This window comes from Oceanobacillus kimchii X50, from assembly GCF_000340475.1.
GTDB classification, from domain to species: domain Bacteria; phylum Bacillota; class Bacilli; order Bacillales; family Amphibacillaceae; genus Oceanobacillus; species Oceanobacillus kimchii.
On the sequence record NZ_CM001792.1, the window covers coordinates 2,996,263 to 3,053,933 of the forward strand.

Below are 57,671 nucleotides of genomic sequence, written 5' to 3' on the forward strand. Positions count from 1 at the left end.
TCATCAGGCAAACTTTGTTTTAAAAGATCACGACAAAAACTTTGCAAGTCCTTTTCCGATATGGTTATGTTACTCATTTATTCCCTCCTATCCTTAAATTGATATCTGATATATCAACTATAAGGTAGTAAGAGAATTATTGTCAAGTTTATTCTGAATTTTTAACAAAAAAACTTCTTCTCGATCACTTTCAATTAATGGATGTCATTTAATAAAGCGCCACCTTTGCTGAACGAATAATATGCTCTCGCATGACCCTTTCTGCTCCATCTGGATCTTGATCAACGATCATTTTATAAATAAGAAAATGCTCCTTAAATGCCTTTTCATGCTCTTCTATATTAGATAATGCTTTTTTACGAATATATTGGTCATATGAATGAACAGACTCTACTTGTTTAAATATAAAACCATTTCTCGCACATTTACGAATAAATTGATGAAACTCACTATTAAATTCGTTTAATTTCTCTCGATTATTCTCATTCGTGAAATTCTCCATCTGATTAATTATAGCTTCCAATTGGATCAATTCCTCATCTGTTCGCTTTATAGCAGCAAACCTTGCTGCGACACCTTCCAACGCAGCTCTTACACGGGCAATCTCTTCGACTGAGCTCATGATATCATCCGAAACAAAGGTTCCTTTTCTTGATAGTGTACTAACTAACCCCTCATTGCTAAGTAGTCGAAATGCCTCTTTAATTGGTGTTGTGCTCACTTCAAAAGCTTTAGCTAACTCTCTTTCTCGTAAATGAAAACCAGGCTCATATTCCCCATTAATAATCGCCTCTTTTAAATAGTCATAAATTAGATCACGTACAGAACGCGACTGCATACTTATTTTTTTTTGAATGTCTTTATCCATCACTATCGTTCTCCTTTTTACTGTTGTTTTTAAGGACATCTGGATTAATAAGACTCGGAGGTACTTCCCCAGTTAATCCTTTGATAAGATTCTCTACAGCTAGTTTTTCCATTTGATACCTTGTATCCTTGGTTGCAGAACCTATATGCGGCAATGTAACAACATTTTTCATTTGAAGGAGCGGGCTATCTTTAGAAATCGGCTCTTGTTCATAGACATCTAGACCAGCTCCCAATATTTTTTTGGATTGTAAAGCATGAATAAGTGCTGTTTCATCCACAAGTTCTCCGCGAGATCCATTTAGAAAAATTGCTGTTTCTTTCATTAAGCTAAATTCCTTCTCACCGATTAATTTGACTGTTTCAGGAACTAAAGGTGCCATTACAAGTATAAAATCGGAAACTTTTAAAAGCTCTTCTAAGGAAGCATAATTAGCTTGTAGATTTTTTTCTGCATATGAATGGGTGGAACGATTATGATAGACTATCTTCATTTTAAATCCGTAATGTGCCCTTTCTGCAATTGCTAAACCAATTCGCCCCATACCAATAATTCCCAATGTTTTATGATGGACATCAACTCCGAATAAATGCTCACCAATATTTTCATCCCATCTGCCTAACTTCACATATTGATCCAATTCACAGATTCTTCTAGATGCGGCTAACAACAATCCAAGTACCATATCTGCAACTGTATCTGTTAAAACATCCGGAGTATTCGTTGCCATAATACCTCTTTTTGTCAGCTCTTCTATATCCAAATTATCATAACCAACCGACATATTAGTGACAATTTTTAAACGAGGTGCTTGAACTAGAAGCTGCTGATCAACCCGTAATTTAGATCCGATAATACCCTCTACACGCTGTAAATCACTAATAAAGTAATCATCCATTTCTGATTTATGCTGATGCTGATGGACGATAAAGTAATTTGTCAATTGTTCCAGCAGATCATTTGGAATAGATTTATATAAAATAATTTCTCGCTTCATAGCAACCCCCTCTAAAAAATCCACCTTTTGGTATATGATATATCAGATTTGATGGAACTACAATATGAATATCATAAACTCTTGATGTCTATCTGTTTCACTCTTTTACATGCACTAAAAAGTATGCCTCCCATCGTTAATAATGAGAAACATATCTTAGAATAGAGCAAACTTCCACTCAGATTTAATACAAGCAACATTAAAAGAAAAATCCGAACTTAATTCAAATTCCCTATTTGAATTAAGTTCGGATTGTTTGCTATTGTATCCTGATTTCCCTGAATCACTTAGCATATTAGGTCGCTTTTCCTTCTCTAACTTTCTTGCACTACCTCAGCAGAATTTTGTCGTTGATAATTCTTTGCCATTTCGACGGCACTTTTGGCTTCAATATATCCCCATATATCATCAAGTGTTGGATGAGATGTTGCTTTTAGGATGCTCTTTATATCATTTGGACTGAGATTAGGATTAGCTTCCAGCATAAGGGCGATGATCCCTGCACAAATTGGTGTTGCCATCGATGTACCCGACAATTGTATATAATTTTCATCGATAACCATCTCCGGGATTTGGGATTCCAACACTGATCCCGGGGCTAACAAGGAGATAATATTTGTACCTGGAGCATATACATCCGGCTTAATCAGCTTATCAATTGTAGGTCCTCTACTAGAATAATCTGCTATTCCATCATCCGTACGCTCTAATGTATTCTTATCATCCGTCGATCCAACCGTAATGACAAATGGGTCAATGGCCGGGGTACTAATCGTTGATGCGGCAGGTCCATCGTTTCCAGCAGCAGCACAAACTACAATTCCTTGATGCCAAGCAGATTGAGCAGCCAGTGATAATGGATCATCCCTGAAAGATTCATAGGCCGGCGCTCCAAGCGAAAGCGAAATAATCCGTATATTGTGCTCTTCTTTATGATCGACACACCATTCCAAACCCTCAATAATCGTGGATAATCTCCCACTCCCTTGCTCATCTAAAACCTTTAGCCCAATAATAGATGCTTCTGGTGCTGGTCCAATATACTTTCCATTGGAGAGACTGCCATTTCCAGCCGCATCGCCAGCACAATGTGTTCCGTGTCCATTATCATCATAAGGTTCGCTTTCTCCGTTTATAAAATCTTGAAAAGCTATAATTCTATTTGTCGGATCCGTCAAGTCATCATGGGCATGGACACCTGTGTCGATTACTGCTATCGTAACGCCTTTTCCAGTTAATCCAAGCTGTTCTTGAACATTGGCAGCTCCTGTTTGCTCACTTGCTATATCTAAGAAGGCAGTTACAATCCGATCATAAAAAATCCGATCTACTGCTTCATGGTCTTTAATCTGTTGTATTCTATCAGGTGTTAAATATCCTTTCATCGCATTTATACTGCGTAGTTCTCTATGGAGATTGTTATGGGAGTCAATATTACATACTTTTAAGAGGTTGTCTTTTTTGCCTCTTTCACAATCCTTTTTCAAATAAACGATAAGGGGGATTTCATTTTTGCTAGTTTCATTCTGGTCTACTTTTCGAGAATTCCGTAATTGTTCCACTAAGCCAGGGTCAAGTTTACGTTCTGCATCTTCAAACCATACTTTTTTCCTGTTGCTCATTTTTACTCCTCCTCGATTATTTTTTGTGTTGTTCACTAATAGATTATCAAGGACTAGTAATGGAAACAATCGGACAAGATAACTATTTTTTGAAAATTTAAACAAAAATATAGTAGTTTTGACGATAGGTAGATATAATAATTAGATTCAATGCGAAGTTGGATTAAGTCTATACTATCAAAGAATAGTATAGTTCCTAAATCAATACACTTTTCTACTATAAACAACCTCACCGTCAATCATCGTCCACTCAACCTTTATCTCTGGGATATCATCTACATCAGCACTTAATAATGAACTATCTAGTAAAATTAAATCTGCTAGCTTTCCTATTTCAATACTTCCTTTTATATCTTCTTCAAAAGATGCATAAGCACCATTTAGAGTATACATACGGATAGCGTCCATTAGTGAAACGGTTTTCTCTTTACCAAGTACTTGCCCTGACTGTGTCATTCTTGTTAATGCAGCATGAATTCCACGCATTGGGGAATATGTAGTTACTGGACAATCAGAGCCGAATGCAGCAGGAACATCCGCTTCTAAATAATCATTTAATGGATACATGTTCGAAGTTCTTTCCCCGTAATTAATTGCATACCCATCTCCAAACTCATAGAGAAAGGCAGGATTTGGTGTCGGTATAACATTCTGCTCCTTCATTCGTTGAATTAAATCTGGAGATGCTATACCAGCATGCTCAATTCGATGTCTTGCATCAGGTCTTGGGTGCAGATTATTAGCCTTTTCAATAGTATTTAGCAACATATCAATTGCGGCATCTCCTTGAGCATGGGCAGTAATTTGCCAACCATTTTTATGTGCTGGTATAAAAATCTCGTCTACCTCTTCTTGTTCATAGTACTGCACACCATATTCATCAGCATCACTTGTGTATGGATCTCTAGTCCAAATAGTCGGACCACTACTGCTGCCATCCAAGAATAACTTAACTGGTCCAATTCGATATTTGTCATCACCCAATCCAGTAAAAATAGCTGATTTATTCATACTTCTAACTATTTTATCAGCTCCATTTAAAGCACCAATCATTACATATAATCTTTGTTTAATAATACCTTCTTTTGAATGCGTCTGTAGTTGGCGAATATTCTGTAACCCAAACCCCGATGCTTCATGAATTGAAGTAATCCCTTTCTCTGCAAACTGTTTAGATGCTATTGTATGTGCTTCCTTCATCTCCTCATTGCTAAAGGAAGCCTTAGCGAACATATCCATGTGCGCACTTTCGATCAGCAGTCCATTAAGTTTACCATTTTCTTCTCTTCCAAGCCTTCCACCAGCTGGGTCTGGTGTGATTCCTGTTAATCCTGCTTCTTCAAGCACTCTACTATTAACCACAGAAATATGATTACACGTTCTGGTCAAAATAATTGGATTTTCAGTCGATACTGAATCCAATTCTTCTTTAGTAGGGAATCGCTTTTCTTTAAACTTGCTTTCATTATACCCCCAAGCACGAATCCATTTGCCAGTTTGGGTTTTTGAAGCTTGCTCTTTCATAGCACCTATCAAATCTTTAATAGAATTAATACGCTCATCTTTACAAGATACCGATAACTCATTGGTACCATGTAACGTAATATGTATATGGGAATCAATAAAACCTGGCATTAACGTACGTCCACCTAAATCAATTACTTTTGTGTTCCTATCTTTTAGTTCTAGTATTTTTTCATTGTCACCAACTGCTACTATTTTATTTTTAGAAATAGCAACAGCTTGAGCAACTTCATTACTTGCATTCACTGTGATGACTTCTCCATTAATCATTAAATATGTCATTGTCTCGCTCCTTAAAAAATTTAATGACAGTACTAAATCCCTATGACAGGCTATAAGAAATAGAAATAGATCTCAAAATTCCCATTAATCTGTCTATTTTGTTACTACATAATTTTCATCATCTACTTCTTCTTTTATTTCATCTTCATTCTCTTTAAAATTGTTTAATGCACGGTCAAATCGATCAATTACGTTTTGTTGTCTTGGTGCTGTAGAAAGACTAACCGTTACATACAGAACTACATTTAGAATAAGTCCCCACATAGCAGGATTTAAACCAAATGGACTTGTTATTCCTGGTACAAAAGTGAAAAGTAACGTAACTGCTACTCCACCAAATAAACCAGCGATCGCACCTTTTCCATTTGAGTTTTTCCAAAAAAGTGCACCCATTGTAGGAACAATCAATTGTGCCGTACCACCAAATGCAACAAGCCCGATTGTTACAAGCACTCCTGGAGCAAATAATGCAAGTATATAAGCGATGATGGAAAACAGAAGAATAGCAAAACGTGATACCTGTTTTAGTTGACTATCGGAAGCTTTGGGATTTTGATATCGTTGATAAAAATCCTTCGTAATGACAGTAGATACTGCATGGATTTGACTATTTGCTGTAGACATTGCTGCTGCAGCTCCACCTGCAAGCACTATCGACCCAAACACAATTGGCATATAATCCATTACCATCATCGGTAATATCTGATCTGCATTTTCTACATTTGGCATCACAAGAACACCTGTCCAACTTATTAGTACGGAACCGATATACGTAATCGCAATAAATGAAATGAGGAGAGGCATTAAATTAAATAGTTTACTATTTTTCACTGCATACATTCGTAACCATAATTGTGGTCCCATGATCGCGCCAAGTGCAGTAATCACGCACAAAGAAATCCATGCAGCGTAACCTGATTCCCCTTCTGGACCAGGAAGCGTTAAATGAGCAGGATTTTGCTGACTCATTTGTTCAAACATTGCAGTCGGACCTCCAACAAGGCTTGAAATATAAAGACCAACGAATAATAAACTGAAAAACAAAAGAGCACCATAAATAACATCTGTCCATGCAACTGCACGCATTCCACCTACCCATACATACACAATAATAACAGCATAGAAAAGTGCAGCAGCCATCCAAAACGGAATTACTCCACCAGATGCTACCTCAATTAAGTAGGCACCACCGGTTAATTGAATTTGTAAATAAGGAATAGTAAAAACACTAACAATCAATGCCACAATAATACGCAACTTCTCACTATCATAAAAATCCCCAAGAAAATCTGAAGGAGTTGTATAATTAAATTTCTTTCCTAGATACCAAATTCGTTTTCCTACAACATAGTACAAGTATCCAAATAATATATTCCATGCAAAAGCTGTTAAATAAACAGGGCCATCTGTATAGAAAGAGGCATTCGATCCGAGAAATGCGAATGCACTCCACCAGGTTGCTGCAACTGTAAAAAATGCAGCAATTGACCCCATTCCTCTTCCCTGAATAAAATAATCATCACTGCTGCTTTGTCCTTTAGATGCTGCAACAAACCCTACAATAAGTGGTATTAATAAAAATAGAAATATAATTATACTGCCAGAACCCATATATAAATACCCTCCCTATTCTTTGTTTTTCCCCCAGTTCGTCCGATATGCAATATATAAAACAACGCAACAAAACAACCACCAAAACAAAACCCAGCTAATAAGAAAAGGAAATCCAAAAATCATTGGTTCTACACGATTTGCAGCTAGAATAATAGGACTTTCTAGCATAATTAGCCCGAAGATTGTACATAAATGGTAAACATATTTTGATTTAAATATTTGCAAATTAATCACCCATCCCTATTTGGTAGAATTATTAATTGTCTTTACATTTTTTTGCTTAAATCAACAATATATATTATTGAGAAAATTATAAATATTCAAAGTTTGATTATCATTGGACGAAGTGTAAAAAGAATAGCTGACCGATGTTTCGAATTGTAAAAGAATGGTCCACCTCTTCTTCTTCTCTTTTGTTTATGTATAGGGAAACGATTAGTCTGGAATAAGTCCATTAGAAAACCACATAAAAAAACCTCCTTTTAACCTTTCATATCTTTATAACCGAAATGAAAAGTTAAAAGGAGGTGTAAACAATAAAAATTATACAAATTAAAACAATCTTATTTACGTATTAAGAACATACGCCGAACATGAAAGTTACAATAGAAAAGTATATTATTAAACCTTAGCTCTTTAATCACTAAACAAGTTCACATGATCGATACTAGAAAGTTTGCATAATACGGAGGAACTATTTAAACCAACCCTTTTCTTTTAATTTGGAAATGGCTTCAATACGGTTGCTGACATTCAATTTGTCCATGATTGTTGATACATAATTACGAACAGTACCATTTGTTAAATAAAGTTGACCTGCAATCTCTTTCGTTGTCTTCCCGTCGGCAATGAGTTTAAGCACTTGCTCCTCCCGCTCTGTCAGCGGATTTCCTTCCTCGTAGGCCATATCAATTAATTCTGGTGCATACACCTTGCGACCAGCCATAATAGCGCGAATTGAATTTGCTAATTCTTCACTAGGACTGTCCTTTAATAAATAACCGCTAACATTCGCTTTACGCGCTCGTTCAAAATATCCGGTACGAGCGAAAGTAGTTAAGACAATAACTTTACATTCATCATCTCGTAATACTTCTGCTGCATCTAACCCAGTCTTCACAGGCATTTCTATGTCCATGATACACACATCAGGCTTCCATTTCTCAACTAAGTTTAATACTTCTTCCCCATTCTTCGCCTGTCCAACCACTTCCATATCCTCTTCCATACTAAGAAGAGTGCCCAAAGCTCCGAGCAATAATTGTTGATCTTCGGCAATCACAATTCGAATCAATTCGACTCCTCCTGTTCCGTCTGTTGAATTACACGTGGCACTTGGATGGTAAGGATGGTTTTACTCTTATTCGTAGCATCAAACGACAAGGATCCATTAACGAATCCCAACCGCTCCTTCATTCCAAGAATTCCATTCCCTTTAAATGTATGTACCTTATCTTGAATACCTATACCATTATCTATAATGCGAATTGTCCATTCATCAGGTGTTTGCTTCATTACTATTTTACACTCTGTTGCCTCACTATGTTTCACCACATTTGTTACTGCTTCTTTTAAACACATACTTAATACATTTTCAATGAGTAATGGGGCATCCCAACGCTTAAGATTATCTTCCACTTCAAAAGTTATTTGTGCTACTTCAAGAAGTTGGCGAACACGGATAAGCTCATCTTTTAATCTGGTTCCTTTCATTCCAGAAACAAGTTCACGAACCTCTTTCAGAGCTGTTCTTGCTGTTTGATGGATATCCACCAACTCATTCTTCGCTGACTCAGGGTTAGCGTCAACTAATTTTCCAGCAAGTTCACTTTTTAGCCCCATAAGCGAAAGTTTTTGTCCCAATGTGTCATGCAAGTCTCGAGCAATGCGCTCACGTTCTTCGAGCACAATTAGTCGGGCGATTTTTTGATTGGCATTCTCTAGTTGATTTTCTAACTTCTCTCGTTTATTTCGATTATACATGGTAAACGGAAGTAAAATAACACCAATTACACAAATAATAATAAACGGCCATTGAGTATAAAACATCGCTTCTTGAATGAAAAAACCAATGCTTACTGCTGCCAGTGTCGTGACGAGATGGATAACATACAGTGAAATAAAACCAGCCTTATTCTGTATGTTCCCTATAAAGAAAGCTAAAAATAATGAAAAATATACATAACCAAAATATAGAGTTACTCCAACACTAATGAAGATTTCAATACCAACAGATACATAGACCGTCCAGCCTTTTTTAATAAACGCCAATCGGTAAGTTGCAAAGAATAAAACAATCATGATTACTCCAACAGCAATCTCTATTGGTGAAGAGGAGCGAAGCACAAAATAAAATGGAAGCAGACAAAATGCAATCCACGCAAAAAGACTAAGACCCGTATTTTTCGGAAATAGATGATACCAATGTTGCATTCCAATCTCTCCTCTATTCATTCCTTGTTTTGCTTAGTATAACAAAAACCCTTCATACGTGTTATAAAGGGTTTTGTTTCTAACCTATAATTTTTTATTTTTTCTAACCGTCATTAATCTATTTTGAGAAGAATGATTATTTTTGAAAACTTGTTTTTCTTGACTTTAATTGTTGGTTTAATTTGTCTTCATTCTCCATCTGCTTAAATTGCTTAAAAGAAACAAATGACTTGCTCTTTTCATCATACAAACGAAAACGAAGTGATTGTAAACTCGTTAATAACGTGATTGTTGTTGCTTTGTGCAATGGTGGTGTTGACTCATGTGCTTTCTCCAAGTGGTAGTTTGGAACCCTTGGGCTTAAATGGTGCACATGATGATAACCAATACTTCCTGTTATCCACTCGATTACCTTTGGAAGCTTATAATAAGAACTTCCATCAACTGCTGCTTTTACATAATCCCATTCATCTTCATTTTCAAAGTAAGAATCTTCAAACTGATGTTGCACATAGAATAACCAGATTCCTGCAGCTCCTGCAACAAATAAAATTGGTAATTGGACGACCAAAAACGCTTGCCAGCCAATAGCCCAAATCAATAAACCATAAATAGCTAAAATGGAAACATTGATTAGATATGTATTCCAGCGCTCTTTACGTTTGGCACCTTTTCGATTAAATCGGTTTGAAATCAAGAATAGATATGCCGGACCTAATCCAAACATAATAATTGGATTACGGTAAAGTCTGTACGCAAGTCTGCCCCAAAAGGAAGCATTCGCATACTCGTCCACTGTCATTACCCACACGTCACCAGTTCCACGTTTATCTAAATTACTACTTGTCGCGTGGTGAATAGCATGATCTCGTTTCCATTTTTCAAAAGCAAAGTGCGTGATAATACCCGATATCGTACCGACGATTCTGTTCGCTTTGGCATTTTTAAAAAATGACATATGCGTACAATCATGGAAAATGATAAAGATACGAACAACAAATCCTGCTGCAACAACCGATACTGCTAAAGAAAGCCAAATAGATACCGATAGGCTCTGATATGCCAGAAACCATAATAGGAAGAACGGCAAAATAGAATTTATTAGTTGAATAATGCTCGTCCTTGTATCTGACTTAGCAAAGACGGAAACACTTTTTCTTAATTGCGCTTGTTTTTGTTTACTCATGCTTTTCCTCCTCTAACAGGTTACATATTAGTACTATTCTAAACTTCGGATAAAGCTTTCATAAGTCATAAACGTCATGGAATGATATGACATTTGTCATATAGAGGTGTTGCTTTGAAATAAACTATGAAAATTTATACTATAGATTGATCATTTTGAATAAAGTCTGATGATTTATAAAAAAGTTTGATACAATGACGTTGACAATATGGATTGTGATAATGCAACAGACGGGCGGAATAAATAAGGGGCAACACTAGGTTGCACCTTGATGCACCTATAACTATCTTTACTATAGCTCTTCATCTAAGTAATAATGAAAAAGGAAAGGCGATGAACAATATGATTTTTGGTGACAAATTAAAAAAGGAACGAGAAAAAAGAGGTTGGTCACAAGACTATCTCGCTGAAAAAGTATATGTTAGTCGTCAATCAGTTTCAAAATGGGAGACTGGTAAAAATTATCCTAGCATCGAAGTGATTATCAATTTAAGTGACTTATTCGGTATCACGATAGATGAATTATTGAGGAGTGACGAAGAATTGAAAGAAAAAGTAATTCGAGATAGTAAACAACTGGCGCATCCAAAATGGAAAACTTTTTTTGACAGCTTATTTTTATTAGGTGCATTTTTATTATTAGTAAAGCTGATAATTTTGGGCTTGAATTATTTCATTGGTACAGAATTTTTGGTAACAGATGGGAAGCTAGTAAAAATCTTAGCCAACTTTTTACCATTAGCTATGATGATAATAGGCGGAATTGGTTCAGATAGTTTAAAGGATAAGTATATTGATTAACTAATTTGTATCATATTCAACCAGATCAAAGGTCAGTCATAAGCTCAATGCATAGATTCCGCTTCCCTGTAACAAAAAACAAGCGTGGTATTTTTTATCCGTGTTTCATGAAAAATACCACGCTTTTCAATTCAATTAATCTATTCAAAACTAACTATATATATTATTACCGATCTGTTAGAGGAATCTTATCATAATCCTCTACATCCAATTCATAGACTTCATCCGTTGCAAGACTATTTAAAATTCCGTATAACCCTTCTTCAACAGCCTTAGTCAATTGTCCCATTTTCTTTTGACCAAAACTTTGCGTCTGTCCGGTAACTTCAAATAATACAGCTCCACTTCCATTTAGCGCAAACGAACCAAGTGCAGTACCTGGTAAATCTAAGTCCTGTGAATAAAGTGAAATATTGCCAAATGGTGAATTCCCCATCTGCTGTAATGCATCATAAGCAGCAACATTCAATTGTTTGGAAAAATCTTCATTATAAACGTCCGCATACTCACTATATTTCTCCCCTTCTGGTGTACTAGGGTGGGGTACAAATACACCCGATAGAGATAATGTAACTGGAATATCAGTACCATCGATTACATATTCACCTTGATGATGTAGGTCTATAAATACATCAACAGTACCAAATTGTTCTTGCAGATCTTTATAAACATCTCGGATGGTCTGAGCTTCGGGAGTAATAAACCATCCTGGTTCTGAAGAATTATTTGGGAAATCTTCAAATTGTGGTACATAATTCAAATTCGGATTAAAGTCTCGATTTACATCAAAACCTGGATTTGAAGCATAATCCCAATATTGGTTAGTATAAGTATAATAATTCCAAGATGGCTCTGCACCTTCCAATTGTGGGAACTGATTAATTACTTCATCCCAATTCAACTCATTACCACGACGATTCAATTCAGAGCCATCAGGATTGACCATTGGCACTGCCACAATTGTCACCTCTTCTCTAAGTTGTCTCATTTCTGGAGAGTTGTTTTTACCTATCTTTTTAATCATATTTAACAACGCTTTTGTACCTACTTTTTCATTTCCATGAATCTCACTTTGAATCAAAACAACTTTATCACCTGAACCAACTGTCGCCTTATAAATTTCACGATTGTGATTAGAATAACCAACAACATCTACTTCTACATTACCATTGCTTGTTCTTTCAATTTGATTAAGTTCTCTTGTTAATTCATCATGACTGATAAAACCTGAAACTGGTGGCATATTAATTTCTGACGCCTCTGAAATAACTGGGGAACCAGCAAACGGTGTTAACATCCCTGCACCTAACAAAATAGAACCACTCAACAATACAACCTGTCCTATACGTTTCATCTTATCCCTCCACATTTTTAGTTTATATGTAGAAGTATTCCTTCTATATCTATCAATTTCCTTCAAATAAATTAAAAATGAATCTATAATACTCCCATACTTTCAAAAAATTAAGTCATCTACCCTAACACTTTTTCAAAAATTAGGTTTAATGATCCTATTTGTCAGGACTAGGGGTTGCAAATAAATAAGTTGAGTGTGTTGTTAATACAAATCAATACTAACTCCCAGTATTTTCGACTACGACCTAACTCATATTTTTTGTTACAACAACTTTATACTTTGGTAAACCTAACTTTATAACAATGTTATATAATACAGTTGAACCTACCAAAAGGAGGAGAATCAATTGCAAAATATCCAAAAAAGAACACTGATTATAGCTCTTGTATTGCTTGCATCTGTATTATTGTTTATCCAACCATTAACAAATATTTTTGTGAATGCATCCTCAGGAGATGAATCAGTCTCGTCTCCATACACCGTCTCACAGGCTATTGCCAATCAAGATAATTCTAGTCAAACGGTTGAGGGATTTATTGTCGGCCAACCAGTCTCCACAACTTCAGTCATCACAAGTAACTTTCCAAATAATTACGCTTTGGCATTAGCTGACAGCCCTTCTGAAACGAACATAGAAGAAATGATTTACGTTCAAATACCATCTTCATTTCGAACTTCATTCGGCCTACAATCTAATCCTTCCATATTAGAAGAAAAAGTAAGAGTAACTGGTACACTTACAAACTATTTTGCGCATGCTGGAATAAAAGATGGCACTGCTTTTGAACTGCAGACGGACGACGAACAACCACCAGAAACAGATCCTGAAACTCCATCCCCAGACGGCTATTATGATGAAGCAGAAGGTAAATCAGGAGAACAATTAAAATCTGCTCTACACAACATCATTGATGATCATACGGAAATCTCCTATTCAAATGTTTGGGAAGCACTACGTGAAACAGATGAAGATCCAAATAACTCCAATAATGTACTTCTTCTTTATACTGGTCGTTCACAAGGGAAAAACGAAAACGGTGGAAATGCGGATGACTGGAATCGCGAACATGTTTGGGCAAAATCTCACGGAGACTTCGGTACATCGATGGGGCCTGGCACAGACCTCCATCATTTAAGACCAACAGATGCTTCTGTAAACAGTTCCAGAAGTAACCTCGACTTTGATGATGGTGGCAGCGAACATACAGAGGCAAGTGGAAACTACTATGACTCCGATTCCTGGGAACCAAGGGATAGTGTAAAAGGTGATGTGGCAAGAATGATTTTTTATATGGATGTACGTTATGAAGGTGATAGCGGCGAACTAGATTTAGAATTAAATGATCGAGTCAATAATGGATCTGCACCATATCATGGAAAACTATCCGTATTACTGGAGTGGCATGAGGAAGATCCGGTTGATGATTTTGAAAGAAGAAGAAACGACATTATCTACAACGATTACCAGCATAACCGTAATCCATTTATTGATCACCCGGAATGGGTGAGAGAAATTTGGGATTGACATGATTATACTTTTAATTGCAGTTGAACAATTCTAAGAAGAATAATTTGTTTTGTTAAAAAAACCTCACCGAATACCGGGTGAGGTTTTTTTTGATAACTGTATTCAAGTAATGTATATCTATGGGAGCACAATGTAGCTGTCTAGAACTCATTAATTTTCACTTTGTTTTAGAATTTCATGTTTATCCCAATCCAACTAATCTATTAAGTTATTTTCCCATCCTTCAAGTAAAATGTTGGTATAGTTATAAGGTTTATTATCCCATCTTTCAAGTAAAAGATTCGCGTCACTATTGAGTCTATTATAAGCTTCTTGTTCAATTAGTCCATTTTCTCGCTGACTATCTAGTAAAACTTTAAATCCATTCAAATGTTTAACCATTTTCTCACTATTCTCTTGGCTTTCATAGTTTTCTAGAGCAGCTAAATGGTTATCTACTAAACGAGCATCCCTATCATTTTTAAATTGTCCCTCTTCTGTAAAACGTACCATAACATCTCTCATATCTGTTATGTTGTCTGTCCAATACCTAGGAATTTCTGTAAGGAAATTATCGCCATTCAAATTATCAATAGAACCATCAGCCATATGAGAAATAATCCCCCATAACCCATTTTCCACACGGTCAACTAAGTCTTGATCATAGCCAAATTGAGGTTGTTGACCAGGCATTTCGAAAAGGACAGTTGCCGTTCCATTAAGAGCAAATGCAGATCTGGCTTGTCCAGGAAAATCACGTTCTTGAAAGTGGATATATTGGGCTACACCAGGCTCTTCTTTATCTGAGAATTCCTTTACCCCAAGAGCTGCAGCTAACGCATAACGTTTAGACTTATCCTGATCCAACAATGGATAATCATCGTATTTTGAGCTATCATCTGGTCCTAATGGTGGATAGTCTATTGCAATTGTTACGTCTTCACCTGTTTTATTCATTACTGGGGTTCCCATGTGGTGAAGATCAACATAAGCTTCTACATGGCCAAACTCATCTTGCAACTCCAAATAAAGATCTCGCAGTAATTGAGATTCCTTAGTTATGAAGAATCCAAAATCATTAGTGTGTCCAGGTAAATCTTCAGCTACTACTTCATAGTTCAAATCAGCATTAAAGTCACGATTAAGGTCAAAGCCACCATTTCTCTCATTATAGTACCATGCAGGTGCAGCACCCTCTAAACGCGGGTAGGTAGAAATAACTTCTTCCCAAGAGAAGATGTTTTGTCTTTGAGGTATCTCCAGACCATCAACATTATATCGTGGAATAGCCACTATAGTAATCTCTTCACGAATAGATTGTGCGAATGAACTATCGCTAGTGCCAAGGTATTCTAATATTTCTACAAGTGCCTCCCCACCACTTTTTTCATTGCCGTGAATACTACCAGTGATTAATATCACTTGATCACCTGTACCAATACGTGCAGAAATTACTTCATTTCCTTGTTCGCTGTAACCGGCTACATTAGTCTCTACTTTTCCATCACTAACTTCTACAATTTCGCTTAGTCTTTCAAGGAATTCTTCATTGGTCATCCAATCTCTTTCAGCTTCAGCTGAAACTCCACTTACTGGAATCGATATTATCACTAAGACAATTACAAAGAACATAACTCTTTTCCAAATGTCATTTTTCATAATATAGAGCATAATATCCTCCTCGTAATATCAATTTACAATTTCAAATTGTTCTCGATAGTTGCAGAAAAGTAGATTTACTATGAATCTATGACCCCTCTCTATAATTATTTTTTGCCCACTTCCAATAATTTACTTTATAATTAGAAATATTCTTTCAAAGATCACTATTTCCTTCAAGTAAATTAAAAAATGAATCTAATCTACTCTATCAGTTTTAAAACTTGAGGCCTGCTCCCTAACACATATTTCATAAATTAGGTTTATTGTCCCTATATATAAGAACTAGGTATTTTTAAATGAAGTTTATTAAATGAAGTTGGTTATTCTTTTAAAATTCTTTTTAATCTAACACACCAAAAAAGGATAACCCTAAAGGCTACCCTTTTCACACCTTACTATTTACATTAACTCTTTAAACCTATTTACCACATTCTCTACCGTAAATCCATACTGCTCAATTACTTCGTCTCCTGGAGCAGATGCTCCAAATGTATCAATACTCATTACAATGCCTCTACTACCAGCATATTCTCTCCACCCTACTTTGGAGCCCATTTCAACGGTCAATCGTTTATGCAAGTCCTTTGGCAGTATACTTTCTTGGTATTCAGTTGATTGTTTTTCAAACAGGTCCCAAGATGGCATACTTACCACATTCACATGAATCCCTTCTTCGGCTAAACGGGTTTGAGCATTAATAGATAGAGACACTTCGGAACCCGCTGCAATAATAATCCCATCAGCTTCACCCTTCGCCTCAGATACTATATAAGCTCCTTTACATACCCCTTCACTTGCCAATTTCTCTGTTTCTTTTAATGTAGGTAACCCTTGTCTTCCTAAGACTAGCATTGTAGGATGACCTTTTTCTTCCACAGCAATCTTCCATGCTTCTCTTGTTTCGTTAGCATCCGCAGGACGAATGACTGAAATCCCTGGCATTGCTCGAAATGCAGCAAGATGTTCGACTGGTTGATGTGTCGGTCCATCTTGCCCGACAGCAATCGAATCATGTGTAAACACATAGATCACTGGCAATTCCATTAAGGAAGCTAGCCTAATTGCTGGGCGCAAGTAATCTGAAAAAACGAAGAAAGTACTGACAAAAGATCGTAAATGATGTAATGCCATTCCATTAGCAATTGCTCCCATGGCGAACTCTCTCACACCAAACCGAACATTTCTACCAGAATAATCATTACGACTAAAATCAACATAATCTTTTAATCTCGTTTTTGTTGATGAATCGAGGTCAGCAGACCCACCTACTAGTTCAGATAGCTTACTAGCTAATGCATTTAATGTTTCACTCGATGCAACCCTTGTAGCAAGCGTATCACCTACGGTATAAACTGGAAGACCGTTATCCCACGCTTCAGGAAGCTCTCCATGGATGATTCTTTTCAACTCTTTTGCTAATTCCGGGTATTCATTTTGGTATTCAACAAATAAGTCATTCCATTCTTGTTCTTTCTCTACACCATTTGCTTTTATACTATTAAAATCCTTATATACTTCTTCTGGCACATGAAATGCTTCATGTTTCCAGTTATAAAATTCTTTTGTTCGTTCTATTTCTTCCCTACCTAGTGGATCGCTATGTGCATCACTTGTACCCTGTAAGGAAGGAGATCCATAACCAATAACTGTTTTTACTTCTATAATCGTAGGTCTATTTTCATCGGCTTTCGCTTGTTCTAAAGCAATTTGAATAGCTTCAATATCATTTCCATCTTCTACATATAAATATTGCCAATTAAAAGATTCAAACCTTTTTTTGATATTTTCGGAAAAAGACAACCCAAGTCCACCATCTAAGCTAATATCATTTGAATCATACATTACAATTAATCGTCCGAGGTTCAAGTGCCCGGCTAGTGATGCAGCTTCATAAGATACACCTTCCATAAGATCGCCATCCCCACAAATGGTATATGTGTAATGGTCAACTACAGGGAAATCTTTTCTATTATATGTTTCAGCCAAATGTCTTTCTGCCAATGCCATTCCGACACTTACTGGAATCCCTTGCCCAAGTGGTCCTGTTGTTGCTTCCACTCCTGGAGTTATTCCATATTCAGGATGTCCAGGTGTTTTACTTCCCCATTGTCTTGTATTCTTTAAGTCTTCAACCGTAACATCAAACCCAGAAAGATGCAGCAGATTATACAATAGATTTGACCCATGTCCAGCTGACAATACAAATCTATCACGATTAAACCAACTCGGATTTTCAGGATTAATATTCAACACATTTTTCCATAGACTATATGCCATAGAGGCTGCACCCATGGGCATTCCTGGATGACCATGCTGTGCTTTTTCCACACTATCAATAGTTAACGTACGTATCGTGTTAATAGCTAATTCAGAAACTGTCGAACTTCCTGTTGCCATATAAGAGACCTCCTATATTATATTGGTTATTTTATAAATAAAATGTCTAGGTAATTTTGTTTTGCTTCTTCTTTTTAAATGGTATTGCCATTAGTACGATAATTACAATTAAACTTACTGTAATAGCAATTGGTCCTGCATAATTAGCCAAGGAGCCAAAGAAAATACCAGTTACACCAAAATCAGCATCAGAAAATGTCGTATTAGCAAAACCTAAATCTCCTAGTACTGGCATTAAGAACACTGGTAGGAACGAAATAATTATCCCGTTCACAAAGGCTCCTGTAATAGCACCTCTAAATCCCCCAGTCGCATTACCAAAAACTCCTGCGGCAGCTCCTGTGAAAAAGTGAGGTACAACACCTGGAAGAATTATAATACCTCCAGTAAAAATCATAATAAACATACTGAATATCCCACCAACAAAACTTGCAAAGAAACCAATTAACACTGCATTCGGTGCATACGTAAACACAATCGGTACATCAAGTGCCGGTTTCGCATTCGGTACCAGTTTAGTAGAAATTCCTTTAAATGCTGGTACAATTTCGGCTAGAACTAAACGTACTCCTGATAGGATGATAAATACTCCTGCTGCAAAACTACCAGCTTGAATTAGAGAGAATACTAGAAAGTTCGTGCCTCCACTTAGTTCACTCTCGATAAATGAAGGTCCTGCAAAAAGCGCTACAATCAAATACATCAGGATCATTGTTAAAGCTATACTAACTGTACTATCTCGTAAAAAGCCTAATCCTTTAGGAAAGTTAATATTTTCAGTAGAATTTTCCTTACTGTCTTTAAAAAGTTTACCTACTAAACCACTCGCAGCATAACCTACAGCACTAAAGTGACCAAGCGCAACATTATCATTTCCTGTTAATTGACGCATAAATGGCTGAAGAATAGCTGGAGACAATGTCATCACAATACCAAGAGCAACAGACCCTGCAGCAATTAATCCAACTGTGTCGAACCCTGCTACAGCCATAATTACAGCTAGCATCGCTGCAAGATAAAGGGTATGATGACCAGTCAAGAAAATATATTTGAAACGGGTAAATCGAGCTATTAAGATGTTGACAACCATCCCAAAGAACATGATTAACGCAGTATTTCTTCCAAATTCAGATAATGCTAAAGCAACAATTGCTTCATTATTCGGTACAACCCCACTAACATTAAACGCTTCTTCAAACATTGCACCAAAAGGCACCAGTGAAGTTTCTAAGATACCTGCTCCAGCAGAAATTACAAGAAAACCAACAAAAGTTTTTGTCGTTCCTTTGATGGTATCAGGCATATTCTTTCTTTGTGCAATTAAACCAATTAAAGCAATAAGTGCTACTAAAATTGCCGGTTCACTCAAAATATCAATTAAGACTTTCATTGCTTTCCCCCCTTTTTTAATACTCTAATGTTAAACCAGTCCTTTTTCTTCCACTACTTGTTTTACTTTTGATCTTAATTCATCCATATCAATGATGCTCTCCATAACGACCACTTCACCTAAATGTGATCCCCCTTCAGCAATATCTTTTGCAAGGAAAAATACATCAGCATCTCCCGGCGCTGCCGAACTCAAATCAGAATGAGATACTTCAACACCTGTTACACCTAGTTCGTTTAAAATTTGGTTGATATTCATCTCTACCATAAAACTCGTTCCTAAACCTGAACCACAAACAGCTAAAAATTTCATTATTGATTCTCTCCTTTTTTTATAATTTCAATGACTTGCTCTGCCGTTTCAGCTGATTTTAAAGAGTCTAGTAATTCATTGTCACCTAAAATTTTTGTTAACTGTGCAAGTGCCTTTAGATGTGCTTCACTATCTATCGCAGCTAAACAAATAAAGATATCAATTTTATGTTCCTCCTGATTTAAAAGCAAAACTGATGATTTTGTTCTAAGGAAGGACATCCCTAGCTGATTCACTCCATTTTCCGGTCTCGCATGTGGAATAGCGACCCCTTTTCCAATGTGAATATACGTACCCACTTCTTCCACTTTCTTTATCATCGCATCCACATACTGCTTCTGTATTTTATTGGATTCTACCAATGGTTGTGATGCTTTATTGATTGCATTTCTCCAATCCAATTTTTCCTCTGTAAAATGGATTGTTTCTTTTGTTAATAACTCTGATAACATTGGTTTGTCCATCCCCTTGATTTTGTTTTGTGCATAAAATAAATGAACTATTTCGGAATATAGCTTATATTCATCTTTTACCTCTGAATGTTTCTTAATTAGCTCCATTAACTGATCCACCGAGACATTTCGTTCATTCAACCTTGGAAATTGTTGTAATACGGATCGAATTAAATAATTCTTTTCCACATCTGATAGTAAAGGCTTAACCATGAAGACTGGCTTTACGGAAGTAACACGAACCGTTGAAAATACTACGTCATACGTGTCTGTAGGTATATCTTCCAATCTGTCACGATTACTTACTCTCAACAAACGAATATCAGGAAACAGGTCTCTTAATTGCGCCTCTAACATGATTGACGAGCTTACTCCATTCGAACAGATAATTAACCCAGTTATTTTCTCTGAATTCATCTTTTTACCTTTATCCAAGAACCCCCCGAAAAGTATAGTGAAACATCCAATTTCATCTTTGCTAATTTCTTTGCCAGTCCAAAGCGTCAACGGGGTTAATGATCGCTTAACAAATTGAAAAAGTTCTGTATACTCCGTCTGTATTCGATCAGTTAATGGATTAAAAAGCGGAATCTCAAATGAAATCCTAAAAAATGCTGGAACTAAATGATTATATAGACTTTGCTTTAGAAACTCTTTATCTTCAATTGGTAGTAACGTATTTTTTTCAAATTCATCCATAATCTGTCCTGCTAATACCTCTAAAGCAGGATTTTCAGAGATTGGGACTACATGAAGTGTCATCAATAACTGTATCGTTACAAAATAACTTTCCTCCTCACCTCCTCCAGGAAATAATTTTCTTGATAATGCTTTACCATGCTTAAACATACTCTGCCCTTCAAGCATCTGTTTTTCTAAACTTTTAAAAGATAACTCCTTCTTCAACAGACGAACTTTTATTAGAGTTAGGTAGATAATCATCTCTGTTTTTCTACTTTTAACTAACGATAGCTCTTTAGACTCCAAATACTGATCAATAATCTGCTGTGTTTCTACAAGAACTTCTTCCTTACCCCAAGACTTAAGTGCCAAGACAATTATTTCTTTCCCAAGTGGTTGAGACAGTAAATGATTGACACAATATATTGCTAGCCTCCGCTTGTCTAATTCAGTACCAACAAAATGATATCCATCCAAACGAGTATAAATAAAGTCAACATTCCTATTCTTACTTATTTCTTTCAATCTTTTTACATCGTTAAGAGCTGTATTCTTACTAACTCCCAGTAACAGCTGAATATGGTAATTAGAAATAGGCTCTCTTCTAATAAATGTATACAAATAGATCAAGTATGATCTATCCTGTTCAGATATAACGAACTGATTAGCATTAAGATCTAAATTGTTAGTTTTAAATAACGTCTTTAGTTGTTTCTTAATAATAATGACCTGGTTTGATATTTTAATTGACGGTAAGTCATTGACCGTTAGTACTTCGTTCACTTTCTCCAAGTCATACATTAACTGTCGTTCAGATAAGTTTAATTGGATTAATATCTCTTGCTTTGTTATTTTGTCATGTTTTATTAATTCTTCTAACAATTTATAAGATCGTTGATCAAACAATGGGTACCCTCCAAATCTTAATCTTATTGTAAAACGCTTACAATGCTGATTCAATACAAATTGAACCCAACTTTTGCAATGATATTCGAACACTAATTGGGCTATTCAATGTTAGATAATTGGTCTAAGTTTTCTTTATACTAATATACATACACATTGGATATTAGATACTACGTTTTAGATTTATCTAATTCGATTCTTAGATAAATTTAGGCATAAAAAATACCACTTTTTTACAAGTGGTGCCTATAGTGATTATTCTGTTTGACGCTACATGTAACATATTTGATCTTCGAAATTCCCCGCTTCCTTCAATAACCCATCAATTACTTCCATCCTAAACATAATAGGCACAGACCAGAATGTAATCATTCTGAGTAATGCGGAAAAAATGAACCATCTTTGTAAAGTTTCTCGCCGCCATTTGTGGACGATTGAGTCAGTGTCTATGGAGCTGGTTTTGGTATGGAAGAATTTCACAGAATTAAATAGCTACTATTATTTATAATTAAAAACTGTTTTAATCTAATGACAATAAAAATACTACGGAAGACAATTAATCTCCCGTAGTATTTTCCTCTATTAATCGTTAATAAAAACCCAAAAAAATCCATTGCAATACTTCTTTAAGTAAATACTCTGTGTTACGATTCAACAAATCATATGCGTCACCGGAAATCAGCTCTTCATCTCGATGATATTCCAAGAGATTTTGTAAACTCTTGAAATGCTTCAACTATTTATTGTTTGCCCGTTTTATTCATAACGAATAGTAAGTTCTTGATCTCCTATCACAGTTGAATCGAATACAGAAATCTAATAATCTATTTGATAAACTGTTCATATATTCTTCCCGTTTTAAAAAGAAGATCCTCCCTATAATAGCTTGTAATCATCTGAAAACCTAAAGAAACACCATCCTCTTTCATCCCAGAAGGCATTGTCAATGCAGGATGGCCCGTAAAATTAAATGGAGAAGTATTTCGAACCATATAGTCTCCAATTGCCTCATATTCTTTCCCGTTAAATACCTGTTCTTCATGAATATACGGAGGAAGAATTGGCATTGTCGGTGTTATCATGATATCTACTTCCTTTAGGAGACTATCCATTTTAAATTTCCATTCTTCTCTTGTCTTGAGAGCATTCAGATATTCAAATGCAAGTATGTTATTTCCTTTTTTAAAGGTTTGTACTAACCCTTCATTGTATGATTGTTTATGAAGTGTATACTTTTCATTATGTCCAACCGTAATTTCTGAGGTTCCTATTGTTCTAGACAACTTTAACGAATCATTATTCAGAAAGGAGACGTCGACATTTTTAAGCTGAGCTCCTAACTTTACCAGATGATTTATCATCATTTCCATCATCAAATTCGTAGTATTATCATTAAATTCATTAAAATACACATTGGGAAGACCAATCTTTACATCGTTTAATCCGTTTTTATCATCAAATTTTCCGTATTTTGTTCCGGTGAGTGCCTCCATTAAATATTTTGTATCATCAATATTATTTGCAATAACTCCAATGTGATCCAATGTCCATGAAAGAGGCATTACTCCTTTCATTCCTATCAACCCAGTTGTAGGCTTGACTCCTACAACTCCACAGCAAGCTGCCGGTACTCGTACTGATCCTGAGGTATCTGTTCCAATTGAACCGATGCTTAATTCTGCTGCAACAGATACGGCAGATCCGCTGCTTGATCCTCCTGCGGTTCTATTCTTATTCAGAGGATTAAGTACATTTCCGAAATGTTCGTTCTTAGAGGTAACATCTGCCGCATATTCAGACATGTTATTTTTCCCTAAGGTAATACAGCCTGATACCTCCAATACATTTACCACTTCTGCATTACTTTTGGCAATATTATTTTTATCAATTTTCGATCCATTTGTTGTAGGGAATCCCGCAATGTCAATCGCATCTTTAAATGAAGTTGGTATACCGTACAAATTCATTTTCTCTCTGTTTTTCCATGTTGCTTCAACTTTTTCAGCCTGCTCAAGAGCTCTTTCTTCCATTAAGGTAATATAGGAATGAAGCGTCGTATCCATTTCTTTAATTCTCTTTAAGTAATTATTAGTGATTTCAATAGGAGAATATGTACGCCTTTTATATCCTTCTAAAAGCTCTTCTATAGAAAATCCCATAGAAACTCTCCTCTCTAAAAAAATGTTCATTTTCAATCATCTATCTGTATCTCCTTTAAGCAAGAAGAAAGTACATCTCGAATTTTAGTACTCATACCAATGCTAATAGAACATTCATTGTGAGCCGAGATGTACTTTGTTTTTAAAACATTATCTTAGTTTTTAGAATTTGATACTACTTCTTTTAAAGCATCTGTTATTATCTTATTCGTTACAACGGAAACATAGCTAGCTCCTTGATTAAAAGCTTTTACAGTTGAAGCTGTGTCAGATGCTACTAATCCCATCTTTATATCATGGTCTTTTGCTCTTTCAAACAGATTTGATATTATATCTTGTACCCCTGAATCATTAGGGTTATCATAGCCTAAATTAACAGCTAAATCTGTTGAACCAATAAAAGCTATATCAATTTCATTTACAGCGATGATTTCTTCAAAATTTTCTACAGCTTCCTTTGTCTCAATGTGTACAGATATAAGATTATCTTTGTTTGCTTGATCTAAATAAGACCTTCCGCTTAATGTTCCATATTGTGCTGCTGGAATAGAGTAAGCAACTCCCCGCATTCCAATTGGAGGATACTTGGCTTTGGAAACAACTTCCTCTGCCTGCTCTCGATTATTGACCATTGGTACCTGGATGCCTTCCGCACCACTATCTAAAGCCTTTTGCACAGATGAAGGATCGTAGGAAGTGCGTACTACTGGTGACATATTTGTTCGTTTCGCAGCACGTATCATATCTGTAATTTCAGATTGACTGAATGCCCCATGTTCGTTATCAATCACAACGAAGTCATACCCATTAAAGCCAAGCATTTCAACAAGTGAGGGATTATATGAGTTTACAAATCCCCCTAAGACTTTTTCATTGTTAAATATTCGTTGTTTTAGTTTTTTAGTCATTTACTCTCATGCTCCCTTTAAGCTATTTTGCTGTAGCCACTCTTTTAATTTACGGGAAACTTCCATCGGATTATCTAAGCTGCTCAAGTGTCCCGCATCTTTGACTATCGTCAGTTGAGAATTTGGAATTTCCCGAACCAGTTCATTGCTCATTTCAACAGGGCAAACACTATCTTCCAGTCCAACCATGACGCTCACAGGACATTTAATCGAAGGCAGTATTTTAAACGCATCAGGACGATGCATCAATGCTGTCATCTGTCTTTCCATTGCCTCCGGTCCGACTTCCTCTGCCATATCTATTATCGTTTGACTAAGTGATGAGTTCTGACTAGACTGGCGTATTAATCCCGGCATTAAGTAGTCCTTTGTTATACTTGTAAACTTTCCTTCTTTGCTCATTTGAATGAACTTATTCCAAGCTTCAATTTGAGCACAAGTAGGAGACCTCGGATTCGTATCCAGCAAAGCTAGCTGTGTAACACGTTCAGGGGCTTGTCTCATAATTTCAATTGCAACGATCCCCCCCAATGATAATCCTGCAAGTGCAAAGGTTTCAGGAGCTTTATCCAAAACACTCAATGCCATATCTTCTATCGTATTGTCTTGAGTTAAATCCCCAACTTGAATAGCTGCTATATCTGCTAAATACGCTATCTGATGTTCCCATAACTTTTCATTACAAAGTGTGCCAGGAAGTAATAGTAGTGGGATTTTATTGTTCTGCTTTAAATAACTTGCTTTTTCCAAGGATAACTCACCCTTAATAAAAATTTTCTAACTGTATCTATCTGAGTATAATAAGAATCGATTACTTACAGTTCATACTAGTAACATAGCTGCTCTTAGATTTATTTTTCACCCATTTTTAATTTTTTGGCCATTTCTTCTTCAAGCTGACTAAAGTTCTCTGGAGCTATCATTTTACCTTTATCATCTACACGGAAGTTATATTCTTCCCCTTTTTTCACTACTTTTGGATCCCAAATTGGATCTGGACGATCGAATACTTCGTGCTGCTCTAAGATAGAGAATAACCAAGCATCTTCTTCCGCAATATTTTCAAAGCCTCTATACATATACGGAGGTAACGAAATCATATCCCAAGGCTTTAAGATTGTTTCGCCTTCAATTTCGTCTTCACTATTTCCCCAGTAGAATCTCCACTCACCTGTTAGTACGAAGAATGTTTCAATATACTCATGCGTATGGAATGCAGGGCCGTTACCTTTAGGAGCCTTTACCATACCAATTTGAAAGCCATGTGGCTCTGTAATTACCGGATTATAATTTTCATTCTCACTTGCCGTATCACCAATCAACGCATAATTCAAACGGTTGTGTCCTGGAACAATACTGTCGATAAACATCAATGGAATTGCTTTATCCTTAATTTCATCAAAACGTACTGTCCAATCTCTTTCAATTATTTCCTTTGTGTAATTTGTCTTTTTAGTAGTTGTCATTGTAAATTCCTCCTTAGAATATGTGATAAAGCGATATTATTGTTTTATTTAGAAACCTCTGTCGGCGCTTTTCGTTTGAATGCAGACAAATGGTGTCCCTCTAAACCTTCCATCTCTGACTGTCGACTCGCATGCGTTGCCAACGTGTTCACACCGGGTCCAGTAATCTCTTGAAATGTCGCTACTTTGACGTAACTTCCAACCCAAAGTCCGCCGGTATATCTACCACCACGGTTTGTCGGCAATGTATGGTTCGTACCCGATACCTTATCCGAGAAGACAACCGAACTATTCTCACCAATAAATAGAGAACCGTAATTGTGAATCTGCTCTACCGCTTCTTCCGTCTCTTTTAAATGAAGGTGAAGATGCTCGCCTGCAAACTCATTACACACTTCAATTCCTTCTTGAATCGAATCGACTACAATAATTTCACCCATCTTATCCCAAGACTCATGAGCTGGAGAATTCTCATCAAACTGCTCTAGTAGTTTCTCTACTTCTAGCATCGTGTTTTCTCCTAATTCTTTGGAAGTGATAATTAAGATGGCTCTCGCATTCGGATCATGCTCTGCTTGTGCAAGTAAGTCTGCAGCAATAAGATCCGGTTTTGAGAATTCGTCAGCAAACACCACTACTTCACTTGGTCCTGCCACTAGGTCAATGCCCACTTCTCCGAATACTTGTCGTTTCGCTTCTGCAACGAAACGGTTACCTGGTCCGGAGATGACATCTACTTGTGGAACACTTTCTGATCCGTATGCCATTGCAGCTATTGCTTGAGCGCCACCAATCGCAAAGATCTCGGTAACTCCCGATTGCTTTAATCCGTAGATGATTGCTGGATGAATGCTGCCATTGTAATTTGCAGGACTACATGCAATGATACGCTTTACACCAGCTACTTTTGCTGGGGCAGCTACCATTACTCCACTAGACAATAATGGGAATCTTCCGCCTGGAACATAGGTACCAACAGTTTCCACTGGGATTAACTTATGCCCCAAACGAATGCCATCTCCAAAATCTCTATCTAATGGAAGTAAGCAATCCAATTGCGCTTTCGCAAAGTTACTCACGCGCTCTACTACGTTATCTATTAAACTCTTTTGTTCATCTGTTAAACTCGCAATCGCACTCTCGATTTCTTCTTCAGATAGACGAAGTGACGTACGATCGTTATTGCCAAACTTCTTCTCGTATTTATGAATTGCCTCATCACCATTTAATTGGATATCTTTAATAACATCCTTTACCGTTTGTTCCGTTGCTACTGATGTTTCTGTTTTTATGTTCGTTGACTTTTTTATATACTCCACAAGTACATCTCCTCTTCACAACAATTTTTAAGTTAAACGATTGATAGCTAAACTACTTATTTAATCGCACCTGCACTCATTCCTTTTACAAATTCCTTACGTACAATAAGCATAAAGATGATCGTAGGTATAACATAAATCACTCCCGCAGCTGCCATTTCATTCCAAACTACTCCGTTCTCACCAATAAAGTAGGAAAGTGCTACTGGAAGTGTAATTGCTTCTCTACTTGTTAGAATTAACGCAAACATAAATTCATTCCATACGACTACAAAACAGAATACCGTCGCTGTAATGATTCCTGGCTTTGCAATTGGCAATACGATATTCCACAAGATTCGTAATCTACCAGCACCATCAATGGATCCAGCTTCCTCCATATCAATAGGAATGCTATCCATAAATCCTTTAATCAACCAGATTGCATATGGAATCGTATGTCCTAAGTTGACGATAATTAGCGCAATCGTCGTATCCAATAGTCCCCAGTTACGGAACGCAGAGAAGAAAGGGATAACATTTACGATTAACGGGATAAACTGCGTTGCCAATATTGCAAACATTAATAATGCTTTACCCGGTATTTTATAACGAGATATGCTATATGCAGCTAACACACTTACCGGTAACGTGATAATTAGCGTAAAAATTACAACGATAATACTATTCATGTAATACTTGCCAAAATTATTCTCCGTATTGAAGATCGCCCGGAAGTTATCCAGTGTCGGTTCAAATAGTAGACTAAGCGAATATACATCTTCTCCAGATTTAAACGACGTGATTAGAATCCAAAGTATTGGGAAAAAGAGAAAGGTAACAACCAACAAAACACCAAGTAACTCAGCAATTGAACTGAACATTTTTTTACGCTTTAAGCTATTCGCATTCATTAGTTCCACTCATCTCCTTTCACCAATTTACGCATGTATACAAGCACAAATCCGATTGTGATAATAGCCAAGATGTATCCGAGTGCTGCCCCGTAACCCATATCAAAGTATCTAAACGATTGCGTGTACACGAGGAAGTTCAGTACTTCCGTTGAATTCCCTGGTCCACCGCTTGTTAGCGTTACGATTGGGTCAAATTGCTTCAAGGAGAACATCGTCATTAAAATCGTTGCGATGAGCACAATTGGTTGAATCATCGGTAATGTAATTCGGAAAAAGGTCTGAAAGCTATTTGCTCCATCCATTTTTGCTGCTTCATACACTTCCTTTGGCAGACCCATAATGCCACTGATAAACATCAATGACATAAATGGTAACCAGATCCAGACCACCACAGAAATCAATGCAATCATCGCTGTTACTGTATTACCTAACCAAACCACATCTGCTAGAGGAGGAAAGAAGAAACCGACGATCGCAGAAAACACACCATAGTCAGGGTTCAACATGAACCTCCACGAATACCCGACAAGAGCGGGACTTAAAGCAAATGGAATAATTAGTATTGCTCGTAAATAAGAAATATATGTTTTCTCCTTACTTAACAGTAGCGCTACCATGATCGCACAACTAATTGTCACAAGGACTGCCGCTACAGTAAATACCAACGTTACCCATGCACTATTCCAAAAATTCGGGTCACTGAACGCTTTTACATAGTTATCAAATCCAATAAAAGCGCCCATTGTCAAACTTTCGGTAAGCTTCCATTCATGAAAACTTATCCAAAGCGATCGAATTAATGGAAAAATAGTAATTACAGCCATAATAAGCAACGCAGGAGCTAGAAGAATATATTTGAAATATTTATTACCCATTTTTCTCCTCCCACTAATACACACTCCGTATCAATTATCTCTAATGTGATTACTTAATCCTCTAGTATTCTTTCAATCTCTTCCGCTGCCGCATCAAGCTCCGTTTTCGCGTCTTCACCTGTAGCAATATCCGATATTGCTCGGCTTAAGACCGTCGATACTTGTGGCCAATCTCGCAACGTAGGGAAGATTCTTGCATTTTCAAAACTATCTCCACCTATATTAAAGAGGTTATCTCCAGCCTCGTTTAACTCCTCATCTCGCAAGTTTTCAAGCTGCACGATATCCGTTGAAAATTGATCCGCTGGCACTTTATCCTCAAGCGAGTCCATGACAATACTCTTTTCATTTTCTGGTCTACTTAACCACTCGATGAACTTCCATGCCTCTTCCTTCTTTTTGGAGCTTTCCATCATTGCAATTGGGAATGTGGAAATACTAGAAACCTGCTCTCCACCTTCCCATGTGGGAACGGTAGTAAAGCCGACATTGCCGCGAACTTCTTCAGCGGAGGAGTCACTCTCATTAAAATCAGAGTACACCCACCACCAGCCAATCCACATTGCTGATCGCCCTTGCTTAAAATGTGTTCGTGACTCTTGTTCATCAAAGGCAACCGCACCTTTTGGAGCTAAGCCATCCTTTAATAACTCGATGTATTTTTCTGTTGCCTCGATACCTTCTGGACTGTTAAAAACTGGTTGGTTATTTTCGTCTAAGATTTCAGCACCATTTCCCCATAGGTACGTCGCCCAAATGGACAAGTTCTGTCCATTCTTACCAGCTTTATAATAAGGAGAAATTGCACTCATATCCGTCTCTTCGGTAATAATGTCACCAGCTGCTTCTAAGTCCTCCCATGTCTTAGGTGGGTCAATGCCCAAGTCTTCAAAAACATCTTTTCTATATAATAAAATTTGTGCGTTCGCACGTAATGGAACGCTATAAATTTTATCTTCAAAAGTGGATAACTCCACAATTGAGTCCGGGAACCGATCAAAGAAGTCTGCATCTGCGTACTCATTCAATGGCTCTAGGAACGTAGATAATGAAGGCCCCATTACGTCCAAATGCGTCACTAAATCAAACGTTGGCTTTCCAGATATTCCCTCTGCTAAAATTCGATCTAGTAAACTATCATATGGTATTCCAATAAATTCTACTTCGATTCCAGTTTCCTCGGTGAACTCACTACTCCTAGCTTTCCATTGGTTAAACTGGCCGATGTTCCCCTCCGTAACCGCAATAGTTAATTTTTCTTCCTCACTTTCTGCATTGTTAAGCGAACAGGCAGCTAAGAGAGAAACCAAAGTAAGGAGAAGGATAAACAACATACGCTTCTTCAAACGAATCACCTCATCGTTTACATTTTTCAATATATTTAGTTATAAAACATATAGGAAACGTTATCGACATCCGTTTAGGATACGCCAGTAAAGTTGCCATCATCGATTCCATGACCTTCACTTTCACTACCTCGATCTACATCATTCTCTGTGTAAATTTGACGTAACACTTCCATACCATCAAATAGCATCCACTCTTCAAGGATTTTTTCATTTCTCACTTTATAATGGTTCATTCCATGGATTTCGATTGGCTTACCACTTGGCGCTCCGAAGTATCCAATACCACTGTGCAACCCTTGAACTCTCCAACGAACCGCTACATCCCAGTCCCCTTCATTGTTACGTTTATTACACGTCACACGCTCTACAATTACTTTGGAGTTTGGAACGGACGCGAATAGATTAATGAACATACCTTGAATCTCGCTTTGACCGACCATATCCTTGTTACACACATAGTGAAGAACGGCATTGTTATCATAGAAATCTTTCACTTTATTAATCGAACGACGGTCCCATACTTGATTGAAAAGCATTAGCATAAAGTCACCAATCTCAAATCCATCATGTTGTGGCACATACGCTCTTGGCTGCAATCCAGATTCTGCTGACTGAGAAACACTGAACTGTAACGATGGAGCAAGTTTGCTCGTTTGTTTCGCCGTACGCTTCGCAATCTCGATTGGATCATATCCTAACTGCTGAACCAGATGGAATGTATCCATTACTAACCACTCTTCATAAATCTTGTTTTCATGAATCAAGCAATCTGCTGTCGTACGGAAGACGACTTTGTTTCCTGTAGCCGGACCATATAACGTATCTCCTAAATTCGTCCCAATCGATCTACCTCTATGAGATGTGAAGAATCCCTCTTTATCATTACCTGACCAGACAATACTCCAACCAAGACCCGTACGATCTGGGAAAGATTGTAACGTTTGGAGTGTACCTGCAACTACTTCATTTACCCCGTGGCTATTGATTAAGCCTCTGTGGATTTGTACTCCATGGCTGTACGTATCGTAAATAAGTCCAATATCTTTCTCTTTCCAAATTTGTCTTGTAATACGAACGATATAGTCGATGATGTTATGGTAGTCGCCGAAACCTTCCATGCTTTGTTTCTTAATATGTTTTGTATCAATCTCCAAATAGTCATCATCATCTTTAGAATCGACCATATTAACATCTGAACTATCCGCATAGAAAACAAGTTTCGAAAGATCAATCTGATTCGTCTTCGTTTCTTTAACCGGTTTACTGCTCTTAGGCTTCTCTACTGCATATGTTTGTTCTTCCTTTTCCTTCGTTGCAACAGCACTGCTTTTTGTATCTTTCATTATGAAATCTCCCTTTCTATCAATTGATATTTTTATTTAAAAACTTAATTTAAGTTCATTACACCTAGCTTCAACTCAGACATCTCATCCATCGAGAATCGAATGCCCTCACGACCCGTACCGCTATTCTTCACCCCACCATATGGCATATGATCGACACGGTAAGTAGGAATATCATTGATAATCACGCCACCTACTTCCAAATCATCTACAGCTTGAAACGCTTTTTGAAGTGAATTTGTAAATACACCCGCCTGCAAACCATATTGCGAATCATTCACTAACTCCACGGCTTCTTCCCACGTCTCATACTTGTTCACAACCATAATCGGAGCAAAAGCTTCATCTCTAATGACTGAGAAATGAGAATCGATATTGGTTAGAACAGTCGGTTGAATGACCGAACCGGATCTTTCGCCACCACTTGCAACCTGTTCTTTACTCACCTCTTGAATCCACTTCTCCACACGCTCTGCTTCCTGCTCGTGAATGAGTACAGATACGACGGTGTCCTCGTGTAATGGATTTCCTACTTTAATGTCTTCTACTTCTTTGGTTAGTGCATCCACAAACGCATCGTAGAACTTATCTTTTACATAGACACGCTGTACAGAAATACAAGTTTGTCCAGAGTAGGCGAATGCTCCGTTCGCACATTTGGCAGCAACCTCCGCTAAATCATCCGCGTGATCAAGAATCACTGCAGAGTTTGAACCTAATTCCAACGTCACTCGCTTGAGACCTGCTTTCTCACGGATACCTTTTCCTACTGGAACACTTCCAGTGAATGTGACCATCTTAATATCTTCATGCGTGACAAGCGCATCACCTACTGTTCTTCCAGAACCAAACACTAGATTTAATGCTCCTCCTGGTAATCCCGCTTCCTCAAAGATTTTTGCTGTCATAATCGCACTTAATGGTGTTTGAGATGCCGGTTTTAAAACAACAGTATTTCCCATGGCAAATGCTGGGCCTAACTTATGAGCTACAAGGTTAAACGGGAAATTAAACGGTGTGATTGCTGCGATAACACCAAGTGGTTCTTTCTTTGTAAAACCGAATCTGCCTGCACCGTTTTTCGCTGCATCCATCGGAATTACTTCTCCAGCAATTTTCTTCGCTTCCTCAGCTGCAAATTTATATGTTTCTATCGTTCTCTGAATCTCACCTCTCGCCATCTGTATAGGCTTTGCGTTTTCAAAAGCTAAGATTTTCGCACATTCTTCCTGCTTTTCTGTGAAAATGGCAACGACTTTTTCTAAAATCGTGGAGCGTTCTAATAGTGTTAGTTTCTTCATCTTATCCGTTGCAGCTTTCGCACTTGCAACAGCTTTTTCCACAGTATCCTCATCCGCTAATGGGATATGCGCAATTACTTCTTTGTTGTAAGGGGCAATTAAATCGTAATGCTCTTCTCCTTCTATCCACTCGCCATTAATAAAGAACTGATGTTGTTTTACTTCCATCGCTATCATTCGCCTCCTTCATAAGCATCTTCATAAATACGAAGAATCTGCTCTTCACTTAAACGATAAGGTGTATTTGATAACAATCTTTTAACTTGAGATGCCTGCTCTGCTAAATTAGGCAGGTCGGATTGTTTCACTCCCAATTCCTTTAAAGAAGTCGGTAAGTTTAAATCTTTCAACAGTTTCATCAAATAATTGACTACAGCATCCAACGCCTGATGTTTAGAGTTACTAAAATCACCTATCTCTATGAAAGAAGCAACTCTGACCATATCGTTAGTACATGTTTTTCCAATAACTTTAAAAACATAAGGCATTAAAAGAGCATTTGCTACACCATGTTCAATATGATACGTCCCTCCTAACGGGTAAGCCATTGCATGAACAGCTCCAACACCTGCGTTTGCCAATGAAACTCCTCCCAATAGGCTTGCCCAACTCATTCCTGACCGATCCTTTATATTGCTGCCATTATGTACAGCATTTGTAATGTGTTTTGCAAAAAGTTTCATTGATTTTTCAGAATAAATCCGTGTCTGTTCTGTAGCATTTGTCGATATATACGATTCAATTGCATGAGTGAAAGCATCTACTCCTGATGCCGCCGTCACCCTTGCAGGACAGGAAAGCGTTAATTTAGGGTCTACGATAGCTGTATCAGGTAACAAAGCAGAGCTGACAATTCCTTTTTTCACACCTTCTTCTTCATCAGCAAAAATAGCATTTTTCGTTACTTCTGCACCTGTTCCTGATGTAGTTGGCAAAAGTACACAAGACATGGTTCGATTTTCTATTATTTTATTTCCACTGAAGTAATCCTCTAGGTCTTTTTTATCCTGTAGAGCAGCACTTGCTTTGGCAACATCCAGCGCACTTCCTCCACCGATTCCTATAACAAAATCAGCTTCCGATTGGTTTAGTATTTTGATAGTTCTTTCGACCAATGCGAAAGTCGGTTCTCCCACAATATCTGTCATTGTTTCTATTGGTATTTCAAGCGGTTTCAATACATTTTTTAATTCATCTACTAAGCCGGCTTTTTCAACTCCTTTATCACTGACAATAAATATTTTTGAAGGTTTTTTAGCTAAGACCTCGTCTTTAATTGTTACTAAAGCTCCTTCTCCAAAGCGAATAACGCCTGGTATTTGAAAATCATTAAATGTAACGATACTTTCTGCTTTCTTTTCTTCATTCATTAATACTGTCAAATCCTTCTCCACCTTTCTTGAATCCGCATTCAAAAAATCACCAAACAGTCCATCCGCCATCTACAATCAGCGTTTGACCAGTTACCATATTAGATGCATTTGATGCAAGATAAACAAAAGCACCAAATAAATCTTCTTCTTTCGCCAATCTTCTTAAAGGAATACGATTTAATACATCATTTTTAAAATCCTTATCAACTAACATTTTTCTTGTCATCGGTGTTTCAATAAAAGTTGGTGCTACAGCATTTACATTTATGTTGTAAGGGGCCCATTCAATTGATAATGATCTGGTTAATTGAGTGAGTGCCCCTTTACTAGAGGCATATACAGACCGTTTATAATAGCCAACAAAAGCCATTTGCGAGGAAACATTGATAATTTTACCTTGCTCAGCAGCTTTCAAATATTTCCCTACAGCCTGACTGATGAAAAACACGCTTTTTACATTTATATCGATAATTCTATCCCAATCATCTTCCGTAACCTCTTCAGCTTGCTTCGGAATATTCATTCCAGCATTATTAACCAATATATCTATCTTGCCAAAATACTTATATACCTTCTCTACCACACTTGGAATTTCATTAATATTTGTTAAATCAATTGGAATCGGCAAAGCTTTCTGCCCAATTGCTTCAATTTCTTTGGCAACATCAGACAATTCCTCTTCATTCCTTGCCATTAAGGCAACATCTGCTCCATTTTGAGCAAACAACAACGCAATACTTCTCCCAATCCCCTTACCCGCTCCAGTAACAATAGCCGTTTTTCCAGATAAATCAAAAAGTTCGTGCGCTTTGTATTTAACCATTTCCTCACCTCATGGAATATTCGTATTTATTTTAATGATTGTTGACACCTGTTGTTTTACGAATAATTAATTCCGGTTCCAATGTAATTTTATTTGGATCATTGCTTGAATCAGTATTATTAATTAATAATAATAATCTCTCTAATGTCAGTACTGCCATCTCTCTTTTCCTTTGAGAGATTGTGCTTAAGCCAATGTAAGGGTTACTTGCAATTTCGATGTCATCAAAACCAATAACGGAAACATCAAATGGAATATGCCGTCCACTTCTAGCAGCTGCATCCATTATAGCCAATGCTATTTGGTCTGTTGAAGCAAAAAAAGCAGTCGGCATATCTTCTTTTCTCATTAGATTCAAAGCGAATTGAAATACCTTCTCATAGCTTACATCTCCTTTATAAATTAATGACTCATCATATTCTAAATTATTTTCTTTGATTGCTTCTTTGTATCCTTCAAATCGTTGGTAGAAAGTAGAATATATAGCAGGTCCTGAAATAAAGGCGATTTTTCTATGTTTATTCTCAACCAAATGATTAACTGCCATCTTTGCCCCTAATTTATTATCTACTTCTACATAATGGCTTTTTTCAATACCATAGATTCGTCGATTATAAAAAATGATGGGAAATCCTTTGTCATAGAACTCTCTTATTTTCTGGTTATCCATACGGATTGAAGCAACAATAATACCATCTACTCTTTTTCCATTAAGGATAGATATTGCTCTTTGAAAACTCTTTTCATCTGTCTCCGAATCGATAATGATGACTTCATAATCATATTTCTGAGCTTCTCTTAAAATAATATGTGCTGTTTCTGCATAAAAAGAGTTTGAGATGTCCTCTACAATTAATCCAATTGTATTTGTTTTTTTACTAGCAAGACTCCTCGCAATTTCATCTGGTGAGAATCCTAAGGTATTAATTGCATCGTGAACCCTTTTCCTTGTCTCCTTTCGTACATGTGGGTAATTATTAAGAACTCTTGAAACGGTAGTCTGTGAAACCTTAGCCAATTTTGCAACATCGTAGGCGCTCACTCTTTCATTCATAGTATAAAGTCACCTCACATGAATGCGGATTCAATAATTTGAAAGCGTATTCAATTCATTTTATTTTAATTTATCACACGATTATGTTTTTTGCAATATTTTTTAACTTTCGATATTATAAAAGATTTTTTTGCAATTTTCACAGATGGAACTGTTCTCTCTCTTAGAAATTCTAAAAATGTTAATGCATATAACGGGTACACATAGATTACGCAATATAACTCCGTTACATTCAATATTATTGGTCTTCTATCCATATGAAAAGCCTCCTTTTACACCGAAATGAAAGTGTAAAAGGAGGCAGTTTATTCTTTCTTTAAAGGATTATTTTCTTTCTAGAAAATATGTACACCGATTAAAGTGATAATCAAGACGACAATACCAGCAATGGCCTCACTAGTAGTATACGTTTTCAGTCCGCCTTTTACACTTAAACCAGCAATTTTCGTAGTAATCCAGAATCCACTATCGTTTACATGGCCTAGCATTAATCCACCTGATAGAGAAGCCATAGCTACCCAAACAGGATGAACATCTACCCCTGTAACAACACCTGCCATGATAGTCATAGTTGTTATTCCAGCAACAGTACCAGAACCAGTTATCGTACGGAATAATACACCCATGAAAAATGCTAATAAAATAACACTTAATACAGATTGTGCATCACTTACAAATATGTCTAGGATAGCTTGGTCAATACCAGTACTTTGAATAATGGCGCCGAAAGCACCCCCTGCACCAGTAATTAATAATACAATACCAGTTGCTTGCATTGCCTCCGAAGAAGATGCATCTCTTTGTTTCTTATTAAGCGATTTTGCTGCTACAAAGTATGCAGCAATTGCACCAATGAGTAAAGCTATAATTCTATCACTTAAAAACGTGATAATTTCTGGATTTTCATCATAGATAACATTCCCTACTGAACCTAACAAAATCATAATACTTGGTAAAATGATTGGTATAATCGCTATCCATGCAGAAGGAGGATTATCTGGAATCTCCATTTTACCGTATGGGTTATCCATAGTAGAATCCTCATCGGTTTCCTTTTTCCAGAAACCTTTATCAAGAATAACGAAGTAAATTTTTATCGTTACCAAGGTGGCGATGAAGCCAACGATTGCACCTATAGAAATCATAATACCTAAATCGAAATCTAAAATACTAGCAGCTGCCAAAGGATTTGGTGTAGGCGGTACTAAAGTATGAGAAAGTGCTGCTCCAATCACAATAGCCCCTACTGGATATGGTAGTGGCTTATTTAGTTGTTTTCCAATTTGCACTGAAAGCGGTACCAAAATTAAGAAAGCAACATCAAAGAAAACGGGTATAGCTAATACGAATGCAGCAAGCCCAATAGAATAAAGTGCTAGTTTTTCAGATGTCTTCGTTACAATTGCATGAGCAATTGAATATGCACCACCTGAATCAGAAATCAACTTACCTAAGATTACTCCTAACCCGATTGGAATACCGAGGTCTCGCATCATACTACCAAAACCATTGGAAATTCCTTCAATCGTTCCAACTAACCCCAAACCAGATGCAATACCCATGAATAAACTAGCGATTACTAAGGCCATGGCAACATTCAATTTAAAAAATACAACAACTCCCAACATGATGGCTAAGGCTATTACCAAATAAACTATCAACATCATATCTTCCCCCATAAAAATTCCCCCTGTAAAAAGGCGCTTACCTCCTAGCAACTAAATAGTAATCAGTAAAGTTTGCTGAAATAGCGCCTATTTATTCATAATTTTCTTATGCGTCTTTAAATACTTGTGTTAAATTAGCATCTTTTGATAATGTAACTCCGAAACCTGGTCGATCATCTAGCTTCACCTTTCCGTTTTCAGGAATAACTTCTCCTTCTAACAATGGGTAGTATTGTGGAACTACCTTGTCAGCATTTGGACTCATTACTAGATATTCCGCAAACGGACTATTCGTTTTAGTAATTACATAGTGATAGCTGTATACACCGCTACCATGCGGAATGACATATTTACCATAGCTTTCTGCAAGATTACCAATCTTAATAAGTTCTGTTAGACCACCACACCAACCGACATCTGGTTGTAAGATATCTAAATCTGTAAATTCTAATAACATCTTAAATCCATAACGTGTTGCTTCATGCTCTCCTCCAGTTATCATCATATTGTTAGGAGCACGTTTCTTCAGATCGCGGTATGACCAGTAATCATCTGGATTAAAGCATTCTTCAATCCAACGAAGACCATATTCATTTGATTTCTCCATCAGCTTTTGTGCGTATGGTAAATCAAGTGCCATCCAACAATCCCACATAAGCATGAATTCATCACCTACTTTTTCACGCATAGCAGCTAATTGTTCAATATTCTTTCTTAGTCCTGCTTCACCATCAGTTGGCCCATAAACTAGTGGCATTTTTCCGCCAATAAAGCCCATCTCTTTTGCTAAATCTGGACGAGGTCCGGTTGCATAACAGGAAATTTCATCTCGAACCTTTCCACCAATCATTGCATATACAGGCTCTTGTCTTATTTTCCCTAGTAAGTCCCATAATGCTAGATCAACCGCAGAAATGGCATTCATGACGACACCTTTTCGCCCATAGTACATCGTAGCCCGATACATTTGATCCCACATTTTTTCTACTGCTTCAACAGGTTGTTCAACAATAAAGCGATCTAAGTGGTTCATCACGATCCAAGCTGCCGGATAACCTCCAGTAGAGATCCCAACTCCAACTTCCCCATTATCAGATTCCACTTCAACTACGATTGTCTTTAGTGCATTAATCCCAAAACTTGTACGTGTCTTTTTATATTCAGGATAAATACTCATTGGAGTAGCAATTTGATTGACAATCCAATGTTCTTCACCTTGATCATGATAGTCACCTCCGCCACCGCCAACAACATAGGCGCGAATGTCAACAATCTTATGTCCTGTTACGCTCATCATATATTCCTCCTCAAAATTGTTTTATATTTAGTGAAAGTTCTTTGAATACCATCTAAGTTTTTTATCTATTTAAATCAAGAAAAATTTTACTACTTTTGACTTTACCTTCTACTAAGTCCATAAAGGATTGTTGTCCATCTTCCAAGCTCCTAACTTCTGTCCATCCTTTTGGCGTAATCTTTTCCTCTATTAATAACTGAACAGCATCTAGGAAATCTTGTCTTGAATAACAGAACGAACCAAGAACTGTAATTTCACTACGTATATAATGATTAATCGGAACAATCGTCTCATCAATTCCTAGACCAACATTCATAATTACACCGCCTGGATTAACCACATTTGCAGATTGTGTACGTGTTGGTTGAAATCCTACTGCATCAATGACAACATCTATCCCCTTATAGCCTGTAATTTCATTTAATTTATCTTCAAAGTCATCTTTAGAATTATTTAAGGTGTCTTCGATCCCTACTTTTGTAAGCGTCTGTAGCCGGTCTTCATTAATATCCGCTACAATAACTTTATTTGCCCCAAGTTCCTTTGCTACAAATGCACTCAGTAACCCAATTGCTCCGGCTCCATACACCAAAATATTTGGCACCGTATGCATACTGATTGCACGTCTTATTGCCCTGAATGTACATGCTAATGGTTCTGCTAAGGAAGCTGCAAAGGAATCAAGCTCTTCTGGAATCTCAACGATAGAACTTCCGGGAACTGCTACATATTCTGCAAATGCTCCTGAACGATGAATTCCGATGATTTCTCTATGTTCACACTGTGTTTCATTGCCACGAATACACTGTTTACAAGTTCCACAAGTTAATAGTGGATTAACGACTACTTTTGTTCCTTTTACAATCCCTGTAACAGATTCCCCTATATCCGCTACACGTCCACTAAACTCATGCCCCATTACTAGCGGAGGTATACGCAAGCTGTTATGCCCTAGAAACCCTTCAATCTCTGATCCGCAAAGTCCCACTACATCTACTTTAACGAGTACTTCATCTTGTTTGACTTCAGGTATTGGTCTTTCCTCGATATCCATTTCCTTTGGCCCGTTCCATGATAAAACTTTCATTAAAATCTCCCCTTAGTTGTTATTAATCTATCGTGTTTTCTAATACCCCTATGTTTTCTATCTCGATCGTGCATGTGTCACCAGACTTTAAGAATACTTGTGGATCTCGAAACACTCCAACCCCATGAGGTGTTCCAGTTGCGATAATATCTCCTGGTTCAAATGTAAATCCTTTTGATAAGTAAGAAATGATGTAAGGAATGTCAAAAATTAAATTAGTTGTATTAGAATCTTGTAATTTCTCCCCATTAAGCTCCAATGTAATATCAAGCTGATGTGGATCTTCAATCTCATCCTTTGTAACAATCACAGGACCAATTGGCGCAAATGTATCGTAGGATTTTCCACGAACCCATTGTACATCTTCAAATTGAATGTCTCTTGCACTGACATCATTGATAATTGTGTAACCAAATACATAATCAAGTGCTTCTTCTTCTGTAATATTTTTTCCTTTCTTTCCAATTACCACTGCTAGTTCTGCTTCATAGTCAACTTGCACAGATTCCTCTGGTAATTTAATTGCATCATCAGGACCAATAATACAAGAAGCCCATTTGGAAAAAATCATTGGCTTTTTCGGTGGTTCTACATCTTGTTCAATACAATGATCCATATAATTGTTCCCTACACAAACTAATTTTCCAGGACGGTTAACAGGAGCCAGAATCTTAACATCTTCCCATTTGTAGGTAACTCCGGATAACGAATCTATATTCTTCTCCGCCCATTGCCATACCAATATGATAGATTCCATAACTTCTTCGTTTTGAATAACTATAGAGTCTAAATCATACTCCATTAACAAACTTTCATCATTGGCTTGGTTAAACTGCTCAGTTAATTTTTGCAGATCATAAACTGTTTCTTTTTGTTGAATACCTACTTTTGCTTGTTCATTGTGTTGAAATGTGAGTAACCTCATATCATAACCCCTTTTCTCAAATTTGAATTAATAGAACCTAAACTGATAACGCTTCCATTAAGCTTTAAAAAAACATCAGTAATTTTTTACTTTGATCAATCTTTTAGTTTAATATAATAAACTAAGTTTTTATTGATAAACTAATTATAGGTCAACATTATTTTATTGTCAAACAATTCCCGCATTTATAATTGCATTCTTAACTTAATTACAATTAGCAAAGTAGAATTCATCTGCAGAATAGACTGCTAATATTGAAAAATTGACACTTAAATGAATTCTATAATAGAATATAGCTAAGTTTTCTTTATTAAACTAAGTTTATTATTTTAAAAGAATATGAGGGTGAATAAGAAATTGACTAAAAAAAAGTATTGGGTACCAGCTCTTGAGAGAGCAAATACTGTTATTGAAGAAATTGCAAATTCCCCACATCAATTGAGATTAATCGATTTATCAAATCGTTTAGAAATAAACAAAAGCTCGATGTTTTCTTTATTACATACATTAGAAACATTGGGATGGGTAACAAAGGATAAAAGTGAAACATATGTATTGGGGTCTGTATTGGGATTCCTCGGAACAACCTATTTAAACCAATTTAATATTTTGGAAACGTTCGCTAATGAAGCAAGAAAATCAATCGAACAAGTAGATGAGCATATCCAGCTGGGAAAATTAATTGGAAGTGATGTGTTTTACATTGGAAGAGAGGAAGGAAGCTCACCAGTACGACTAGTGACAGATCCTGGAACACGTTATCCTGCATACGCATCTGCAATAGGAAAAATTCAATTATCCAAATTTAACTATGAAGAATTGAAAGCAGTATATCCGGAAGGCGAATTTGAAAGAAAAACCGAGTTTACTGTACGTAATGTAGATGAATTATGGAAACAAATTGAACACGCTAAAAAGGATGGATTTGTAATAGAGGAACAAGAAGGAGCACAAGGATTTTATTGTGTTGCTGCACCAGTTTTTAACCAAAGTAATGAAATAGAATATGGGGTCAGTTTTACTATGACTGAGCATAGCTGGAAAAACAAGAAAACATTAGCTACGGAAGAAATTATTAAGTTAGCGAATAAGTTATCTGAGAATGGCGGGTCTTTTTCGGTTTCTCGTGGGGGGAACTAATTCGTTTAATTGTGACTTTTTAATGAAGATAGTTGGCGAATGAAACATGGAATAACTATATTTGGACAACAAAGTATTTCAAATTAACAAGTAAACATTGTGTCATCCTACTTAACGGTTACAATAGACTGAATTAGTCTTATATGTCTGATATAGGTGCTAAGTTCTAAACTTGATTATAAATACTACGAGAGACAATTAAGCTCCCGTAGTATTACTCTTTATTACCCTTGTTAATCTAAACCTCAAAAAATTCCATCACCATAATTCTTCTATTAAATATTCAGAGTTACGCTTTAGAAAATCATATGCATAATCAGAAATCAGCTCTTTATCTCGATGGTATTCCAAAAGATTTTGAAAACCATTTAAGTGCTTCAACAATTTTTCCCTTTGCTCTGTTTCTTCATAACGTTTCAGCGCGGTAAGATGAACTTCCAACGACCTTGCTACATCTTTGGTAAATTCCCCGTCGTCCTGTAAGTTCTTCACTTGTTGTTGCATGCTATCCAAGGATGGCGCTTCAACACTAACATTTATATTTTTATCTATTGTTTTGCCGTTTTCTTCATAATGAATGGTTAGTTCTTGGTCGCCTATTATAGTTGAATCGAAACCTGTAATCTCTGAAAACTCGGTAACATCTCGTTTGTAACCATTATCATATCTTGCATAAACGTTTACTTTTAATTTTTCATGTAAGATGTATTCTAAACCACCCTCAATCTCCAATTCCTCTAGTTGAGAAATTGGCAAGTCTGTAGATTGCTCTACCCCGGCTATTTGATACATTCCTCTTATTTTTAAAGAAAGTGGTTCTTCTGTTTTATCTTCTCGATACCAACCAGCATTACCCTCTCCCAAAAACTCAATGGGAGATTTTTGAAGTTCTTTAGCTTTTAGCTGAGACATGGTGTAATAGAATATACTGCTCCTCTTCAAGTGATATTGGCTGGTAATCATAGAAAATGAATCTATATCATCGTATTGATTGTACAAAATCTCAAAACTATTCGAGGCGTTTTCAACAGTATTTGAGCTTTCATTTTCTACAATGATTCTGTCTTCAGAAAGACCATGATCCACTAACCAGTCATGCATTCGATCGCCTTCAGTCCAACCATTTTTCTCTACTCCTCCGGTTACTAGAACATAAGCATTAGGGTATTTTTCTGCACTATTTAGAGCAACTTCTAATCTACCAATTAATTCGTCTTCCATCTCACCATTACTATCTAAAGCAAATCCTAAGACAACAAATACATGGCTATCATCTTCTGGCAATCCATCAGGAGCTACATTTAAATTTTCTTCCATTTCATTCTCAATCCAGTCCCACTGTTCAATGACTGAATTCCATATTTTATAATCTTCCGGAAATTCTTCTTCCATTAGATCGAGCGTTCTTAAAACGTCTGTACGTGCTTCTTCACCATAATAATATATTAATTCACTTATTCGTTCATCCAGGCTTTTTTTTATGTTTTGAGTTTCTGCTGACACAGTTGAAAAAGATAGAAAACTGAAGATTAATAGTGTACTGATAAAAATCATATAAATTCTTTTCATTTATTACACCTCGCTTTGTTCTTTTTCAATTATTTTTCGCAACTTTAACCATCTTTCATCCTTTTAAAGATTTCATTAACGGCTAGTCCGTCTTTTACACCTCCCTTGGGATTTTATGCTGTTAGTTATGGAAAATATTCAAATAACAATATGAATTTACATTGCAAGAGAAAACATACCACTAGGGAGGGGTCAGTTGTTGTATACTATAAATCTAATCGATCCACTAGTGGTCCAATAATTTTATAAACAATAAAAATCTAAAGAAATTAAAATAATAAAAGCGATTAAATAGATAATTAACCCTCTTGTATCATCCTTTCATATAAAAGAAAGAGAGATGAATTTTCATTCACCTCTCTAAATAAATGCAGTTATACTTTCGCTTTAACACCATAATACTCCACATACCAATCAGTGAATAGTTGCAATCCTTCTTCAATAGAAGTCTGCGGTTTAAATCCTACAGCATCTTGTAATTGCTCTGTAGATGCATAGGTTACTGGTACATCACCTGCTTTGATAGGTTCAAAATGCTTTTCAAATTCTATTTTTTCACTAAGAGAATTGCTCAAACATTTCTCTAGTGTCTCGATAAATACCATTAATTTTTCCGGGTTACTATTCCCTATATTGTATACCTTATGTTGAACTTCACCTTCAGGGCTATAGGAAATCAATCGTTCAATTCCCTCTACAATATCGTCGATGTAGGTGAAGTCACGATATAAGTCATTTTCAAAGTCTCCGTTGTTAAAGATATGAATAGGTTCTCCGTTAAATAACTTATTGGTAAAACCAAAGTAAGCCATATCTGGTCTACCCATTGGCCCATAGACTGTAAAAAACCGTAAGCCAGTTGCTGCGATACCATACAAATGACTGTATGTATGGGCCATTAACTCATTTGATTTCTTCGTAGATGCATAAAGTGATACCGGATTATCCACAAAGTCCGTTTCTTCAAACGGCACTTTTTTATTAGCTCCATACACGGAACTTGATGATGCATAAATTAAGTGTTCTACAGAATGGTGACGACAAGCTTCTAATATGTTATAAAAACCAATCACATTACTTTGCATATATACATCTGGGTTCTCTATGGAATACCGAACACCAGCTTGTGCTGCTAAGTTCACTACAAAGGATGGCTTGTACTCTTCAAATATACGAAGTACCATTTCTTTATCTGAAATATCACCTTTAATAAACGTAAATTTATCGTAAGGTTGTAATAATTTTAGTCTCGTTTCTTTAAGGTTCACATCATAATAATCATTTACATTATCTAATCCTACTACGTTGAATCCTTGATCTAATAGTCTTTTAGATAAATAATATCCGATAAATCCCGCTGCTCCAGTAATTAAATATACCTTGCTTTCTCTAGTCAACGATTTCCAACTCCTTTGCTTGTGTGTCAACAGTTGACGGTCTTCCAACTGAATAATACTCAACACCAGCTCTTACCATTTCACTGACTGGATGAATATTTCGTCCATCGTACACAAGCGGAGTTCGCATTAAGTCTGCAAATTTTTGTGGAGATACTTCTTTTATCTCTCCCCATTCTGTAAAGATAAAGCACACATTAGCGTCTTCTAGTGCATGTTCTGGATTAGAAACATACGTAATACTTCCAATTCCATGTTTTCCTTCTAGATGAACTTTAGCAAAATTTTCCGCTCCAACTGGGTCATATGCATATATGTTTGCTCCTTCAGACAACAACATTGGAATATTCTCTAATGAAGGTGCCTCACGCAAATCATCCGTACCTGGTTTGAATGTTAAGCCAAGCACTGCAACTTTTAGTCCACTAAATGTAATTAATCGTTTGCTTGCTTTGTTATAAAGCATTGTTTTTTGCCCTGTATTTACATCAATGGCTGCCTTCACTGTTTTTAAATCATAACCATTTTGACGAGCAATGTATTCAAGCGCTTTCGTATCTTTCGGGAAACAAGAACCACCATATCCTATTCCGGCATTTAAGAATTTACTCCCTATTCTGTCATCGAAGCTCATTCCTCTAGCAACATCCTGAACATCTGCCCCTACTAACTCACAAAGGTTCGCAATATCATTCATATAGGAAATCTTTAATGCAAGAAAATCATTGGATGCATACTTAATCATCTCTGCTGATCTTCTATTTACCGAGACAATTGGAAGACCAAATGGCTCGTAAATATCTGTCAATATTTTCTCTGCCCATTCACTCTCAGTTCCAATCACAATACGATCTGCTTCCAATGTATCTTTCACAGCTGAACCTTGTGCAAGAAACTCTGGATTCGAAGCAATTTCTACGCGTACATCTTTAATAAGAAAATCTTTAATGAATTGTTCTACTTTATCATTCGTTCCTACTGGCACAGTAGATTTAACCACTACTAAACAGTCATTCTCGATAGACTCTGCAACTTGTCTCGCAACAGTAGCTATGTATGATAGATTGGCAGAACCATCTTCTCTTTCAGGAGTCCCTACTCCAATGAAAACCGCTTCAGCACTCTTATAAGCAGATTGATAATCTGTAGTAAAATGCAAACGTCCAGCTTCTATGTTCTTTACCATTAACTCTTCTAAACCTGTTTCATAGATTGGTGTTCTACCTTCTTGCATCATTTTAACTTTTTGTTCGTCAATATCTACACATGTTACGTTGTGCCCGTTCTCTGCCATGCATACGCCGGTTACTAGGCCGACGTAGCCTGTGCCGGCTACTGCTAGGTTTTTCATAATTTTTCCTCCTTGGTATTGTTAACTAATAATTTATTATCAAAATCAACTACTTTATTATATTACTAGCATCAAACTTATTACTTATATATAGTGAAGTAATAATTATAATAATATTAAAAATGGAACCAGATAATGAATATAAAGCAATAGCTATTGTGTCGTTCTTAAAAAAATAGAAACCACTTCCCAATGCTATTAAACCTGAAACCGTTTGTATTACAGTAATTTTAAAATGTAGAGGTTGGGCGTTTAATACAGGGAATGTTTTTATACAAGGCTCATTTATGAATCTAAAGAAACGCCATAACGCTAACCATCTAGCATACTCTCCTGCAATTACCCATTCACTCCCGAATATAAAACTAAAAAGCCATGGACCAAATATTATAATTAGTCCATATGGTAAAACACCTATACATGATAGTGACAAAACTGCTTTCTTAATTAATTTATTTAGGTTTTCTTTTTTATGTGCAGCTTCATTGATTCTTGGATAAAACACATTTCCAACAGCATCACCGATGAAGGTAGATGGAATTGTTAATACTGAGCGACACAGTGTATAGAACCCTGCTGATAAAGGGCTAAAGAAACTTGTTAACATAAAAACAGGTAAAGTTTGCGTAGTAGCATCAATTAACTTTTGAGGAGCTCTCCAGATGGGAAAATCTTTATATTTTTTTGCTAGTGATTTCATTGACAATACTTCTTCTTCTTCATATTTCAACTCTGTTTTTCTACCGAATATACCCAGTAATAATCCTTTAATTCCATTTGTTAACACTGTAAAAATAACCAATACTGAAGCAAATGGATAAAAGACACCTACTCCTATTTTGCCAGATTCGATAATAAGAGTCTGATAAAAAGTTACTTTTGCATTTACTTTAAATTGTTTTTTTCTTATATACCATTGTTCAAATACCTGCATAAATGTAGTAAGTAAAACCACTAAAGGAATTAAAAATAAAAAATTTGAAATATTTTTTAAATTAAATATACTTATTATTTGTTTATTAAATATTAATAATATACTTAGAATGATAACTGCAATTACTAAAGAAAGAATAATGGATAATTTCATTAACTTCTTCGCATTTATATCATTCTTTGGTAGCACAATAGCAAATGGGTATGTTAAAGCAGCTATAGGAATAATTATTTGGATAACACTTATAAAAACCCCCATTATCCCAAACGCTTCAGGACCATATAAACGAGTAATAATCGGTGAAAAGCCCATTTTTATAATTTGAGCTCCGATGGTTCCTGTTGCCATTATTACAACACTTTTTACAAAGGGCTTTTTTAGCAACATTATTATTTTGGTTTTCATTACCTGCACCTTTCTTTTCTACGTTTATGGTAGTAATACTTATTTGAGAGAATCAAAGTGTCTAATTATATTGTAGAGTCAACATATTTCTTCGAATGAATATTAAAACAATCAATTATTATAACTATAGCAATCCAAAAAGAGAGCATTGTTATTAAATCATTAAATAAATTCATAAATATAAAAACTATGAACGTACTAAAGATAACAATAAATGTATCTCTTTTTTGGTTGTTATTAATAATATGCTTTTTATTTATCCCTTTCAGTGCTAGAGAAGAAAATAAAAATACTATCAATACCACAGGTATTACACCAAAGTTATTCAACATATAAAGATATCCATTATGAGTATGCATTCCTATTGATGATACTTGATGATATGTTCCAGGACCGGTTCCAAAAATGAGATTATTTTTTGCATCATATAATGCTTCTTCATAGATATCAGTTCTTATATCACCTGTTGTCAACTGTTCTGTTGTTTTATCAATAAACCTTTCTTCAATCCATTTGCTAACTCCTTCAATTTGAAATAAATTTATAATTAGAATTATAGATACACTAGTAAATATAATTCCCTTAAAGTTAACTCCTTTTTCTCCTCTCATATAACGATTTATAACTATAATCACAAAAATGGACAGAAAAAGGGCTATTAAAGACTGTCTAGAGCCACTAATAAAAGACAAATAAAAAGATAAAAAAACATTTATCAGTGACAATAAATATATAAACTTACTAGAATTATATATTCCTAAAATTATAATGAGGGAAATTACATTCAAAAACATAACACCATTTAAAAATCTATTTAACCCTACTTCAAGATTTCCATTTATAAATAACCTAATTCCAATATAATTAGTAGGATCACCAACATTAGCTACGCTCCAAACAAATATCGTAACTAGTGCTATAACCTGTATAAGAACAACTGATTTCATGAAAATATCTAGTTTAAAATATTTTATAATTTTGTATGTTAATATCATACATATCGGAATTGTAAGCCATGCTAGAATTTCTGTAATACTTACCAAGTTTTGATATTCAGAAAAGAGATATGATAATAAAATCCAAAAAAAGATAAGAAAAAGTACACTAAGTATTATATAAAAGTATTGATTCAGTATAAAATTAAATCCTTTTTCATAAATGAAGACAAAGCATAGACATGTTAATAATAAAGAAAGAGCGATAGTTCTCATTGTTAAAAATGAATACAATCCCAAATCATACCCACTTAATCCCAAAGAGAAAAACGAGTAGATTATTCCTAAATTTATAGATAAAAATTTATCAAATTTCATTAAAAATACCTCATTTAATTCTTAAAAATTATAGTATTTAAAAGAATTATTTATAATATTTTGTTATAATACTCTAAAACTTTCAGATATTCAATTTAATATAATATGTTATATAACTTAATTAGTAATGATATTATAAAGTTTTCTTGCCCCAAAAGACCAATTATGTGTATCAATAAACTCTTTATATTCTTTAGTTCTATCTTTGTTAAGTTCATTTATAGCATTTTCAAGATTAGACATGTTAGAATCTAACACCTCTCCAAGACCGTAACTCGACACCATCTCTTTTAAAAAACCTTTATCCATAGTTAAAGTTGGTTTGTTTAGATAAGCTGCATTATATATTGTAAATGGTACAGAATAATCGTCATAAATTCTCCAATAAAAATCTATATACTTAGAAATATATAGTTCATTTAAATTAATCTTACCATCCAAAAAAAGAACACTGGGGTTCGATAATAAATCACTATATGTATTAAAATCTTGTTTTTTTATAAAATCACCTATTGGACCACCTAAAATTATTTTTAATTTTATACCATTTTCATCTGCTTTTTTAATTAATTCATTAGTGTAAAAAGGTTGTATTACTTTTAAATTTGGGTTTCCTATTGAATATCCTATGATGGTGTTATCCTCATTGTTATTTTTTATAAAATTTGTTATTCTTTGATGTAAATCATCTTTTGTAGTGATGTATCTATTTAAATTTGGTCTTCCAAATGTAATATAATCTATTTTTGACTGATTTACATTTAGAATTCGAGATGCATGTTTAACTAAATATTTGTCTGTTACAAGTATTTTATATGAAAATTTAGATACAAGTTTCCTTCTAACATTTACAATATAAGAATAATATTCTTTTGATTCTTTATCTACATTATGACAAATCCAAATTAATTTAATTCCAAATAACTTAGTTATTAATAAAGTGATAATATTTGTTATTAACCTAATTATTGTTTTAAGAAAAGAATTTGCGTCATTTAAATATCTTAAAATTACAGCTTCAGGCTTTATTTTTCTCTTTAAAATTTGAGTAATAATATGAATTGGTATTAAGTTTGTAGATCCAGTCATTGTATGTAATTCTATTCCTTGAATTTCCTCAGACCATTTTCTAGATTTTAAATCATCATCTTGAATTAATGCGTACAATATATTTTCACCTCTTAGCTAGATTATAGTTTTAAATACTCATTTTCTTTCTAGCTTTTAATACGTATTTGTAATCAAATATAGCCATTATACCGTATAAAATAGCTTTAATGGAAAATTTATTTTTAAGAGCTTTTAATATAAATTTCAAAGCAGACTTTTTATTATTATTTCTCATTGCTTTATTTGCAAGAAGTAAATATGTTGCATTCTTCCTAATTTTTATATCATTAGTAGTTAATGTGTTTATTAGCTTAGAATGTTTTTCACTAATATATTGGAAGGATTCTTCATAATTTTTTGTTACTTGAGAAATTTGATTTGTTCCTCTAAAATTATAATAGTTAATACAAGGTTCTTTTACAGTAGCTACCTTAGTTAATTGACATATTCGAATCCATAATTCATAATCTTGTAAGGCTCTAAGTTTTTCGTCAAAACCTCCCACTTCTTCAATAATTGCTTTTTTTACTATAGCTTGTGTTCCTCCGACACAATTAGAAATCAAAATATCTTTAGAGACATCTCCGTTCGATTTAGGTATACTTTCATAAGTAATATTTTCATTCACATATATATAAGTTACACCTGTTGTAACTAATCCTATTTTGGGATTGTTTCTAAAAACTTTAATTTGCTTTTCAAGTTTCTCCTTCACCCAAGTATCATCATCATCTAAAAAAGCAATATATTCACCCCTAGCTCTATTTATACCAGCATTTCTCGCAGCGGCTCCATTTATGTGTCTTTCTTGATGAACTAAAGTTATACGAGAATCATCAATTGATGATATTAACTGTTCTAAATTAATGGAAAAATTATCATCGGGTTCATTATCGTTAACCACTAATAATTCGATTTTTTCATAAGTTTGATTGAGTACACTATCAATAGCTTTTTTTAATTTATCAGCTCGTTTATAAGTAGGTATAATTACACTTACAAGATCAGTTATGTATTCATTCATTAACTAAACTGCTCCTTTTTTCATTAATGATATAAAGTCTTCGCTTTCCTTCAAATACAGAATCAAAACAAATCTTTTTTCCATTTCTACTCCATCTTGGATGCAAGTCACATCTTACATCATTATCATAATTAAATGGTGAAAATAATCTAGCAACTCTACTAATATTATTTTCATTATCTATTATATAAATCGTTGAGACTCTAGCTCTATCGGGATAAGTATCAGTAACTACTGAATCACCGTCAGGAGAATAACTTGGGTGACCATCCATACTAAGCTCCGGCCATTTCTTTTCATAATTGGATGATTGATCTCTCATTAAATAATAACCATTACCGTGCTTTTCTTTTCTTGCAAAAGCTATTATTTCTTCATCATTTTTCCAGTAACAGTGTGATGTCATGTTATCATCACTTAAATTATACATATTTGATCCATCTATATTTACTGTAACTAATCGTGTGAACCTTTCAGTTCCCTTTATCCAACGATGTAATACCATAAACCTATTACCACTTGGATTTATCATTAAATGATTCACCTTATGTTCTGCATCTACCATCTCAGACCTAGTTTCAAAATTATAAAAATCTGTATATTTTAATATATCTTCTACTTTTCCACTTAATAAATCTATCTTCCAAACACAAGTTTTATTTGGCAATTTTTCATTCTTTGTTTCTTCTTCAAGATTTGAATATCCATAACCTTTTCTTAATCTATGTAATCTAGAAAAATCTAAAGTGAGTGCAGTGGTTCCATCACTGGAAACACTGTATACTGGTTTATCAATAATTCTTTCCTCATTTGTATTAATATCTAGAATAATTGAACAATAATTCTCATTTCGAAAATCATTGTATATAATTTTATTACTGTAATCTGGTCCTAACCATTGCAACATACATCCTTGTTGAACATTCCAAGTTTTAGTTTCAGCTAACTTTCTATAACTGTTATTATCCTCAGTATCAATTAAAATAATATCAGCACTTTCTTTTGGTGCAGTAGATTTAGTTGTATTATTCACTCTTAAACATAGCATATATCTATCAGTGGCATCCCAAGGAGACTTATCATAATAACCAAAAAAATATTCTTTTTCGTCATCTGGAGTTACTCTTTCTAAATCACCTTCATATTTTATTTTTTTCGATATTGTATACATTCCAATTTGATATGTCCGTTTTAATATTTTTTTCACAACAGGAAATTTATTTAATCCATCATTTAAACTGTTCTCTAATTTACTTAACATTCTACACCCTACCTTAATTTCTTCTCGGATCTATTTTCCTAGTTAATTCAGTTAAAGGTTTACGTATTTTAATAGGAAGAACCCCTTTTATCAAAGTAAAGGTAATCCCAATATATGCTATAGGCGAAGCCTTTGAAATAACACAACCCTTGTATCCCATAACTGCCTGATCAAACTGAACTTTATAGTTATTCTTTTTATAGTAGCTATCAGTAAATCTATAATATAATAATGGTTTGTTTATATTCTTATAATTTAAACCATGAGCTTTACACCTAAACCACAAATCATAATCCTGTCTCTTTCTCAATGTTGGATTATATGAACCTACCATTTCAATAGCTTTCTTTTTGAAAATAACAGTTGGATGTATAAATGGACATGCCCAAATTAATTTGTTTATTCTTTCTTTACTTAGTGGTACTTTTCTAATTTCAATTTCATTTCCTTTATCATCAATATCTTTGACATAACTTCCTAAAAGATCTAATGACGGGTCTTCTTTAAATTCTTTCATCTGAACCTCTAATCTATTAGAAAAAGCAATATCGTCAGCATCCATTCTAGCAATAATTGGAGCTTTAGCTTTAGATACTCCTCTAGCTAGATTATAACTTAATCCTTTATTTGTACTATTTAATATCAATTTAATTCTATCATCTTGTTTGGCATACTTCTCTAAAATATTTCTACTACAATCACTTGAAAGATCATCATAAATTAAAAATTCAAAGTCAGTATATGTTTGATTTAATATACTTTCTATAGATTTTTCTAGATACTCACCATCATTATATACACTCATTAATACTGTTATAGAAGGATTCATTGTATTATCTCCTATTTACTTTTTCAGTAATCTTAACTGTTTCATTAAAGTTATATATATTGTACTCATTAGGATTAATATCATCTTCACTATTATTATATTTTAAATCTCCAAATACCTTAGTAAATACTGATATCCTATCGCTTAAAAAAGAAATTAACCAATTAAAATTGCCTATTATGAATAGCTTTTTTTCATTTACTTTGGAAATTGCCTCAACTAGTTTAGTGGTATTTACATATTGCATATTTTGTGGAAGAAGTACCCCTTCTTTTTCTCTTTCCATTACAATTTTTATATATATAGATAAATGATCAACGTATATCATACTTCTTTCATTAGAATATTTAGGGAAAAATGGTGTGAATTTTGCTATTTTTGATAACTTTTGATAATTCCCTTTACATTCATTTCCATATATCATAGGTGGCCTTAAAATAGAAACTTTAAAAGAAACATTATCACGAATAGTTTTTATAAATTCTTCTGCCTGTAACTTTGATTTTCCATAATTTGTTTTAGGGTTTAATAGTGATCCTTCATCTATTTTCCCTTTCTCAATACCATAAACACTCATAGAACTTATAAAAATGAAATGGAGTACACCTTCACTTTTTGCTTTATTAGCTATTTCTATCGTTAAATCTCTGTTTACCCTATAGTAAATTTCTTTATTTTTTTTTGTTTCTTTCTGGTGAGCTATCCCTGCCACATGCAAAACTACATCATAACTAGAAAAATCATGTTCCTTCCATGTATCTTCCCTTAAACTTATCTTATCCACTTTGAAGTTTGGGTCATCTTTCACCCAATCGGCAAAGGAATTACCAACATAACTATTCTTGCCTGTAATTAGTACTCGCTTCATTTTGTCATGTACTCCCTGTTGTTTCTTTTTCATCATTATTTGAAGTCCTTCCAGTGCCACCTTCTACAACGCCATCACTTCGTAACACACTTAGAAATGTACCAAAGAAACATCGAATATCCATTTTGATTCCCATATGTTGAATATACTCACCATCGAGTTTTGATTTGATATCAATTGGAAGTTCATCACGTCCGTTTATTTGTGCCCAACCCGTTAAACCTGGTCGTACATCATTCGCTCGATATTTATCTCTTTCTGCAATTAAGTCATACTGATTCCATAAAGCAGGACGAGGGCCAATGACACTCATATCTCCTATAAATATATTCCAGATTTGTGGTAACTCATCAAGCGATGTCTTTCTTAAGAATTTCCCAACCTTAGTAATATATTGGTCAGGATCTGCAAGTAAATGAGTCGGTGTATCTTTTGGTGTATCTACACGCATGGTACGGAATTTTAGTATGTAGAAGTGAGACTTCTCAATACCAACACGTTTTTGCTTAAATAAAATTGGTCCTTTAGAATCTATCTTAATGGAGATAATAAGGACTATATATAATGGAGACAAAAGGATAAGCCCTAGTAAAGAAAGGGCTATATCCATGAAACGTTTGATTACTTTAAATAGCATGATGGATTCCTCCACTATGAGTTTTAATATTTTACTTTCTCCGATACTTTCTCTTCTAAATATCTAAACAACTCATCTTTTATTTCGGCATTCTCTAACGCCAAATCGATGGTAGTTTTCACAAACCCTAATTTTTCTCCTACGTCATATCGCTTTCCTTGGAAATCATATGCGTAGACAGCTTGAACTTCATTTAGCATTTGTATCGCATCGGTTAATTGAATTTCTCCACCTGCACCAATCTGTTGCTTATCAAGGTATTGGAAAATCTCTGGATTAAATACATACCTTCCCATAATTGCTAGATTCGAAGGTGCAGTGCCTTGTGCTGGTTTTTCGACAAAGTGATTTACTTTGTAACGACGACCTTCAATTGTACTTGGATCCACAATTCCATATCGATGTGTTTCAGTTTCTGGTACTTGTTGGACACCAACAACCGAGCTTTGTGTTTCTTCATATTGGTTGATTAACTGGCGTAATCCGGGAGTTTCTGCACGTACGATATCATCTCCGAGTAAAACGGCGAATGGTTCATCACCAATAAACTTACGCGCGCACCATACAGCATGACCTAAGCCTTTAGGTTCCTTTTGTCGTATGTAATGAAGGTCAACATTTGAAGCATGATTTACTTTATCTAGTAAATCAAACTTTTCTTTCTTTACTAGATTATCTTCCAGTTCAAAGTTATGATCAAAGTGATCCTCAATGGCGCGCTTCCCTTTTCCAGTAACTATAATAATATCTTCAATCCCTGATTCAATTGCTTCTTCAATAATATATTGAATCGTCGGTTTATCTACTATTGGTAACATCTCTTTTGGCATTGCTTTTGTTGCAGGTAAGAATCGTGTACCTAATCCTGCTGCAGGTATAATTGCTTTTTTTACCGTTTTCATATATACACCCCTATACGTTACATTTAAGCTTTCATCGTTTCCAAAATTCGACGCTCAGCAAAGACAATATTCATCATTTCATCTTTTAATGTTTCTGTATTAAATCCTTCAAAATGGATTAATAGGTTCGTAATCAATTGCTGGTCTACTTCTACAGTTCGTCCAACATAAATCTTTTCATATACTTGCTCAGGGAACACTTCCTCTTCACCTAGTAATTCCTCGAACATTTTTTCTCCAGGACGAATCCCTGTATATTTGATTTCCATTTCGTTTTCACTATACCCTGATAAACGAATTAAGTTCTTTGCAAGATCAGCAATCTTGACTGGATTCCCCATATCAAGTACAAAGATTTCTCCACCTTTGGCAAGGGTTCCTGCCTGTACAACTAATCTCGACGCTTCAGGAATTGTCATAAAGTAACGGGTCATCTCAGGATGGGTAACCGTAATTGGTCCCCCTTGTTCCATTTGCTTCTTAAAAAGCGGTATAACACTTCCTCGACTACCAAGAACGTTACCAAATCTTACTGCGACAAATTTTGTACTACTTTGTGCAGCTAAATCTTGCACGACCATTTCTGCTATTCGCTTACTTGCCCCCATCACATTGGTGGGGTTTACTGCTTTATCGGTTGATACCATTACAAATGTGCTGACGCCAAATGCATCGGCTGCTTCGGCAACATTTTTCGTTCCGATAACATTATTCTTAATCGCTTCATGTGGGTTGTATTCCATCAACGGAACATGCTTATGTGCTGCAGCGTGATAAACAACTGACGGGTGATGCTCTTGCATAATTTGATACATACGGTCTCGGTCTTGTACATCACCAATAATTGGGACGATATCAATCTCAGAATCTGAATAGCGGTTGTTTAATTCCATATCAATGTTATAAATGCTGTATTCTCCATGACCTACTAATAAGATTTTCTGAGGTGTGAATCGCATCACTTGGCGACATATTTCCGAACCAATCGATCCTCCAGCTCCTGTTACCATCACCGTATTGCCTGTCACATACTCAGATATTGCTTCAATATCTAGTTTTACCGGCTCTCTACCTAAGAGATCCTCTACTTCCACATTC

General features: G+C 35.4%; 49 protein-coding genes (2 of these 49 only partly in view). 3 read left to right on the plus strand and 46 right to left on the minus strand.

Features of this window, described 5'->3' with window-relative positions:
* From C794_RS15475 to desA, 10 genes are all read right to left on the minus strand, one after another.
* Positions 1–77 carry the beginning of an Ldh family oxidoreductase gene (locus tag C794_RS15475; RefSeq protein ID WP_017798069.1) on the minus strand. 994 nt of this gene lie to the left of the window's left edge, so the window shows 77 of its 1,071 coding nt (coding positions 1–77); its start codon is at positions 75–77; its stop codon lies off the left edge, out of view.
* A 131-nt stretch (positions 78–208) separates the two neighbouring features.
* Positions 209–868, minus strand: a complete 660-nt coding sequence (locus C794_RS15480) for a GntR family transcriptional regulator (protein WP_017798070.1) — start codon at positions 866–868, stop codon at positions 209–211.
* Positions 861–1,865 (minus strand): 2-hydroxyacid dehydrogenase, encoded by a 1,005-nt coding sequence (locus tag C794_RS15485; RefSeq protein ID WP_017798071.1) that lies wholly within the window; start codon positions 1,863–1,865, stop codon positions 861–863. The genes C794_RS15480 and C794_RS15485 overlap by 8 nt, the downstream gene beginning before the upstream one ends.
* Positions 1,866–2,179: 314 nt before the next feature.
* Entirely contained in the window at positions 2,180–3,487 is a 1,308-nt protein-coding gene (locus C794_RS15490; protein WP_017798072.1) for a S8 family peptidase, read from the minus strand.
* A gap of 201 nt (positions 3,488–3,688) precedes the next feature.
* Positions 3,689–5,293, minus strand: coding sequence for an amidohydrolase (locus C794_RS15495; RefSeq protein ID WP_017798073.1), 1,605 nt, complete (start codon positions 5,291–5,293; stop codon positions 3,689–3,691).
* 93 nt (positions 5,294–5,386) lie between these two features.
* Positions 5,387–6,904 carry a sodium:solute symporter family protein gene (locus tag C794_RS15500; RefSeq protein ID WP_017798074.1) on the minus strand — a complete coding sequence of 506 codons (1,518 nt, stop codon included), beginning with the start codon at positions 6,902–6,904 and terminating at the stop codon, positions 5,387–5,389.
* A gap of 15 nt (positions 6,905–6,919) precedes the next feature.
* Entirely contained in the window at positions 6,920–7,132 is a 213-nt protein-coding gene (locus tag C794_RS15505; RefSeq protein WP_017798075.1) for a DUF3311 domain-containing protein, read from the minus strand.
* A gap of 469 nt (positions 7,133–7,601) precedes the next feature.
* Positions 7,602–8,201 (minus strand): response regulator transcription factor, encoded by a 600-nt coding sequence (locus C794_RS15510; protein WP_017798076.1) that lies wholly within the window; start codon positions 8,199–8,201, stop codon positions 7,602–7,604.
* Positions 8,198–9,340: a sensor histidine kinase gene (locus tag C794_RS15515; protein WP_017798077.1), complete on the minus strand. Its 1,143-nt coding sequence runs from the start codon at positions 9,338–9,340 to the stop codon at positions 8,198–8,200. Before C794_RS15515 ends, C794_RS15510 begins: the two co-directional genes overlap by 4 nt.
* Before the next feature lie 136 nt (positions 9,341–9,476).
* Positions 9,477–10,526 (minus strand): Delta(5) desaturase DesA, encoded by a 1,050-nt coding sequence (desA, locus tag C794_RS15520; protein WP_017798078.1) that lies wholly within the window; start codon positions 10,524–10,526, stop codon positions 9,477–9,479.
* A 342-nt stretch (positions 10,527–10,868) separates the two neighbouring features.
* Here desA and C794_RS15525 point away from each other — a divergent pair, with 342 nt between their 5' ends.
* Positions 10,869–11,327 (plus strand): helix-turn-helix domain-containing protein, encoded by a 459-nt coding sequence (locus C794_RS15525; RefSeq protein WP_026133826.1) that lies wholly within the window; start codon positions 10,869–10,871, stop codon positions 11,325–11,327.
* Between the two features lie 166 nt (positions 11,328–11,493).
* On the opposite strand, the gene C794_RS15530 is transcribed toward C794_RS15525, so the two are convergent.
* Positions 11,494–12,681 (minus strand): M14 family zinc carboxypeptidase, encoded by a 1,188-nt coding sequence (locus C794_RS15530; protein WP_017798080.1) that lies wholly within the window; start codon positions 12,679–12,681, stop codon positions 11,494–11,496.
* A gap of 349 nt (positions 12,682–13,030) precedes the next feature.
* Here C794_RS15530 and C794_RS15535 point away from each other — a divergent pair, with 349 nt between their 5' ends.
* Positions 13,031–14,209: an endonuclease gene (locus C794_RS15535; protein ID WP_017798081.1), complete on the plus strand. Its 1,179-nt coding sequence runs from the start codon at positions 13,031–13,033 to the stop codon at positions 14,207–14,209.
* Positions 14,210–14,407: 198 nt separating this feature from the next.
* On the opposite strand, the gene C794_RS19940 is transcribed toward C794_RS15535, so the two are convergent.
* The 22 genes from C794_RS19940 to C794_RS15650 form a co-directional block, all read right to left on the minus strand.
* Entirely contained in the window at positions 14,408–15,862 is a 1,455-nt protein-coding gene (locus C794_RS19940) for an FIMAH domain-containing protein (RefSeq protein WP_017798082.1), read from the minus strand.
* Positions 15,863–16,252: 390 nt separating this feature from the next.
* The gene (gene tkt / locus C794_RS15545) at positions 16,253–18,250 is read right to left on the minus strand and encodes a transketolase (RefSeq protein ID WP_017798083.1); all 1,998 of its coding nucleotides are present in this window, start codon (positions 18,248–18,250) and stop codon (positions 16,253–16,255) included.
* A 46-nt stretch (positions 18,251–18,296) separates the two neighbouring features.
* Positions 18,297–19,640 carry a PTS ascorbate transporter subunit IIC gene (locus tag C794_RS15550; protein ID WP_017798084.1) on the minus strand — a complete coding sequence of 448 codons (1,344 nt, stop codon included), beginning with the start codon at positions 19,638–19,640 and terminating at the stop codon, positions 18,297–18,299.
* A 30-nt stretch (positions 19,641–19,670) separates the two neighbouring features.
* On the minus strand, positions 19,671–19,952 hold the full coding sequence (locus tag C794_RS15555; protein WP_017798085.1) for a PTS sugar transporter subunit IIB: 282 nt from the start codon (positions 19,950–19,952) through the stop codon (positions 19,671–19,673).
* On the minus strand, positions 19,952–21,991 hold the full coding sequence (locus C794_RS15560; RefSeq protein ID WP_017798086.1) for a BglG family transcription antiterminator: 2,040 nt from the start codon (positions 21,989–21,991) through the stop codon (positions 19,952–19,954). The genes C794_RS15555 and C794_RS15560 overlap by 1 nt, the downstream gene beginning before the upstream one ends.
* Before the next feature lie 824 nt (positions 21,992–22,815).
* The gene (locus C794_RS19945) at positions 22,816–24,150 is read right to left on the minus strand and encodes an amidase (protein ID WP_017798087.1); all 1,335 of its coding nucleotides are present in this window, start codon (positions 24,148–24,150) and stop codon (positions 22,816–22,818) included.
* A gap of 155 nt (positions 24,151–24,305) precedes the next feature.
* Entirely contained in the window at positions 24,306–25,058 is a 753-nt protein-coding gene (locus tag C794_RS15570; protein WP_017798088.1) for an HpcH/HpaI aldolase family protein, read from the minus strand.
* Between the two features lie 6 nt (positions 25,059–25,064).
* Positions 25,065–25,808 (minus strand): alpha/beta fold hydrolase, encoded by a 744-nt coding sequence (locus C794_RS15575; protein ID WP_017798089.1) that lies wholly within the window; start codon positions 25,806–25,808, stop codon positions 25,065–25,067.
* A 101-nt stretch (positions 25,809–25,909) separates the two neighbouring features.
* Positions 25,910–26,524: a cupin domain-containing protein gene (locus tag C794_RS15580; protein WP_017798090.1), complete on the minus strand. Its 615-nt coding sequence runs from the start codon at positions 26,522–26,524 to the stop codon at positions 25,910–25,912.
* A gap of 44 nt (positions 26,525–26,568) precedes the next feature.
* Positions 26,569–27,843 (minus strand): histidinol dehydrogenase, encoded by a 1,275-nt coding sequence (hisD, locus tag C794_RS15585; protein ID WP_017798091.1) that lies wholly within the window; start codon positions 27,841–27,843, stop codon positions 26,569–26,571.
* Positions 27,844–27,899: 56 nt separating this feature from the next.
* Entirely contained in the window at positions 27,900–28,736 is an 837-nt protein-coding gene (locus C794_RS15590) for a carbohydrate ABC transporter permease (protein WP_017798092.1), read from the minus strand.
* Positions 28,736–29,614: a carbohydrate ABC transporter permease gene (locus C794_RS15595; protein WP_017798093.1), complete on the minus strand. Its 879-nt coding sequence runs from the start codon at positions 29,612–29,614 to the stop codon at positions 28,736–28,738. The genes C794_RS15590 and C794_RS15595 overlap by 1 nt, the downstream gene beginning before the upstream one ends.
* Before the next feature lie 53 nt (positions 29,615–29,667).
* Entirely contained in the window at positions 29,668–30,960 is a 1,293-nt protein-coding gene (locus C794_RS15600) for an ABC transporter substrate-binding protein (protein WP_017798094.1), read from the minus strand.
* 74 nt (positions 30,961–31,034) lie between these two features.
* The gene (locus C794_RS15605; RefSeq protein ID WP_017798095.1) at positions 31,035–32,306 is read right to left on the minus strand and encodes an ester cyclase; all 1,272 of its coding nucleotides are present in this window, start codon (positions 32,304–32,306) and stop codon (positions 31,035–31,037) included.
* 44 nt (positions 32,307–32,350) lie between these two features.
* Entirely contained in the window at positions 32,351–33,784 is a 1,434-nt protein-coding gene (locus tag C794_RS15610; protein ID WP_017798096.1) for an aldehyde dehydrogenase family protein, read from the minus strand.
* Positions 33,781–34,989 carry an iron-containing alcohol dehydrogenase gene (locus C794_RS15615; RefSeq protein ID WP_017798097.1) on the minus strand — a complete coding sequence of 403 codons (1,209 nt, stop codon included), beginning with the start codon at positions 34,987–34,989 and terminating at the stop codon, positions 33,781–33,783. Before C794_RS15615 ends, C794_RS15610 begins: the two co-directional genes overlap by 4 nt.
* A gap of 37 nt (positions 34,990–35,026) precedes the next feature.
* Complete coding sequence (locus tag C794_RS15620; protein WP_017798098.1) at positions 35,027–35,803, minus strand: SDR family NAD(P)-dependent oxidoreductase; 777 nt, start codon at positions 35,801–35,803, stop codon at positions 35,027–35,029.
* 31 nt (positions 35,804–35,834) lie between these two features.
* Positions 35,835–36,857, minus strand: a complete 1,023-nt coding sequence (locus C794_RS15625) for a LacI family DNA-binding transcriptional regulator (protein ID WP_017798099.1) — start codon at positions 36,855–36,857, stop codon at positions 35,835–35,837.
* 335 nt (positions 36,858–37,192) lie between these two features.
* Complete coding sequence (locus tag C794_RS15635; RefSeq protein WP_017798101.1) at positions 37,193–38,536, minus strand: GntP family permease; 1,344 nt, start codon at positions 38,534–38,536, stop codon at positions 37,193–37,195.
* 94 nt (positions 38,537–38,630) lie between these two features.
* The gene (rhmD, locus tag C794_RS15640; RefSeq protein ID WP_017798102.1) at positions 38,631–39,818 is read right to left on the minus strand and encodes an L-rhamnonate dehydratase; all 1,188 of its coding nucleotides are present in this window, start codon (positions 39,816–39,818) and stop codon (positions 38,631–38,633) included.
* Positions 39,819–39,882: 64 nt separating this feature from the next.
* Entirely contained in the window at positions 39,883–40,908 is a 1,026-nt protein-coding gene (locus C794_RS15645; RefSeq protein WP_017798103.1) for a zinc-dependent alcohol dehydrogenase, read from the minus strand.
* A 22-nt stretch (positions 40,909–40,930) separates the two neighbouring features.
* Positions 40,931–41,833, minus strand: a complete 903-nt coding sequence (locus tag C794_RS15650) for a fumarylacetoacetate hydrolase family protein (RefSeq protein WP_017798104.1) — start codon at positions 41,831–41,833, stop codon at positions 40,931–40,933.
* 357 nt (positions 41,834–42,190) lie between these two features.
* Between C794_RS15650 and C794_RS15655 the strand changes: the two genes are divergently transcribed.
* Positions 42,191–42,973, plus strand: coding sequence for an IclR family transcriptional regulator (locus C794_RS15655; RefSeq protein ID WP_017798105.1), 783 nt, complete (start codon positions 42,191–42,193; stop codon positions 42,971–42,973).
* A 258-nt stretch (positions 42,974–43,231) separates the two neighbouring features.
* Here the strand turns inward: C794_RS15655 and C794_RS15660 are convergent, their stop codons facing one another.
* The 13 genes from C794_RS15660 to C794_RS15720 form a co-directional block, all read right to left on the minus strand.
* Complete coding sequence (locus tag C794_RS15660) at positions 43,232–44,542, minus strand: YdcF family protein (RefSeq protein ID WP_017798106.1); 1,311 nt, start codon at positions 44,540–44,542, stop codon at positions 43,232–43,234.
* Positions 44,543–44,916: 374 nt separating this feature from the next.
* Positions 44,917–45,939: an SDR family NAD(P)-dependent oxidoreductase gene (locus C794_RS15665; protein WP_017798107.1), complete on the minus strand. Its 1,023-nt coding sequence runs from the start codon at positions 45,937–45,939 to the stop codon at positions 44,917–44,919.
* Entirely contained in the window at positions 45,932–47,290 is a 1,359-nt protein-coding gene (locus C794_RS15670; protein ID WP_017798108.1) for a UDP-glucose dehydrogenase family protein, read from the minus strand. The genes C794_RS15665 and C794_RS15670 overlap by 8 nt, the downstream gene beginning before the upstream one ends.
* 49 nt (positions 47,291–47,339) lie before the next feature.
* The gene (locus tag C794_RS15675) at positions 47,340–48,629 is read right to left on the minus strand and encodes a lipopolysaccharide biosynthesis protein (protein WP_017798109.1); all 1,290 of its coding nucleotides are present in this window, start codon (positions 48,627–48,629) and stop codon (positions 47,340–47,342) included.
* A gap of 65 nt (positions 48,630–48,694) precedes the next feature.
* Positions 48,695–49,942, minus strand: a complete 1,248-nt coding sequence (locus tag C794_RS15680) for an O-antigen ligase family protein (protein WP_017798110.1) — start codon at positions 49,940–49,942, stop codon at positions 48,695–48,697.
* A gap of 117 nt (positions 49,943–50,059) precedes the next feature.
* Positions 50,060–51,109 carry a glycosyltransferase gene (locus C794_RS15685; protein ID WP_017798111.1) on the minus strand — a complete coding sequence of 350 codons (1,050 nt, stop codon included), beginning with the start codon at positions 51,107–51,109 and terminating at the stop codon, positions 50,060–50,062.
* 31 nt (positions 51,110–51,140) lie between these two features.
* Entirely contained in the window at positions 51,141–52,076 is a 936-nt protein-coding gene (locus tag C794_RS20205) for a glycosyltransferase family 2 protein (protein WP_017798112.1), read from the minus strand.
* Positions 52,069–53,337, minus strand: coding sequence for a TolB family protein (locus tag C794_RS15695; RefSeq protein WP_017798113.1), 1,269 nt, complete (start codon positions 53,335–53,337; stop codon positions 52,069–52,071). The genes C794_RS20205 and C794_RS15695 overlap by 8 nt, the downstream gene beginning before the upstream one ends.
* A 13-nt stretch (positions 53,338–53,350) precedes the next feature.
* Entirely contained in the window at positions 53,351–54,166 is an 816-nt protein-coding gene (locus tag C794_RS15700; RefSeq protein ID WP_017798114.1) for a glycosyltransferase, read from the minus strand.
* 4 nt (positions 54,167–54,170) lie between these two features.
* Positions 54,171–55,070, minus strand: a complete 900-nt coding sequence (locus C794_RS15705) for an NAD-dependent epimerase/dehydratase family protein (protein ID WP_017798115.1) — start codon at positions 55,068–55,070, stop codon at positions 54,171–54,173.
* Positions 55,039–55,671, minus strand: a complete 633-nt coding sequence (locus tag C794_RS15710) for a sugar transferase (protein WP_017798116.1) — start codon at positions 55,669–55,671, stop codon at positions 55,039–55,041. The genes C794_RS15705 and C794_RS15710 overlap by 32 nt, the downstream gene beginning before the upstream one ends.
* A gap of 23 nt (positions 55,672–55,694) precedes the next feature.
* Positions 55,695–56,573: a UTP--glucose-1-phosphate uridylyltransferase GalU gene (galU, locus tag C794_RS15715; protein WP_017798117.1), complete on the minus strand. Its 879-nt coding sequence runs from the start codon at positions 56,571–56,573 to the stop codon at positions 55,695–55,697.
* A 23-nt stretch (positions 56,574–56,596) separates the two neighbouring features.
* Positions 56,597–57,671, minus strand: partial view of a polysaccharide biosynthesis protein gene (locus tag C794_RS15720; RefSeq protein ID WP_017798118.1) — the 3' portion only. The gene runs 755 nt beyond the window's last position; 1,075 of the gene's 1,830 nt are visible here — the last part of the coding sequence; its start codon lies beyond the right edge, outside the window; it ends in the stop codon at positions 56,597–56,599.

What these genes read in the sequence shown, in the direction of transcription:
- C794_RS15495 (WP_017798073.1), bottom strand. Translation starts at nt 5,293, where the DNA reads ATGACATATTTAATGATTAATGGAGAAGTCATCACAGTGAATGCAAGT.
- tkt (WP_017798083.1), bottom strand. Translation starts at nt 18,250, where the DNA reads ATGGCAACAGGAAGTTCGACAGTTTCTGAATTAGCTATTAACACGATA.
- C794_RS19940 (WP_017798082.1), bottom strand. Translation starts at nt 15,862, where the DNA reads ATGCTCTATATTATGAAAAATGACATTTGGAAAAGAGTTATGTTCTTT.
- C794_RS15635 (WP_017798101.1), bottom strand. Translation starts at nt 38,536, where the DNA reads ATGGGGGAAGATATGATGTTGATAGTTTATTTGGTAATAGCCTTAGCC.
- C794_RS15605 (WP_017798095.1), bottom strand. Translation starts at nt 32,306, where the DNA reads ATGAAAGATACAAAAAGCAGTGCTGTTGCAACGAAGGAAAAGGAAGAA.
- rhmD (WP_017798102.1), bottom strand. Translation starts at nt 39,818, where the DNA reads ATGAGCGTAACAGGACATAAGATTGTTGACATTCGCGCCTATGTTGTT.
- C794_RS15625 (WP_017798099.1), bottom strand. Translation starts at nt 36,857, where the DNA reads ATGAATGAAAGAGTGAGCGCCTACGATGTTGCAAAATTGGCTAAGGTT.
- C794_RS15550 (WP_017798084.1), bottom strand. Translation starts at nt 19,640, where the DNA reads ATGAAAGTCTTAATTGATATTTTGAGTGAACCGGCAATTTTAGTAGCA.
- C794_RS15700 (WP_017798114.1), bottom strand. Translation starts at nt 54,166, where the DNA reads ATGAATCCTTCTATAACAGTATTAATGAGTGTATATAATGATGGTGAG.
- C794_RS15570 (WP_017798088.1), bottom strand. Translation starts at nt 25,058, where the DNA reads ATGACTAAAAAACTAAAACAACGAATATTTAACAATGAAAAAGTCTTA.
- C794_RS15555 (WP_017798085.1), bottom strand. Translation starts at nt 19,952, where the DNA reads ATGAAATTTTTAGCTGTTTGTGGTTCAGGTTTAGGAACGAGTTTTATG.
- C794_RS15705 (WP_017798115.1), bottom strand. Translation starts at nt 55,070, where the DNA reads ATGATGAAAAAGAAACAACAGGGAGTACATGACAAAATGAAGCGAGTA.
- C794_RS15650 (WP_017798104.1), bottom strand. Translation starts at nt 41,833, where the DNA reads ATGAGGTTACTCACATTTCAACACAATGAACAAGCAAAAGTAGGTATT.
- C794_RS15620 (WP_017798098.1), bottom strand. Translation starts at nt 35,803, where the DNA reads ATGGTTAAATACAAAGCGCACGAACTTTTTGATTTATCTGGAAAAACG.
- C794_RS15660 (WP_017798106.1), bottom strand. Translation starts at nt 44,542, where the DNA reads ATGAAAAGAATTTATATGATTTTTATCAGTACACTATTAATCTTCAGT.
- C794_RS15680 (WP_017798110.1), bottom strand. Translation starts at nt 49,942, where the DNA reads ATGAAATTTGATAAATTTTTATCTATAAATTTAGGAATAATCTACTCG.
- C794_RS19945 (WP_017798087.1), bottom strand. Translation starts at nt 24,150, where the DNA reads ATGGGATTTTCTATAGAAGAGCTTTTAGAAGGATATAAAAGGCGTACA.
- C794_RS20205 (WP_017798112.1), bottom strand. Translation starts at nt 52,076, where the DNA reads ATGAATGAATACATAACTGATCTTGTAAGTGTAATTATACCTACTTAT.
- C794_RS15500 (WP_017798074.1), bottom strand. Translation starts at nt 6,904, where the DNA reads ATGGGTTCTGGCAGTATAATTATATTTCTATTTTTATTAATACCACTT.
- C794_RS15580 (WP_017798090.1), bottom strand. Translation starts at nt 26,524, where the DNA reads ATGACAACTACTAAAAAGACAAATTACACAAAGGAAATAATTGAAAGA.
- C794_RS15610 (WP_017798096.1), bottom strand. Translation starts at nt 33,784, where the DNA reads ATGATAGCGATGGAAGTAAAACAACATCAGTTCTTTATTAATGGCGAG.
- C794_RS15480 (WP_017798070.1), bottom strand. Translation starts at nt 868, where the DNA reads ATGGATAAAGACATTCAAAAAAAAATAAGTATGCAGTCGCGTTCTGTA.
- C794_RS15530 (WP_017798080.1), bottom strand. Translation starts at nt 12,681, where the DNA reads ATGAAACGTATAGGACAGGTTGTATTGTTGAGTGGTTCTATTTTGTTA.
- galU (WP_017798117.1), bottom strand. Translation starts at nt 56,573, where the DNA reads ATGAAAACGGTAAAAAAAGCAATTATACCTGCAGCAGGATTAGGTACA.
- desA (WP_017798078.1), bottom strand. Translation starts at nt 10,526, where the DNA reads ATGAGTAAACAAAAACAAGCGCAATTAAGAAAAAGTGTTTCCGTCTTT.
- C794_RS15485 (WP_017798071.1), bottom strand. Translation starts at nt 1,865, where the DNA reads ATGAAGCGAGAAATTATTTTATATAAATCTATTCCAAATGATCTGCTG.
- C794_RS15645 (WP_017798103.1), bottom strand. Translation starts at nt 40,908, where the DNA reads ATGAAAGTTTTATCATGGAACGGGCCAAAGGAAATGGATATCGAGGAA.
- C794_RS15710 (WP_017798116.1), bottom strand. Translation starts at nt 55,671, where the DNA reads ATGCTATTTAAAGTAATCAAACGTTTCATGGATATAGCCCTTTCTTTA.
- C794_RS15590 (WP_017798092.1), bottom strand. Translation starts at nt 28,736, where the DNA reads ATGAATGCGAATAGCTTAAAGCGTAAAAAAATGTTCAGTTCAATTGCT.
- C794_RS15675 (WP_017798109.1), bottom strand. Translation starts at nt 48,629, where the DNA reads ATGAAAACCAAAATAATAATGTTGCTAAAAAAGCCCTTTGTAAAAAGT.
- C794_RS15515 (WP_017798077.1), bottom strand. Translation starts at nt 9,340, where the DNA reads ATGCAACATTGGTATCATCTATTTCCGAAAAATACGGGTCTTAGTCTT.
- C794_RS15490 (WP_017798072.1), bottom strand. Translation starts at nt 3,487, where the DNA reads ATGAGCAACAGGAAAAAAGTATGGTTTGAAGATGCAGAACGTAAACTT.
- C794_RS15695 (WP_017798113.1), bottom strand. Translation starts at nt 53,337, where the DNA reads ATGTTAAGTAAATTAGAGAACAGTTTAAATGATGGATTAAATAAATTT.
- C794_RS15525 (WP_026133826.1), top strand. Translation starts at nt 10,869, where the DNA reads ATGATTTTTGGTGACAAATTAAAAAAGGAACGAGAAAAAAGAGGTTGG.
- C794_RS15595 (WP_017798093.1), bottom strand. Translation starts at nt 29,614, where the DNA reads ATGGGTAATAAATATTTCAAATATATTCTTCTAGCTCCTGCGTTGCTT.
- C794_RS15670 (WP_017798108.1), bottom strand. Translation starts at nt 47,290, where the DNA reads ATGAAAAACCTAGCAGTAGCCGGCACAGGCTACGTCGGCCTAGTAACC.